The organism is Azospirillum sp. TSO5 (genome assembly GCF_003116065.1).
Taxonomy (GTDB): domain Bacteria; phylum Pseudomonadota; class Alphaproteobacteria; order Azospirillales; family Azospirillaceae; genus Azospirillum.
On record NZ_LGQY01000034.1, the window covers coordinates 1 to 57152 of the forward strand.

The 57152-nt window shown below is 67.8% G+C and carries 50 protein-coding genes (1 of these 50 running past the window's edge); 27 read left to right on the forward strand and 23 right to left on the reverse strand.

Features of this window, described 5'->3' with window-relative positions; all coding sequences use genetic code 11:
- Both TSO5_RS10730 and TSO5_RS32690 read left to right on the forward strand, forming a co-directional pair.
- A partial coding sequence (locus tag TSO5_RS10730) for a tetratricopeptide repeat protein (protein WP_109151579.1) occupies positions 1–1243 on the forward strand: 1243 nt, incomplete at its 5' end.
- Positions 1244–1580: 337 nt separating this feature from the next.
- Positions 1581–1754, forward strand: coding sequence for a hypothetical protein (locus tag TSO5_RS32690; RefSeq protein ID WP_158282398.1), 174 nt, complete (start codon positions 1581–1583; stop codon positions 1752–1754).
- Between the two features lie 86 nt (positions 1755–1840).
- Here the strand turns inward: TSO5_RS32690 and TSO5_RS10735 are convergent, their stop codons facing one another.
- The 9 genes from TSO5_RS10735 to TSO5_RS10775 form a co-directional block, all read right to left on the reverse strand.
- Positions 1841–3133 carry a gallate dioxygenase gene (locus TSO5_RS10735; protein ID WP_109151580.1) on the reverse strand — a complete coding sequence of 431 codons (1293 nt, stop codon included), beginning with the start codon at positions 3131–3133 and terminating at the stop codon, positions 1841–1843.
- Positions 3134–3256: 123 nt separating this feature from the next.
- Positions 3257–4168 carry a DUF1932 domain-containing protein gene (locus TSO5_RS10740; protein ID WP_109151581.1) on the reverse strand — a complete coding sequence of 304 codons (912 nt, stop codon included), beginning with the start codon at positions 4166–4168 and terminating at the stop codon, positions 3257–3259.
- A gap of 17 nt (positions 4169–4185) precedes the next feature.
- The gene (locus TSO5_RS10745; RefSeq protein WP_109151582.1) at positions 4186–4899 is read right to left on the reverse strand and encodes an ABC transporter ATP-binding protein; all 714 of its coding nucleotides are present in this window, start codon (positions 4897–4899) and stop codon (positions 4186–4188) included.
- Entirely contained in the window at positions 4892–5647 is a 756-nt protein-coding gene (locus TSO5_RS10750; protein WP_109151583.1) for an ABC transporter ATP-binding protein, read from the reverse strand. The genes TSO5_RS10745 and TSO5_RS10750 overlap by 8 nt, the downstream gene beginning before the upstream one ends.
- A complete protein-coding gene (locus TSO5_RS10755) occupies positions 5647–6672 on the reverse strand; it encodes a branched-chain amino acid ABC transporter permease (RefSeq protein WP_158282399.1) in 1026 nt (341 codons plus the stop codon). Before TSO5_RS10755 ends, TSO5_RS10750 begins: the two co-directional genes overlap by 1 nt.
- A 47-nt stretch (positions 6673–6719) precedes the next feature.
- A complete protein-coding gene (locus TSO5_RS10760; protein WP_109151585.1) occupies positions 6720–7586 on the reverse strand; it encodes a branched-chain amino acid ABC transporter permease in 867 nt (288 codons plus the stop codon).
- Positions 7587–7616: 30 nt separating this feature from the next.
- Complete coding sequence (locus TSO5_RS10765) at positions 7617–8804, reverse strand: ABC transporter substrate-binding protein (protein WP_247870693.1); 1188 nt, start codon at positions 8802–8804, stop codon at positions 7617–7619.
- Positions 8805–8864: 60 nt separating this feature from the next.
- A complete protein-coding gene (locus tag TSO5_RS10770) occupies positions 8865–9575 on the reverse strand; it encodes a 4-carboxy-4-hydroxy-2-oxoadipate aldolase/oxaloacetate decarboxylase (protein ID WP_109151586.1) in 711 nt (236 codons plus the stop codon).
- Entirely contained in the window at positions 9572–10321 is a 750-nt protein-coding gene (locus tag TSO5_RS10775) for a PIG-L deacetylase family protein (RefSeq protein ID WP_109151587.1), read from the reverse strand. The genes TSO5_RS10770 and TSO5_RS10775 overlap by 4 nt, the downstream gene beginning before the upstream one ends.
- Positions 10322–10534: 213 nt before the next feature.
- On the opposite strand from TSO5_RS10775, the gene TSO5_RS10780 reads away from it, so the two are divergent.
- Entirely contained in the window at positions 10535–11194 is a 660-nt protein-coding gene (locus TSO5_RS10780) for a TetR/AcrR family transcriptional regulator (protein ID WP_199230850.1), read from the forward strand.
- A 21-nt stretch (positions 11195–11215) separates the two neighbouring features.
- Positions 11216–12304, forward strand: coding sequence for a 4-oxalomesaconate tautomerase (locus TSO5_RS10785; protein WP_109151588.1), 1089 nt, complete (start codon positions 11216–11218; stop codon positions 12302–12304).
- A gap of 106 nt (positions 12305–12410) precedes the next feature.
- Here the strand turns inward: TSO5_RS10785 and TSO5_RS10790 are convergent, their stop codons facing one another.
- Both TSO5_RS10790 and TSO5_RS10795 read right to left on the reverse strand, forming a co-directional pair.
- On the reverse strand, positions 12411–17522 hold the full coding sequence (locus TSO5_RS10790) for an AAA family ATPase (protein WP_109151589.1): 5112 nt from the start codon (positions 17520–17522) through the stop codon (positions 12411–12413).
- Between the two features lie 114 nt (positions 17523–17636).
- Positions 17637–18170 (reverse strand): response regulator, encoded by a 534-nt coding sequence (locus tag TSO5_RS10795; RefSeq protein WP_109151590.1) that lies wholly within the window; start codon positions 18168–18170, stop codon positions 17637–17639.
- A 183-nt stretch (positions 18171–18353) separates the two neighbouring features.
- Between TSO5_RS10795 and TSO5_RS10800 the strand changes: the two genes are divergently transcribed.
- Positions 18354–19010, forward strand: coding sequence for a response regulator (locus TSO5_RS10800; protein WP_109151591.1), 657 nt, complete (start codon positions 18354–18356; stop codon positions 19008–19010).
- A 31-nt stretch (positions 19011–19041) separates the two neighbouring features.
- Here the strand turns inward: TSO5_RS10800 and TSO5_RS10805 are convergent, their stop codons facing one another.
- The 6 genes from TSO5_RS10805 to TSO5_RS10830 all read right to left on the reverse strand — a co-directional run bounded on the left by TSO5_RS10805 (position 19042) and on the right by TSO5_RS10830 (position 26229).
- Positions 19042–19548, reverse strand: a complete 507-nt coding sequence (locus TSO5_RS10805; RefSeq protein ID WP_158282400.1) for an AraC family transcriptional regulator — start codon at positions 19546–19548, stop codon at positions 19042–19044.
- A gap of 126 nt (positions 19549–19674) precedes the next feature.
- Complete coding sequence (locus tag TSO5_RS10810) at positions 19675–20790, reverse strand: FAD-dependent monooxygenase (protein ID WP_109151593.1); 1116 nt, start codon at positions 20788–20790, stop codon at positions 19675–19677.
- A gap of 14 nt (positions 20791–20804) precedes the next feature.
- Positions 20805–23075, reverse strand: coding sequence for a molybdopterin cofactor-binding domain-containing protein (locus tag TSO5_RS10815; RefSeq protein ID WP_109151594.1), 2271 nt, complete (start codon positions 23073–23075; stop codon positions 20805–20807).
- Positions 23072–23563, reverse strand: a complete 492-nt coding sequence (locus TSO5_RS10820) for a (2Fe-2S)-binding protein (protein WP_109151595.1) — start codon at positions 23561–23563, stop codon at positions 23072–23074. The genes TSO5_RS10815 and TSO5_RS10820 overlap by 4 nt, the downstream gene beginning before the upstream one ends.
- Entirely contained in the window at positions 23560–24843 is a 1284-nt protein-coding gene (locus TSO5_RS10825) for a cytochrome c (RefSeq protein WP_109151596.1), read from the reverse strand. Before TSO5_RS10825 ends, TSO5_RS10820 begins: the two co-directional genes overlap by 4 nt.
- Positions 24844–25017: 174 nt before the next feature.
- Complete coding sequence (locus tag TSO5_RS10830) at positions 25018–26229, reverse strand: acetyl-CoA C-acyltransferase (RefSeq protein ID WP_109151597.1); 1212 nt, start codon at positions 26227–26229, stop codon at positions 25018–25020.
- A gap of 157 nt (positions 26230–26386) precedes the next feature.
- On the opposite strand from TSO5_RS10830, the gene TSO5_RS10835 reads away from it, so the two are divergent.
- The gene (locus TSO5_RS10835) at positions 26387–26974 is read left to right on the forward strand and encodes a TetR/AcrR family transcriptional regulator (protein ID WP_109151598.1); all 588 of its coding nucleotides are present in this window, start codon (positions 26387–26389) and stop codon (positions 26972–26974) included.
- 13 nt (positions 26975–26987) lie between these two features.
- Here TSO5_RS10835 and TSO5_RS10840 read toward each other — a convergent pair whose 3' ends face one another.
- Positions 26988–27296: a putative quinol monooxygenase gene (locus TSO5_RS10840; protein ID WP_085086524.1), complete on the reverse strand. Its 309-nt coding sequence runs from the start codon at positions 27294–27296 to the stop codon at positions 26988–26990.
- A gap of 274 nt (positions 27297–27570) precedes the next feature.
- Here TSO5_RS10840 and TSO5_RS10845 point away from each other — a divergent pair, with 274 nt between their 5' ends.
- The gene (locus TSO5_RS10845; protein ID WP_109151599.1) at positions 27571–29874 is read left to right on the forward strand and encodes a mechanosensitive ion channel domain-containing protein; all 2304 of its coding nucleotides are present in this window, start codon (positions 27571–27573) and stop codon (positions 29872–29874) included.
- Between the two features lie 217 nt (positions 29875–30091).
- Complete coding sequence (locus tag TSO5_RS10850; RefSeq protein ID WP_109151600.1) at positions 30092–30589, forward strand: BLUF domain-containing protein; 498 nt, start codon at positions 30092–30094, stop codon at positions 30587–30589.
- A gap of 2 nt (positions 30590–30591) precedes the next feature.
- On the opposite strand, the gene gcvA is transcribed toward TSO5_RS10850, so the two are convergent.
- Positions 30592–31545: a transcriptional regulator GcvA gene (gcvA, locus tag TSO5_RS10855; RefSeq protein ID WP_109151601.1), complete on the reverse strand. Its 954-nt coding sequence runs from the start codon at positions 31543–31545 to the stop codon at positions 30592–30594.
- A 207-nt stretch (positions 31546–31752) separates the two neighbouring features.
- Between gcvA and TSO5_RS10860 the strand changes: the two genes are divergently transcribed.
- From TSO5_RS10860 to tkt, 9 genes are all read left to right on the forward strand, one after another.
- Positions 31753–32502, forward strand: coding sequence for an SDR family oxidoreductase (locus TSO5_RS10860; RefSeq protein WP_109151602.1), 750 nt, complete (start codon positions 31753–31755; stop codon positions 32500–32502).
- A gap of 25 nt (positions 32503–32527) precedes the next feature.
- Positions 32528–33385 (forward strand): transketolase, encoded by an 858-nt coding sequence (locus TSO5_RS10865; RefSeq protein WP_109151603.1) that lies wholly within the window; start codon positions 32528–32530, stop codon positions 33383–33385.
- Complete coding sequence (locus tag TSO5_RS10870) at positions 33382–34386, forward strand: transketolase family protein (protein ID WP_199230852.1); 1005 nt, start codon at positions 33382–33384, stop codon at positions 34384–34386. The genes TSO5_RS10865 and TSO5_RS10870 overlap by 4 nt, the downstream gene beginning before the upstream one ends.
- A gap of 64 nt (positions 34387–34450) precedes the next feature.
- On the forward strand, positions 34451–35434 hold the full coding sequence (locus TSO5_RS10875) for a TRAP transporter substrate-binding protein (protein ID WP_109074147.1): 984 nt from the start codon (positions 34451–34453) through the stop codon (positions 35432–35434).
- Positions 35434–35994 (forward strand): TRAP transporter small permease, encoded by a 561-nt coding sequence (locus tag TSO5_RS10880; protein ID WP_199230853.1) that lies wholly within the window; start codon positions 35434–35436, stop codon positions 35992–35994. Before TSO5_RS10875 ends, TSO5_RS10880 begins: the two co-directional genes overlap by 1 nt.
- Positions 35991–37250, forward strand: a complete 1260-nt coding sequence (locus TSO5_RS10885) for a TRAP transporter large permease (RefSeq protein ID WP_109151605.1) — start codon at positions 35991–35993, stop codon at positions 37248–37250. Before TSO5_RS10880 ends, TSO5_RS10885 begins: the two co-directional genes overlap by 4 nt.
- Before the next feature lie 220 nt (positions 37251–37470).
- Entirely contained in the window at positions 37471–38361 is an 891-nt protein-coding gene (locus TSO5_RS10890; protein ID WP_109151606.1) for an NAD(P)-dependent oxidoreductase, read from the forward strand.
- Positions 38361–39317: a D-2-hydroxyacid dehydrogenase gene (locus TSO5_RS10895; RefSeq protein WP_109151607.1), complete on the forward strand. Its 957-nt coding sequence runs from the start codon at positions 38361–38363 to the stop codon at positions 39315–39317. Before TSO5_RS10890 ends, TSO5_RS10895 begins: the two co-directional genes overlap by 1 nt.
- Positions 39318–39358: 41 nt before the next feature.
- Positions 39359–41350: a transketolase gene (gene tkt / locus TSO5_RS10900; protein ID WP_199230854.1), complete on the forward strand. Its 1992-nt coding sequence runs from the start codon at positions 39359–39361 to the stop codon at positions 41348–41350.
- Between the two features lie 6 nt (positions 41351–41356).
- Here tkt and TSO5_RS10905 read toward each other — a convergent pair whose 3' ends face one another.
- From TSO5_RS10905 to TSO5_RS10920, 4 genes are all read right to left on the reverse strand, one after another.
- Entirely contained in the window at positions 41357–42928 is a 1572-nt protein-coding gene (locus tag TSO5_RS10905; RefSeq protein ID WP_109151608.1) for a GMC family oxidoreductase, read from the reverse strand.
- A 64-nt stretch (positions 42929–42992) separates the two neighbouring features.
- Positions 42993–43547: a twin-arginine translocation signal domain-containing protein gene (locus TSO5_RS10910; protein ID WP_109151609.1), complete on the reverse strand. Its 555-nt coding sequence runs from the start codon at positions 43545–43547 to the stop codon at positions 42993–42995.
- Positions 43548–43591: 44 nt separating this feature from the next.
- Complete coding sequence (locus tag TSO5_RS10915; RefSeq protein ID WP_109151610.1) at positions 43592–43987, reverse strand: VOC family protein; 396 nt, start codon at positions 43985–43987, stop codon at positions 43592–43594.
- A 32-nt stretch (positions 43988–44019) separates the two neighbouring features.
- Positions 44020–44412, reverse strand: coding sequence for a c-type cytochrome (locus tag TSO5_RS10920; protein ID WP_109151636.1), 393 nt, complete (start codon positions 44410–44412; stop codon positions 44020–44022).
- A 510-nt stretch (positions 44413–44922) separates the two neighbouring features.
- On the opposite strand from TSO5_RS10920, the gene TSO5_RS10925 reads away from it, so the two are divergent.
- The 10 genes from TSO5_RS10925 to TSO5_RS10970 all read left to right on the forward strand — a co-directional run.
- Positions 44923–46587: an aromatic/alkene/methane monooxygenase hydroxylase/oxygenase subunit alpha gene (locus TSO5_RS10925; RefSeq protein WP_109151611.1), complete on the forward strand. Its 1665-nt coding sequence runs from the start codon at positions 44923–44925 to the stop codon at positions 46585–46587.
- A 117-nt stretch (positions 46588–46704) separates the two neighbouring features.
- Positions 46705–47763: a 2Fe-2S iron-sulfur cluster-binding protein gene (locus TSO5_RS10930; protein ID WP_109151612.1), complete on the forward strand. Its 1059-nt coding sequence runs from the start codon at positions 46705–46707 to the stop codon at positions 47761–47763.
- 32 nt (positions 47764–47795) lie between these two features.
- Positions 47796–48929 (forward strand): aromatic/alkene monooxygenase hydroxylase subunit beta, encoded by a 1134-nt coding sequence (locus TSO5_RS10935; protein ID WP_109151613.1) that lies wholly within the window; start codon positions 47796–47798, stop codon positions 48927–48929.
- A 36-nt stretch (positions 48930–48965) separates the two neighbouring features.
- Positions 48966–49322, forward strand: a complete 357-nt coding sequence (locus TSO5_RS10940) for an MmoB/DmpM family protein (RefSeq protein ID WP_085086548.1) — start codon at positions 48966–48968, stop codon at positions 49320–49322.
- Between the two features lie 163 nt (positions 49323–49485).
- Complete coding sequence (locus tag TSO5_RS10945) at positions 49486–51123, forward strand: molecular chaperone GroEL (RefSeq protein WP_109151614.1); 1638 nt, start codon at positions 49486–49488, stop codon at positions 51121–51123.
- Between the two features lie 222 nt (positions 51124–51345).
- A complete protein-coding gene (locus TSO5_RS10950; protein ID WP_109151615.1) occupies positions 51346–53415 on the forward strand; it encodes a sigma-54-dependent Fis family transcriptional regulator in 2070 nt (689 codons plus the stop codon).
- Positions 53416–53462: 47 nt separating this feature from the next.
- Complete coding sequence (locus tag TSO5_RS10955; RefSeq protein ID WP_109151616.1) at positions 53463–53840, forward strand: ribbon-helix-helix domain-containing protein; 378 nt, start codon at positions 53463–53465, stop codon at positions 53838–53840.
- A 220-nt stretch (positions 53841–54060) separates the two neighbouring features.
- Positions 54061–54939 carry a GntR family transcriptional regulator gene (locus TSO5_RS10960; protein WP_109151617.1) on the forward strand — a complete coding sequence of 293 codons (879 nt, stop codon included), beginning with the start codon at positions 54061–54063 and terminating at the stop codon, positions 54937–54939.
- Between the two features lie 5 nt (positions 54940–54944).
- The gene (locus TSO5_RS10965) at positions 54945–56189 is read left to right on the forward strand and encodes an ABC transporter substrate-binding protein (RefSeq protein WP_109151618.1); all 1245 of its coding nucleotides are present in this window, start codon (positions 54945–54947) and stop codon (positions 56187–56189) included.
- Positions 56190–56296: 107 nt separating this feature from the next.
- Positions 56297–57152, forward strand: partial view of a branched-chain amino acid ABC transporter permease gene (locus TSO5_RS10970; RefSeq protein WP_109074162.1) — the 5' portion only. 17 nt of this gene lie beyond the right edge of the window; 856 of the gene's 873 nt are visible here — the first part of the coding sequence; it begins with the start codon at positions 56297–56299; the stop codon falls past the right edge of the window.

The following is a 57152-nucleotide window of genomic DNA, read 5'->3' on the forward strand; positions in this document are numbered from 1 at the left end:
TGCCCTAAGTCTCAACAACTTGGCCCTCCTCTACAAAGCCCAAGGCGGGCTTACTAAGGCCGAGCCACTGTATGAGGAGGCCCTGGCTATTTTCCGCCGTGCCCGACCGCCCGGGCACCCGGACATTGCCAGCAGTCTCAACAACTTGGCTTCCCTTTACCAAGTCCAGGGCCGGTTGTCCGAGGCGCAGCCGCTGTATGAGGAGGCCCTAACCGTCCGCCGGCAAGCCCTGCCGCCTAGCCACCCGGACGTTGCCATCAGCCTCGACAACCTGGCCTCCCTCTACGAGGCCCAGGGCCGGCTCGCCGAGGCGGAGTCGCTGTCGGACGAGGCTCTGGCTATTTTCCGCCGTGCCCTGCCGCCCGGGCACCCGGATATTTCCAGCGGCCTCAATAACCTAGCTTCCATCTACCAAGCCCAGGGCCGGTTGTCCGAGGCGCAGCCGCTGTACGAGGAGGCGCTGGTCCTCCGCCGCCGTGCCCTGCCGCCCGGGCACCCAGACATCGCCCTAAGCCTCAACAACCTAGCCGTTCTCTACCAAGCTCAAGACCAATTGCCTGAGGCGCGTCGCCTCTTCGAGGAGGCTTTGGTCATCCACCGCCAAGTTCTGCCCCCCGGTCACCTTGACACCGCCATTGGCCTCAATAACTTGGCCCTGCTCTACAGGGCTGAGGGCAACTTGGAGGCGGCGCAGCCTTTGTTGGAGGAGGTTCTGGCCATCTTCCGCCAAGCACTGCCGCGCGAGCATCCAGACATGGCCGCCGGCCTGATCAATCTGGCCGGTCTCTACCACGACCTGGGCCGTCTGTCCGAGGCGCAGCCGCTGTACGAGGAAGCTCTGGCCATTCGCCGCCGTGCCCTGCCGCCCGGGCACCCGGACATTGCCCAGAGTCTCAACTGCCTAGCCTGCCTCTGCCAAGACCTGGGCCGGCTGTCCGAGGCGCAGCCGCTGTACGAGGAAGCTCTGGCTATTCGCCGCCGTGCCCTGCCGCCCGGGCACCCGGATATTGCCCAGAGTCTCAACAACCTGGCTCGCTTTTACCAAGATCAGGACCGGCTCTCTGAGGCACAGCCCCTCTTTGAGGAGGCCCTGGCCATCTGGCGCCAAGCCTTGCCACCCGGACACCCGTACATCGCCCACGGCCTTAACAACTTGGCTTCCCTCTACCGGGCTCAGGGCAATCTCGATGCTGCGGCCCAACTGTTGGAAGAACTAAACCACTCCGGGTCCGTCGGAGGCTGATTTGATTAAGGCGCGTCGGCCTACTTCTCTGCGTCGAACGCGCGTTCGGTAAAGGCCAAATCCTGCCCCTGATTTGAGCTTACCGGCTCAAGGGCAGGCGCTCCGCTGAGAGCAGCAAATAAAGCCGGTTGCGCGCCCCCGCAACCAAATCAACAAAAAGCCCGCCTCCGCAAGGAGAGCGGGCTTTTTGCTGTCCGCATTTTTCCGGCCGGTCGGGCGTGATGTCCCGCCGCTTCGCTTGATTAGGACCTGACGGTCGGGTGTGAGTAGCGCCAACAAGGGGATCAACAACCGGGCGAAGAACTGACATCAGCCGACCCGAGGACGCGAGCGGCAGATGAAGTGCTTCAAGGCATCTCGGCAGGTGCAGCGCTTCCTGTCCATCCACGACCCGATCAACAACCTCATCCACCTCCGTCGCGATCATCGCCCCGCTTCCGACCAGCGTGCCGCTCGAGTTCGGGATTTCGCCGTCTGTGTCGAGATGGTCGGCGCGCCGCTGGCCGCGTGATCACTCCATCCATAGGACAGTCTTGGTCAAACCGCGCTTACCACTACTGAGCGGACCTACAGGTTAACAGTGCCCACGAGGGTGGGTCAGTTCTTTTCCTTGTCCCAGGCCAGCGCCGCGGCATCCTTGCCGGCTACGGAATAGAGAGCGCCGGGTGCGTTGCGCGTCTTCTGGAACTCCTCCAGCGATTCACCGCGCATGGCTGCGTAGATGTGCAGGTTGGAGGTGCCGACCACCGCCCCCAGCTTTTCCAACATGAAGAAGATCACGCCGTAATGGATCATGCCGCGCCAGTCGCGGTCGCGGACCAGCCGGCACTCCTCCTCCGTCAGGCCGGCTTCTTCGAAGGCGGCTTCCGGATCGGCGAGGAAGCGGGCACGGTGCGCCGGCTCCACCATCCGGTGCAGGAAGCGGTTGAGGCGGTAGGCCTTGGCGCTGGTGGCGTGGGTGAAGGGATAGGTGCCGGCGAGATCCTCGGCGCCGGCCAGCTGACGGGCCATGTGGGCGCGATGCGCGCCGACGATGTCGGCCGGCGGATCGATGGCCTCGTTCTCGTAGATGACGGTGGCGATGCCGGTCATCGAAGGTAGGTAATAGGTCTGATGAATCTTGCGCACCGTCGCCGACATCGCCCCGCGCATCACCAGCCACATGATGACCTCCGCCCCCTCGAGCCCACCGAGACGGGCGAAATCGGCGTGAGTCATGCGGGTCAGCGCCTCCGGGTCCTTTTCGACCATCTCCAGGAAACGGGCGTCCCATTCGACATTGTTGAAGCCGGCGCGCTCGCCATGGACCTGATGCGACAAGCCGCCGGTGGCGACGATCACCACCTTCAGATCCTCCGGATAGCTTTCGATGGCACGGCGCAGAGCTTGGCCCATCTTGTAGCAGCGCAAAGCAGTCGGAATCGGGAACTGCAGCACGCCGACCTGCAACGGCACGATGGGAACCGGCCAGTCCGGTTCGTGCGGCAGCAGCATCGACAGCGGCGAGAAACAGCCATGGTCGAGCGGCCGTTCCTGGAAGAAGGACATGTCGAACTCGTCCGCCATCAGTGAGGTGCCGATGTGGCGGGCGAGTTCCGCATGCCCCTTCACCGGGGGCAGCGCCCGCGCCCCGCCGCCCTCGTCGGCGACCTGGTAGGACTGGCCGATGCCCAGTGTGAAGGCCGAGTAATGGTCGAAGAAGAAGGAGGTGACATGGTCGTTGTAGACGAAGAACAGCACGTCCGGCTGCTTTTCGGCCAGCCATTCACGGACGGGTTCATAGGCTGCGAAGATCGGTGCCCAGACGGGATCGTCCTGCTTCTGGCGGTCGAAGGCGAAACCGATGGTCGGGGTGTGAGAGGTCGCGATCGACCCTATAATGCGTGCCACGTTGTCCTCCTCGGGGGTGGTTGGTTTTTGTGAGTGGTTGTTTCGCTTGCCCCCACCCCGACCCTCCCCCGCTGGACGGGGGAGGTTAGGTGGGGTCTGACCAGATGGGGGGCAAACGCCCCTTCACCCCCGCTCCGCAATCGCCGCCAGAACCTCGCGCGCAATGCGTCGCGCATCGTTCGGCACCTCGCCGCCGAAGCGCTCCTTCACGCCCAGGTCGGAGACCCATTGCTGGTGGGCGGCGGTGGCGGTGGGGAGGAGGCTGCTGACGCCGGCATGGTCCAGCGTCGCCGCAACCTCGCGCATTTCGGCGGCGCGACGCTTTCCGTGGACGACGACCCGTTCCATCACGTGGTCGGCGAGGTCGGCGAAGTCGATGTTGGACAGCGACGAGGCGACCGACGGGATGATGCGGTCCTCGATCCCCAGCTTCACCGCGGCGGTGACGCATTCCATCGTCACGCTCTCGAAGCCCTTGATGGCGATGCTGCGGATCATCTTGATGGTGGAGGCGTCGCCCGTCCGCTCCGACACCAGCTCGAACGTCATGCCGAGCGCCGTCAGGATCGGGGCCGCCTTCGCTGCAGCCGGACCGCTGATGAGCAGCGGCGTCTGGTGCAGGCGGGGATGTACCGGCGCCATCACCGCCACGTCCACCGTGCCGGCGCCGTGCGCAGCCATCCGATCCGCCGCGTCCGCCTTGCGGAAAGGGGCGGCGGAGTTGATGTCGAGCCACAGCAGGCCCGGATGCACACCCGGCAGCACGCTGTCCGCCGCGGTCAACACCTGATCTGCGGTGACGGCGGAGATGACCATATCGGCCTTCGCCGCGGCCTCGGCGGCGCCGGCGACCGGCTCCACGTCCAGGGCACGGCATTCGGCGCGCTTGGCTTCGGCATGAGCCGGGTCATCGAACAGGATGTCGTAGGCGAGAACGGTGACGGGACCGCGCGAGCGCCAGCCGCGGGTGAAGGCCTGGGCGGCTTCGCCGAAGCCGATGAAGGCGATGATGGGGGCAGGGGTCGGGTTGCTCATTCTGGTGTCCCGGTGGCTCAGTGCAGGGCGCCGCCGATGCCGCAGAGGGCGTCGAGCTTGGCGGGATCGTCGATCAGGGCTTGGCTGGCGCCGTCGAAAGCGATGCGGCCACGGCTCATCACCATGGTGCGCGGGGCGAAGGCGAGCGCCAGCTTGGCATGCTGCTCCACCATGATGATGGACAGGTTGCCCTCGTCGCGCAGGCGCAGCAGCGCATGGAACAGCTGCTCCACGATCACCGGGGCCAGCCCTTCGAAGGGTTCGTCCAGCAGCAGCAGGCTGGGGTTCGTCAGCAGCGCGCGGCCGAAGGCCAGCATCTGCTGCTCGCCGCCCGACAGTTGGTTGCCCATGTTGGTCCGGCGCTGCTGCAGGCGGGGGAACAGGTCGTAGATGCGCTCCAACGTCCAGGCGCCGGGGCGCAGGCCGACGAGCAGATTCTCCTCCACCGTCAGGGAGGGGAAGATCTCGCGTTGCTGGGGGACGAAGCCGATGCCGGCATGGGCGCGGCGGTTGGGCCGCAGCGTTGCGATGTCGATGCCGCCAAGGCCGATGCGGCCGGCATGCAGGCGGGTCAGACCCATGATGGTGGCGAGCAGGGTGGTCTTGCCGACACCGTTGCGGCCGATGATCGACAGCTTGCCGCCGACCGACAGGTCGAAGCTGAGATCCTCCAGCACCACGGTGGCGCCATAGCCGGCGCGGACGTTCGACAGGGACAGCGCCTCAGGCATGGATGCCCTCCCCCAGATAGACGGACTTCACCGTCTCGTTGTTGGCGATCTCGTCCGGCGTGCCGCGGGCCAGCACGGCGCCCTGCACCAGCACGGTGATACGCTGGGCAAAGCGGAAAACGAGGTCCATGTCATGTTCGATGATCAGCACAGCGAGATCGCTGGCGAGGTTCTCCAGCACCTCGATCACCGTGCCGGTCTCCGTCGACGGGATGCCGGCGGCCGGTTCGTCGAGCAGCAGCACCTTCGGCCGCAGGGCCAGCGCGATGGCGATCTCCACCAGCCGCTGGCGGCCGTAGGGCAACTCCCGCACCTCGCGGTTGCCCCAGGGGTCGAGGCCGAGGCGGCCGAGGATCTCATAGGCTTCGTCGCGGATCAGGCGGCGGTGCGACGGGCTGGGCAGCGGACGCCAGCCCTGGCCGTGGAACTCGTCCAGCGCCAGGATAACGTTCTCCGCCACCGTCAGGTTGTTGAACAGCGTGTTGATCTGGAAGGTGCGGACGAGGCCGCGCTTCACCCGCGCCTCGATGGACAGCGCGGTAACGTCCTCGCCGTCGAGGATGACGGAGCCGGAGGTCGGCGGGACGAGGCCGGTCAGCAGGTTGACGAAGGTGCTCTTGCCGGCGCCGTTGGGGCCGATCAGCGCCTCGAAGGTGCCGGGCTCCAGCGAGAAGTCGATGGTCTGCGCGACGGTCAGCGCGCCGAAATTCTTCTGGAGTGCGCGGGTTTCCAGGATTGCTGCGGCCATCACGCGGCCTCCTTCGAGCGGAACAGGGTCATCAAACGATCCACCAGACCGATCAGCCCCTTCGGCGCGAACAGCACGATCACCGCCAGCAGCAGGCCGAGCCAGAAGTACCAGTAGGCGGGGTCGAGCGCCGACAGCCGATCCTTGAACAGGGTGAAGACCACGGCCCCCAGCAGGGCGCCCCACAACCTGCCGGCGCCGCCCAGCGCCACGATGATCAGGATCTCGCCCGACAGGCTGAAATGCAGGACGTTGAGACCGACGAACTGCGATGTCTGGGCCAGCAGCGCCCCGGCGATGCCGGCCAGTGCGGCGGAGACGATGTAGATCGACAGCAGCCGGCGCTGCACGCCGGTGCCGATGGCCTGCATGCGCACCCGGTTCTCGCGGATGCCGACTAGTGAGCGGCCATAGGGCGACCGCGTCATCAGCACGGCGAAGACCACGATGACGATCAGAACCGCCAGCGTGTAGAGGAAGGCGGTCAGGCCGAAGATGTCGAACTCGAACAGGCCGGCGACGGGGGAGATGATCATGCCCTGCAACCCGTCGGCGCCGCCGGTCAGCGGCTTCGCCCGGTTGGCGATCTCGTAGACCAGCGACGCAAAGGCCATCGTCAGCATCAGCTGACCCAGCCCGCGGGTGCGCAGAACCAGGACGCCGGTGGCCGCCCCCAGCAGGGCCGAGACCGCGCCGGCCAGCAGCAGGGCGGACAGCGGCTCCGTCCAGCCGAGTTGGACGGATGCGATGCCGACCGCATAGGCGCCCAGCCCGAAGAAGACGGCATGGCCGAGCGTGACGATCCCGGCGAAGCCGACCAGCAGATCGACCGACAGCGCGAAGATCATGGTGATGGCGACCTGGGCGGCGAGCAGCCAATAGGCCTCGCCGAACAGCAGGGTGGCAAGCGCGCCGAGGCCGAGCAGGACGGCGATGACGAGGTCGCTGCCGCCCCGGCCCATCGCCAGCCCCCGCCATGTGGAGGGCGCAGCAGCGCCCTGGTAGGAGACGGAGAGGCTTTTCACAGGTTCGTTCCTTGGGATTGGCCGGGACATCGGTCGTTCCATGGGGCTCAGCTCCGCACGCCGAAGAAGCCGGCCGGCTTCGCCAGCAGGATGGCGATGACGACGCCGTAGATGAAGAAGGCGCCGAATTCCGGGATCAGGTACTTGCCGGCCACATCGACGACACCGATGCACAGCGCCGCCAGGAAGGGGCCGAAGATGGAGCCCAGCCCGCCGACCGCGACGACGATCAGGAACAGCACCAGATATTCCTGCCCGTAGGTCGGCGTGATCGACAGCACGTCGGCACCGATGCCGCCGCCGAGCCCGGCGATGCCGGTGCCGAGCGCGAAGGTCAGGGTGAACAGCAGTCGGGTGTCGACGCCGACGGCCTCCGCCATGTTGCGGTTGTCCACCGCCGCCCGGATGCGCATGCCCATGCGGGTGCGGCCGATCAGCAGCCACAGCGCAGCCAGGATGGCGACGCCGGCGACGATGACGAAGGCGCGGTAGGCCGGGAAGTCAATCCCGCCCAGCGTCACCTGACCCGACAGGGCCGCCGGGATCTCCGGCTGCTGCTGCAGTGGGCCGAAGGCCAGCGTGAAGCCGGCGATGGCCATGAACAGCAGGGCGATGGAGAACAGCACCTGCCGCAGTTCGTCGGCGCCGTAGAGGGTGCGGACCACCAGCCGCTCGACCACCGCCCCGGCCAGCGCCACCGTGACGAAGGCGGCCGGCAGGGCGATCCAGAATGGCAGCCCCAGCGACCGGGTTGCCATGACGACCACATAGCCGCCGGCCGCGGCGAAGGCGCCATGGGCGAGGTTGGCGAAGTTCATCAGGCCCATGGTGATGCCGAGCCCGACGGAGACGATGTAGAGGACCATCGCGAAGGCGAGGCCGTGGAACAGGATGGTCAGAGCAGCCGTGATCACGGGGCCGCACTCCCTTTTTCAAGAGCGGTGTTACTTGGCCTTGCCCGGATCCTTCACCGCGGCGAAGGTCTCGAACTCGACGTTGCGCAGCGTGCCGTTCACCTTCTCCACCCGGCGGATGTAGATGTTCTGCACGATGTCGCGGGTCTCCGGATCGATGGAGACGGGGCCGCGCGGGCTTTCGGCGCTCCAGTGGCTCATGGCGTCCACGGCGGCTTTGCCGTCACCCTTGCCCTTCATCGCCTTGATGGCGTGGTGAATGGCGGCCATGCCGTCATAGCCGCCGACGGCCATGAAGGTCGGCGTGCTGTCGGCGCCATAGGCGGCCTGCCACGCCTTCAGGAAGTCGGCGTTGGCCTTGCCGTCATGCGCGGTGGAATAATGGAAGCCGGTGACCACGCCCAGCGCCGCATCGCCCATGTTGGGCAGCTCGTCCTCCACCGTCACCTCGCCGGAGCCGATCAGGCGGATGCCGGCCTCCTTCAGGCCCAGGCTTTGGTACGCCTTCATCAGCGCGGTCGACTGGGTGCCGCCGGGCAGGAAGACATAGAGCGCGTTGGGCTTGGCGTCCTTCACCTTCTGCAGGAAGGGGACGAAATCGGGGCTCTGGACCGGCACGCGGACCGATTGCACGACCGATTTGCCGTCGCCCTTGAAGCCGGCGGTGAAGGCCTCTTCGGCTTCGATGCCGGGGGCGTAGTCGGAAACCAGCGTGTAGACGGTCTTGATGTCGGCCTGCTTGGACGCCCACTGCGCCAGCGGCTGGGTGAATTGCGGGATGGTCTGCGACACGCGGACGATGTAGGGCGAGGCCTTCGTCGTCGCGGACGCGGCGGCGTTCATGATGACGAAGGGCACCTTCGCCTGGGTGGCGATCGGGGCGATGGCGTTGGCGTTCGGCGTGAAGATGATGCCGGCCAGGAAGTCGACGTGGTCGCGCACCACCAGCTCCTGCGCCAGCCGCTTGGCGACGTCGGGGGCCGGGCCGGTGTCGTCGCGCACGACCAGTTCGACCGTGTCGTCGCCGAGGTCGTTCTTGTGCAGCTGTTCGTAGAGCCGCGCCCCGCGCTCGATCTGCTGGCCGAGCGAGGCGGTCGGGCCGGACAGCGAGGCGATCAGACCGACCTTGTAGGCTTTGGCATCGGCGCTGCCCGCCATCGGCAGCAGGGCGGCGGCGGCCATGGCGGTGCCGAGGGTGAGGGTGCGGAAACTGGTCATTGTGGTGGGTCCTCCCAGGGACTTTGTTGTGGGTGTTTTGGATAGGGGCGAAAAAGCGCGTCAGCGCCGCAACTCCTCCAGCCGGTCGACATAGACCAGCCCCGCCTCGGCCAGCGCCGGGCGCATGCTGTACATGTCCAGGCCCAGTTCGCCGGACGCGAGGCGCTTGCGCTTGTCCTCTTCATTCGCCGAGCGCTTCTGGCCCAGGGCAGCCACGTCCGCAGCGCGCGAGGCCGGGACCACGACGACGCCGTCATCGTCGGCGACGATCACGTCGCCCGGATTGACCAGTGCCCCGGCGCAGACCACCGGAATGTTGACGGAGCCGAGAGTCGCCTTGACGGTGCCCTTCGCCGAAACCGCCCGCGACCAGACCGGGAAGCCCATCTCCTGCAGGCTGGCCACGTCGCGGCAGCCGGCGTCGATCACCAGCCCGCGCACCTGCCGCGCCATCAGCGAGGTCGCCAGCAGGTCGCCGAACATGCCGTCGGTGTTGTCGGTGGTGACGCCGACCACAAGGATGTCGCCGGGGCGGCACTGTTCCACCGCCACATGCAGCATCCAGTTGTCGCCGGGTTGGGCCAGCACGGTGACGGCGGTGCCGGCGACCCGCGCCCCCGGCCAGACCGGGCGCATGTAGGTCTTCATCAGCCCCAGCCGCCCCATCGCCTCGTGCACGGTGGAGACGCCGAGCGTGGCGAGGCTTTCGACCGCCGCGCCATCGGCGCGGTCGATGCTGCGGACGACGACGCCGAGTTTGGTCGGGATCATGCCAGCTCCTCCAGCACCATCGGGAAGACGCGCTGGTAGGCTTCGCCGTGGGTCATGCCCTGCTTGGTGCCATAGGTGGCGCCGCGTCCGGCGTTGCGGCCGCCCTGGGCGCCGCGCTGGAGCGCCACGCGGGTGTAGTAGTCCCACAGATGCGTCTGGGCCGGCAGCGTCTCGAACGCCTTGCGCTTGATGTCCCAAACCTCGTCGATGTTCAGGATGACGTTCGGCTTGAAGTCGCACTGTTCGGGCTGGTGCGGCTCGAACAGGAAGACCGGCGGGGCGCCGAGCGTCTTCGCGCCGGGATCGTGGCCGGCGGCCTGGGCGATGATGCGGGCTTGCTGGGCGAAGCGGGCGGCGTCGGGATGGTCGTAGTTGTAGGGGTCGGCCGCCGCATGGGTCAGGACGAAGGCCGGCTGGACGTCGCGATAGATGTCGACCAGCCGGTCCAGCATCTCGCGGTTCAGCGCCAGCGGATAATCCTCCGTATCGAAGAACTCGATCTCGGCGCCCAGGATTTCGGCGGCACGCAGGGCCTCGTCATGGCGCTGGCGCTTCACCGCCTCCAGCGTAGCGCCCGGCTGCTTCCACGCACCCTGGCTTTCGCCACGGGCGCCATAGGACAGACAGACGATCTTGACGCGGTAGCCGCGTCTGGCGTGCAGGGCGATGGCGCCACCGGCGCGCCAGACGAAGTCTCCCGGATGCGCGCTGACGACCAGCGCGCCCTTTTGCGATTGCGTGCTCATGGCGGTGTGCGCCTGTGGTTCGGGGGTTTGGTTGGATGACCGCCGTATTTGGACGGGCGTACAAATGCTAGGCACCGCCGCAGTCCTGTGTCAACATGAATTTGACGGACGTACAATCGGCCAGATGCGTCGTTCAAATTATTTGTACGGACGACCAAATGGCGGTAGGATGGCGGCAGTTGTTCCGCTCCATCCGATCCGGAGGTCGATGCCGTGCTGCCCGCGCAACGCCAGAACTCGATGAGGGAGGCGATCCTCGACGCCGCGGAAGATCTGTTCTCCAAGAACGGCTTCCGTGCGGTGTCGATGCGGGAGATCGCCCAGGCCTCGGGCGCCAATCTCGGCAGCATCAGCTATCATTTCGGCTCGAAGGACGGGCTGCTGCGCGCGATCTACGAACGCCACTCCGGCCCGATGAACCGGCGCCGGCAGGAATTGCTGACGGAGGCGCAGCGTATCCGCGATCCCGACGACCGGCTGGAGGCGATCGTGCGCGCCTTCATCCTGCCGTCGCTGTCGCAGACGGAGGGCAGCATCGGCGGCGGTGCCCGCTTCGCCCGGCTGCGCGCCGTGGTGATGGCGGAGCGTCACGAAGAGGCGCAAAAGATCATCGCGGAGACCTTCAACCCCATCAATCTCGCCTTCATCGACGCGCTTCAGGCCTGCCTGCCGCATCTGCCGCGGGCCGACATCGTCTGGCGCACGCATTTCCTGCTGGGGGCGGTCAGCTACACGCTGATCAACCCGTGGCGGGTGACCCGCCTGTCGGACGGGGAGGCGAATGGCGAAAACACCGAAGAGGCGCTGGTTCAGATCGTCCGCGCCGCCGTCGCCGCCTTTCGCGCGCCGGCGGGGAGCGATCCCGCGCCCTGACTGATTAGGGAGCTTGAGACGATGACCGAGCAGATCGGCATCCGCTGCGCGCTGATGCGCGGCGGCACCTCGAAGGGCGCCTATTTCCTGGCGTCGGACTTGCCGGACGACCCGGCCGCCCGCGACCGCATCCTGCTGGCGGCACTCGGCTCGCCCGACCCGCGCCAGATCGACGGCATCGGCGGGGCGCATCCGCTGACCAGCAAGGTTGCGGTGGTGTCCCGCTCGCAACGGCCGGACTGCGACGTCGATTACCTGTTCCTGCAGATCGTGCCGGACAAGCCGATCGTCTCCGACAAGCAGAATTGCGGCAACATCCTGGCCGGCGTCGCCCCCTTTGCCATTGAACGAGGGCTGATGCGGCCGGCCGGAGAGCGCACCACCGTGCGCGTCTATATGGTCAATTCAGACAGTAAGGCGGAGGTGACGGTGGAAACGCCGGGCGGGCGCGTGCGCTATGACGGCGATGTCGCCATCGACGGCGTGCCGGGAACCCATGCGCCGGTGACCCAGGCCTTCCTCGACACGGAAGGGTCGGCCTGCGGCGCGCTGCTGCCGACCGGGCGGACGATGGACGAGATCGATGGCGTACCTTGTACCCTGATCGACAACGGCATGCCGGTGGTCATCCTGCCGGCCTCCGCCCTCGGCCTGACCGGTTACGAGGATGCCGACGCGCTGGAAGGCGATGCTGCCTTGAAGGAACGGCTGGAAAGGATCCGGCTTGCCGCCGGGCCGCTGATGGGGCTGGGGGACGTGCGGGCGCAGACGGTGCCGAAGCTGACGCTGGTGGCGCCGCCGCGCGACGGCGGAATGATTTGCACCCGGACCTTCACGCCTTTCAGCCTGCATGCCTCCATCGGCGTGCTGGGCGCGGTGACGGTGGCGACGGCCTGCCTGCTGGACGGATCGTCGGCCCACGCGCTGGCGGCGGTTCCGCCGGGGCCGTCCAAGCTCTGCGATGTGGAGCATCCGTCGGGCCGGCTGACGGTGGCGCTTGAGATCGATACCGCCGCCGTGGGCTTCAAGCTGCGCCGCGCAGCCCTGGTGCGGACGGCGCGGCTGCTGATGGACGGGACCGTGTTCGTTACACCTGCGGCCCAAGCTTGACCGACATGGCTCGGAGCGTGTTCGTGGCAGTCACGCGCTGACCCGGAGTTCCAGCGGTTACCAGTCACCCTTCCAAGTCGCTGGTATACCTGAACTCCCGCCTCGTTCAGGTGAACGTGACACTGCCGTCCGCAGCGACGGGCAGGGTGAAGGTGAAGCGGCTGCCGCCGCTGTCACTGTCCGCCGACAGAGCCCCGCCATGGGCGGACATGACCGAGCGGCAGATGGACAGTCCCATTCCCATGCCGCTGTCCTTGGTGGTGAAGAAGGGATCGAAGATCCGCGCCAGGATCTCGGGGGAAATGCCGCTGCCGGTGTCGCCGATGCTGACCGCGAGCACGCCGTCGGTCACCCGGCTTTCGACCAGAAGCTCGCGCTGTCCGCCATGGCCGGCCATGGAATCCAGCGCATTGGTGACGAGATTCAGCACCACCTGCTGCAGCTGTGTGCGGTCGCCCCGCACCTGGACGCCGTCGCTGCGGAGATCGGCGGTCAGGCGGACGCCGCGCTTGCCGATCTCATCGGCGGTCAGGGTCAGCACCTCCTCCACCAGGGGATCGACGGACAGCGGCTCCAGCACCAGGGGGGCCTGCTTCGCAAGCGACCGCAGCGCGCGCAGGATATCGGCGACGCGCAGGCCGGCGGTGCGGATGTCCTCCAGGTTCGACAAAGCCTCCGCCACGTCGGGAGTGGGGGCCCTCAGCCAGCGCAGGCTGGCGCCGGCGCTGGCGACGATGCCGGCGAGCGGCTGGCTGATCTCGTGGGTGATGGAAGCCGCCAGTTCGCCCATGACCGTCAGGTGGCTTGCCCGCGCCAGATCGGCGCGCGCGACGCGAAGGGCCGCCTCCATTTCCTGGCGGCGGCGATTCTCCAGCATCAGGTCGGTGTAGAGCCGGGCCGCCTCCAGCGCATTGGCCGCCTGCGGTGCCAGCACCTCCAGCATCGCCGCCTTGCGCGGCGTGAAGACGTTCAGTGCAAGATCGTTTTCCAGGTAAAGGACGCCGACCAGCCGGCCCTGCTTGATCAGGGGCTGGCAAAGGAACGACCCCGCCTTCGCGCCGGCGGTCGCCGCGTCGCCGGATGAGAGCGTCCGCCGGGTGCGCAGCACGGTGTGCAGGACGGCGGCCGGCACGCAATCCTCCGCCGGCACGTCGTCGGTCAGCCGGACCACGATGTCGCTGTCGACCACGGTCGCCGTCGCCTCCACCCGCGGCTCGTCTCCGCGCATCAGCAGCAGGGCACCGCGCCGGGCACCGGCATGGACGATCATGTTGACCATCAGCCGCTCGACCAGCCGGTCCAGCAGGATCTCCTCCGACAGGGCATGGGCCGTCTTCAGCACCAACTCCATGTCCAGATCCTCGATGCCCTGACGGGCGTCGGCGGGGCCGTCGGCGGCCAGGAAGGGGAATTCCGCCTCCAGCCCCTTCACCTTGGCCAACGCCCCCCAGCGCCGGTAGGCGGCAGACGCCAGCCTCAGCTGGTCGCGGGCGGCATAGCCAAGCTGCAGCGACCGGGCATGGCGGCCGGCCAGCTCGTGGGCCAGTCCCTGTTCATGGGAAAAGCCGGCCGCCGCCGCCGCCGCTGCGGAATCGTCATAGAGCCGCATCGCCTCGACGTCGCGGCCGTCCAGTCTGGCCATCTCCGCATTGACCAGGGCCAGCTTGTTGCGGAAGGTCAGCGGGTTAATGTCCGCCCACAAGGCCAGCCGTCGGCGGCAGTGCGCCACCTCGTCCCGCGCCGCTGCGGGATCTGTCCCAGGATCCTGGGTGTGCAGCACGGCGTTGTAGAAGGTCAGCTCGCCGACGGAGATATGGGCCGGTGCCGCCCAGGTCATGCCGAAGGCTGGTGACAGGCTGGCCCGGGCCAGGGCGAAATCGCGGTGGTAGAGCGCCGCCTGTCCGCGCAGCTGCCAGGTCCAGAAATACAGCGCCGACATCGGCGTGCGGCCCGGTGCGGTCGCGGGATCCTGGAAGGCGGCTTCCCAAGCGCCCACCATCTGGCCGGCGTCCTCCTGCAGCGACTGCACATAGTCCTGCTGAGTCGACATCAGATCGACGATGTCGTCGAATCCCGCGTCCCGCGCTATGGCGATCAACGGGTCCGTCTCCTCCCGCACCGCCGACAGCCGCTCCCCCATCGCCAGCAGGTCGGAGACGATGTGGTTGCAGCTGTAGCAGAGCATGCGCAGCTCGGCGCACTGGTGCCCGACCTTCTTGGCCTCGCGCACGTGGGCCAAGCCGTAGGACAGCGGCTGTGTCCAGGGGCTGACCTGATCCAGCGCGACCAGCACCGGGGTGCGATAGCGTTCGAAGCCGTGGCGGTCCACCAGTTGCAGCGCCGCCGAGGCGTAGGCGAACCCTTCCACATACTCGTCGAAGACGGTCGCCAGGGAGACGCCGAACCACGCGATCCCCTGGGCCGAGGCGGCGGTCACGCCATGCTTCAGCGTCAATTCCACCATGGTGGCGAGCTGAAGATGCACCAGATCGGCCGACGGGTAGAAGAAAGCCGCCTCCAGCGCCGTCAGCAGCGCCATGGCGGCTTCCATCCGCGGATTGTCCATCGGCGGCAGGTCGGCCAGGGCCGAAACCGGACGGCCGTTCAGCAGGCGCTTGATCCTGTCGTAGGTCGCGGCGCCCCCCCCCGGCGGCGGATCGGTGGGCAGGTCGATCCCCAGCTGCGCCAATCCTTCCAGCGCCACCCGCACCGCGCCGCGGAAATCCGACGCCACGGTCAGCCGCGCCGCCTTCAGCCGGTACGCCTCGGCGCCGTCGATGGCGCCGTCGGCGTGGCGGAACAGCCCGTCGATGGCACGGTCAGCCCCGGCCGCGTCGCCGTTCGCCAGCAGGCATTCGGCCGTCAGCACCGCCGCCCGCCATGCCAACGGGTAGGATCGGGTCCAGCGCTCCTCCCCCAGGATGCGGTCGGCGCCTGCCAGATAGGTCAATGCCCGGCCGCGCGCGGCGGCGGCGATCGCCTGACCCGCCGCGTCGATCAGGGTGCCGGCGAATTGATCGGCCCGCCCGGCACACAGCGGGGCGCCATATGACAGCTCGATCTGTGCGGCGATCCTGAACAGTTCCTCCGGACCGCGGTCGGGCCACAGAGACAGCATGGCCGCAGCGATGGCCGCATGCTGCGCCGGGCGGTCCTCTACCGGCGTCAGCCCATAGGCGGCCTCCTGCACGCGGTCATGCACCAGCACCCAGCCGCCGGACTCCCCGTGCAGCACCAGCCCCGCCGCCGCCGCAGGCGCGAGCGCGGCCTGCACCGCGGCGGGCGGCAGGCCGGCGACCGATGCGAGGAGCCGGTCATCGGCGCTATTGCCGATGCAGGCCAGCAGCCGCACCGCGGTCCGGCTGGCGGCCGGCAAGCGACGCAGCCGGACGACCAGCAGGTCGGTGACCGTCTCGCCGCCCGGCAGCAGGGCCGCCGTTCCGGCCGTCCATGTCCAGGCCGAGCGGCCGGCGTCGTGGCGCAGCGTCCCGTCATCCGCCAGGGTGCGGAGAAGCTGCAGGATGTGCAGCGGGTTGCCTCCGGTCTTCTCGCCGATCAGCCGCAGCAGGTCCTCCGCCCGGTCGACAGGTTCGTCCAGCACCGCCGTTACCAGGGCGGCGGTGGCCTGCGGGCCGATCGGCCGCAGGGCGATCCATGCCGGTGCCGTCGCGTCATCCCGCAAGGCCGACAGGAAACCGAGGAAACCCGGCCGTATATCGGCGCTGGTGTCCCGATAGGCAGCGATCACCACAAGCCCCGGCGGTGGACTGTCGGCGATGGCGCGAATGAAGGCCAGCGTCGCCTCGTCGGCCCATTGCAGGTCGTCCAGGAACAGCAGGACCGGCGCACCGGGACGGGCGAAGGCCTGCAGGACGCCGGTCAGTATGCGGCGGATGCGTAGCGGCTGCTGGCTCGACGGATCGTCCAGCATGTGGGCGGCCGGTCCGGTCACCGGCTCGAACTCGGGCAACAGGTGGAGCAAAAGCGCCAGCTGCCCGTCCAGCCGTTCGGCCAAGCCGGCGCGCAACGCCTCCAGCTCCTCCAGCGGACCGGCGACCACCGCGGCCGCCAGCCGGCGCAACGCCTGGAGCACCGGGGCGTAGGGGACGGCAGGCTGATACTGGTCGGTCTTGCCGGCGGCGATGCGGGCATCCGCCGGAAGCCGGTGCCGCATAAAGCCGGCGACCAGCGCGGATTTGCCCGATCCGGGGGCGCCGCCGATGAAGACCAGCTGCCCCCGCCCGCCCGCCGCGGCACGGCCATAGGCATCGCCCAGCCGGCCGAGTTCCTCCTCCCGCCCCAGCAGGGTATCGGGCGGCGCCAGCCGGCGGATGCGGTCGGCCCGCGCCAGTTCGAAGGCGGGGATGTGCCGATGGGCGGACCAGTCCCGCAGGCAGCGCGTCAGGTCCTCGGCCAGCGAAGCGGCAGTCTGATAGCGGTCGTCGGGCGCCTTGGCGATCAGTTTCAGGATCAGCGCGTCCAGCATCGGCGGCACGTCCGGACGCAGGCTGCTGGGGGATGGCGGCCGCACCGCCATATGGGCGTGCAGCCATTGCGCGGCGGACCCGCCGGTCAGCGGCGGACGGCCGGTCAGCAGACCGAACAGCACGACGCCCAGCGAATAGAGGTCGCTGCGCTCGTCGCCCGGCTGTCCTTCCGGTCCGGCGGTTTCCGGTGCGGTGTAGGCGGTGGGGCGCCGTCCGGCCTCGCCCTCTGCCTGTCCCGCCTGAAATCCGGTCAGACGGACCTTCCCGGCCGGGGTGAGGATCAGGGCCTGCGGATGCAGGGCGCCATGCAGCAGATGGCGCCGGTGGGCCTCGGCAAGAGCCCCGGCGGCCTGGGCGGCGACCTCCAGGAACTGGTCGAGGGGCGGCCTGTGCAGGGTGGACAAGGGCTGTCCGCCATCGTCCGGGTAGATCAGCGCCGGTCCGTCGCGGGTCAGACGCAAGTCCAGCGGGACCAGGGCCCAGTCGTCTTCCAGCAGGGATTTCAGGCTCAGCTCATGGTCGATCTGCCGGCCGGCGGCCTCGTTGGCCCAGCCGGCCCGCGCGGCCAGCCAGCTGACGCCGTCGGCTCCTGTCAGCCGCAGCAGGCTGCGGTTGCCGTCGGTGGCCAGCAGCTCGGGCCGGGCGTCGTCCAGCCACTCCGCAGCCGGTGCCGCGGGCCGGGTGGGAGCAGGTGTTTCCCCGTCCCGGAGAGGATCGATACCGGACGCCATCGGACCTTGCTGGCTGCGTGAAAGGGATCCCGATCCGGTGATACATCAGTCATCGACGGCCGTATAACCGCCAAACGGCTTATGCCCCTCTCCGAAAGGGATAGGGGCGGTGCGTCAGGCCGTTTCGCTGTCCTCCAGGATCCGGTGCAGGATGGCGTGGAGATCGTCGGGATCGACGGGTTTCTCCAGGAACAGGCGGGTGCCCGATGCCATCGCCCGGTCGCGCATCCGAGGGTCCGGGAACGCCGTCAGCAGAAGGACCGGAATCTCCGGCATGCGGGCCTTGACGGCCACCTGCAGGTCTAATCCGCTCATCCCCGGCATGGTGACGTCCGAGATCAGACAGCCGACGCCGGCGGGCGGGCAGTCAAGGAAGTCCTCGGCGCAGGCGAACAGCGAGATGCGATAGCCGAAGGAGCGGATCAGGCTGCCCAGGCTGTTGCGGACGATCGGGTCGTCCTCGACGATCGCAATGGTCGCGCGGGCGGGGGCCGGATGCATCGCGGCTAACGGCCGGCATCCCCAGCCGGAGAGGCTGCGGCCGGTGCGGACGGGAACGGGCAGCCCGATGGGCTCATGGCGGCGGCCTTGCTGACGGAGGGAAATGCCGCCTTCACTATGGGCGACTTTATCGGCCGGCAGAACCATACGTCCGCGAGGTGCCTGCGAACCTTGGGTGGGGGAACCCCATACCAAAGGTTAGGTGCCGGACGCGGGGGGCGCGGTTCATCATGGCGCGGCCCCTTCGCACGCCAGCCGGTTCTCCGGTTGCCCGGGCGTCGGAACCTGCCGCCGCAACCCTGCCGCCGCAACAGCGAGTGATCGTAGACCATGCACCCCGCCACGGCCGGCCGACCGGCCGAGCAGACCATTTCGGACCGCAGGATCGTGCTGATCGTCGATGACGATCCGCTGCTGCGTTCGTCGCTGGACAGCCTGTTCCGTTCGGTCGGGCTGGAAACCCGTCTGTTCGCCTCGGCCCAGGACGTAATGGATGCCCAGTTCTCCGACGTGACCTGCTGCATGGTGATGGACATCCGCATGCCGCGGATGAGCGGGCTGGAATTCCAGGCCCAGCTGAACGCGCGCGGCATCCGCGTGCCGATCATCTTCATCACCGGCCACGGCGACATCCCCATGTCGGTGCAGGCGATGAAGGCGGGCGCCTTCGATTTCATGACCAAACCCTTCCGGGACCAGGAAATGCTGGACGCGGTGGAGGCGGCGCTGACCCGGGACGGCGAACGGCGCGGTCAGGACCGCATCCTTGCCGACGGCCGCGCCCGCTACGACGCCCTGACCCCGCGCGAGAAGGAGGTGATGGCGGGGGTGACCCGCGGCCTTCTGAACAAGCAGGTGGCGGCCGAGCTTGGCATCAGCGAAATCACCGTGAAGCTCCACCGCTCCAGCCTCATGAAGAAGCTGGGGGTGCGGGCGCTCGCCGACCTCGTGCGGCTGGCCGAAGCGCTCGGCATAAACCGCGGCTGAGACGTCCGCCGGCCCGGGGTTCGGCGCCGTGCTAACGCCGCGCCGCCTTGCGCCACCGCATCGGTGTCTGGCCGACTGCCCGGCCGAACAGGCGCGTCAGGTGGGCCTGATCGGAAAAGCCGCAGCTGAAGGCGATCTGGCAGAGCGGCTCGTCGGTTTCCAGCATCAGGCGCTGGGCCAATCTCACCCGCCGTCCGATGATGTAGGCGTGGGGTGTCTCGCCCGTGCTCGCCTTGAAGGCGTCGGTGAAGCGTCCGCTGCCGAGCCCGACGAGGGCGGCCAGCGTCTCCACCCTTATCGGTCCGGCGATGTTGACCTCGATATGTTCGGTCACTCGGCGGAGCTGCCGGGACGTGAGCCCTCCTCTGGACTGGGACAGGGTGGCGATGACTGCCGGCTGGCTCCGCCGGTCCGCAACCAGGGAGGCGAGCCGGTCGAGGCAGAGCCGCGCGCCGTTGGGGTCATGGTCCAGCACGGCAAGGGCGCGGGTCACCAGCGTGGCGACCGTCCTGTCATCGGCGGCGACTTGCTGAAGCATCGGGGGCTCCCTGCGTGACATGGCGTGCAGGGAGTTTCGTCGGCCTGGGGTGCGTCGCGGAATCGCACGCTGGGGTCGCCCGCCCCGTGCCATGGCTTTACGGTTGCTAGCCCTTGGTGTGATGGCTCACTCCAGCATCGCGCCCAGCCGGCGCCCATAGGCGGCGATGGCGGCGCCGGCGGGATGGCGCTCCTCGTTGTAGGCTTGCAGGGCGGTCTCGATCTCCCGGTGGGCGGACAGGTGCCGAGCCAGCGCCATGGCGTCGCCCGCCGCCTTGGCGACGCCCATCGCCGTGTGGGGACGGACCACGAAGGCTGCATCGCCCAGCAAAGCCACCCGACCGCGTGTCATCGCCGGCACCTCGTAATCGAAGATGGCCTGGACGAAGGGGCGGGGCTCCGCCGCGATTGCCGCGGCGAAGGGGGGCGGCAGCAGCTCCGCCGCATCCTGCCGCAGCCTTGCAGCCAATGTCTTCGACACCTGTCCGGGCGCCAGCGAATAGGGATGGTGGCGTCCCTGGGCGTCGGTCAGCAGCGCCGGCAGGTCTGCCGCCGCCACGCGCCGGTACCAAACCCAGTTGTAGCGCCGCTCCCCCACCGCGGTCTCCGCCGCCGGCCCGGTGACCAGATAGCCCAGTGTGTGCGATTGCGGCATGTCGTAGAAGGCGAAGCGGTCCAGCAGGATGGCAGCCTCCGCCGGCAGATCACGTTCCGGCACCAGCCCGCGCCACGCGACATACCCCGCGTACTCGTTGGCAGCATGTTTGCCCACCACAGCGCAGCGGACGATCGAGCCCAGCCCGTCGGCACCGATCACCAGATCGGCCTCCTCCCGGCTGCCGTCGTGGAAGCGCAGGCTGGCGGAAACTTCGTCCTGCTCCACCCCCAGGACGGTGCGGCCCAGGACATAGGCGTCGTCGGGCACCTTGCTGCGCATCGTGGCGTAGAGATGATCCCAGGAGATCTGCATCTGCGGCGTCGCCTGCCGGTTCCGGATTTCGCCGGCGCGGTCGAGGAAGATGCGCTCGTGGGCGACGACGCCGACATGGGCCACATGCTCGCAGCCCACCGCACGGAGCAGGGCGAACAGGTCGCGCTGGCCGACCAGCCCGGCGCCGCGGCCGGCCAGTCCGCCGCTGGAGCGCTCATAGAGGCGGACGTCGTGCCCCTCCTGCCGCAGCAGGGCGGCGGCGAACAGACCGCCGACGGAGCCGCCGACGATCCTCACACGCAGGGTCTTCATGGTCTTTTCCCTTCTCATACGGGACCAAGCGCGGCCTTGAGCCGTTCGGGGCTGAGCGGCATGTCGCGCAGGCGAACGCCGGTGGCATCGGCGATGGCGTTGGCCAAGGCGGCGGCGGACGGTCCCTGCGCCGCCTCGGCGGTGCCGAGGAACGGCGCGCCGGGGCGGTCCATCACCACCACCTCGACCGATCCCGGCACGTCGTCGAAGCGCAGGATGGGATAGCTGCTCCAGTCGAAACTGGCGCGGTGGTCGGCGGCGAAGCGTACCGCCTCCCGGCCGGTCCAACTGAGCGACTGCACCAGTCCGCCCTCGATCTGGTTGCGCACGCCGTCGGGGTTGGCGGGCTGGCCGCAATCGACTGCAGCGACGGCGCGGCGGACCCGCGTCCGGCCGGTCTCGCGATCGACCTCCACCTCCATCGCCACCGCGCAGTAGGCGCCGAGATTCTTGTAGCGGGCGAAGGCCATGCCGCAGCCGCGCCGGCCGTCGCCTCTCGGCCGTTTCGACCAGCCGAAGCGGTCGGCCGCCGCCTGCATCACGTCGCGCGCCCGTTCGTCCCGCATATGGTCGAGGCGGATCGCCAGCGGGTCGATGCCGGCCCCCGCGGCCAGTTCGTCCAGCATGCTTTCGATGGAAAAGACGTTCAGATGCGCGCCCAGCGACCGCAAGGCGGAAACGCGCGCCGGCATGTCCTTCAGGAAATGATAGACGACATGGGTGTTGGCGAAGCTGTAGAGCGGGTTGGAGTTGCGGCTGCCGTCGCCTTCCGGCATTGGGATCGGCTTGCCTTCGGGAGTGGGGAAGGGCGGGTCGGCCTCGTTGCCGGCCAGCACGCCGCCGGCTCCGACCGGGCGGTTGTTGTGCGGGTTGCTCCAGACCGCGTGGCGCCAGGAGACGATGCGGTTGTCGGCGCTCAGCGCCGCCTCCAGCTCCGTCATCATGCCGGGGCCGAGCGGTTCCCAGCCGAACTCCTGCTCGCGCATCCATTGCAGGCGAATGGGGTGGCCCGGCAGGGCCTTGGCGATCACCGCCGCGTCGGCCGCGACGTCGTCGGCGCCGTTCTGGCCATAGCAGCCGGCGCCCTCGGCATGGATGGCGTGGACCTTCTCCGGCGGCAGGCCGAGCAGTTCGGCGACGACGCGGCGGACGTCGAAGGTGCCCTGGCTGTGGGTCCAGACGGTCATCGTGCCGTCAACATACTGCGCGATGGCGCAGGACGGTCCGATGGAGCCGTGGCTGATCCAGGGCCGGGTGTAGCGCGCCTTGACTCTGTGGACGGGCGGTCCCGCCGGATCGCTGGTGTCCATGATCGGGATGTCGCGGGCCGGCAGCGCCTTCAGCGTCGCCGCCACGGCGTCGCCGGTGCCATCCGATGGCAGGGGCGGTTGCGTGGCGCGGGCGTAGGTTGCCCGTTGCAGGTGACGCAGGACCTGAATCACCGTCCATTGCCGCTCCGCCACCACAGCGAGGAATCCACCCTGCCGGACGATCTTCACCACGCCCGGCATACGGGCGACGGCGTCGAGATCGGGCGATTGCAGGCTGGTGCCGACGCTGGGGCCGCGGACGACGCGGGCGTGCAGCATGCCGGGCAGGCGCATGTCGTGCAGATAGGCGGCACCGCCGGTCAGCTTGGCCGGGATGTCGATCCGCGGCAATTCCCGGCCCAGCGTGCGGTAATCGGAAGGCCGGCGCAGCGGCGCGTCGGGCTCCGCCTGCACATGCAGCGACAGCCGCGCCGCGACTTCACCATAGGGCAGGGACCTGCCGTCCGGCGCGTGCAGCCTGCCGTCGCCGCCGGTGGTGACCTGATCGGCCGGCAGGCCCCAAACCCGTGCCGCCTCGGCCGCCAGCAGCATGCGGACGTTGGCGGCGGCGTTCTGAATCGCGGTGCCGCTGTCCTGCATGGAATGGCTGCCGGCGGTCAGCCCCTCGTCCGGCGTGCGTTCAGTGTCGGCGGTGACCAGAGTGATGGCAGTGGGCGGGATGTCCAATTCCTCCGCCGCGACCTGGATCAGTGCGGTGCGGATGCCCTGGCCCAGCTCCACCTTGCCGGTGAAGACGGTGACCCGGCCATCGGCGTCGATGCGGATCCAGGCGTCGAGCCAAGGCGTCGATTTCAGGCTGCCCTTCAGGTCGGGCGCCACGACGGCCGGGCCTGCACCGCCCTCGCCGCCACCGGCAAGCTGGGCGAAGGCCCTGGGCGTTAGGGCGAAGGACACCACCAGGGCGCCGCCGGTCAGGAAGCCGCGGCGGGAGACGGATGACAGGACCGGACTCATGGCCGCACCTCCTGCGCCGCTTGGGTACCCTTGCGCATGGCGACGGCGCGGCTGATGGCGCGCAGGATGCGCATATGGGTGCCGCAACGGCAGAGATTGGTCTGCATGTGGGCGCGGATCTGCGCCTCGTCGGGGTCGGGAACGCGGTCGAGCAGGGCCTGCGCGCGCATCAGCATTCCGGCGATGCAGTAGCCGCACTGGGCGGCCTGTTCCTTCTCGAACGCCTGCTGAAGCAAGCCGGGGGCCTCGGCGCTGCCCAGCCCCTCCACCGTGCGGATACGGCGGCCGGCAACGGCGCCGACCGGCGTCAGGCAGGAGAAGGCGGGCTTGCCGTCGATGTGCACGGTGCAGGCGCCGCATTGGCCGAGGCCGCAGCCGTATTTGGCCCCGTTCAGTTCCAGGTCGTCGCGCAGCACATAGAGCAGCGGCGTGGCCGGGTCGATGTCCAGCGCGTGCTCGGCGCCGTTGACGGTGAGGGTGACGGTCATGGCTGGGAGTCCTCCTTGCGGACCGTGGCGGCCGCCGTCGCCAGCGAGGTCCAGGCCGGGCGGTCGCTGAAGCGGGATCGCAGATAGGCGGCGAGGTCGGCGACCTGCGCGTCGGTCAGGCTGGCGGCAAAGGGCGGCATCGTCGGTCCGGCCGGTCCGGTGGGCGGGTGGATGCCTTGCAGGATGGCGCGGATCGCGTTGTCGGGCCGGTCGAGCTGCAGGGCGGTCACCGTCGACAGGCCGGGCCGGCCCTGCGTCATCATCGGCGCGCCACCCTCGTGGCAGCCGGCGCAGGCCCCGGCGAACAGCGAGGCGCCGGCCGGGTTCGCCTTGGCCGCCTCCGCCGCGCGGTCCGGAGGGGAGAGCGCTTTCGGAGCGGCACGGTCCGCCGACAGTGAGGCGATGTAGGTGGCGATGGCGCGGACGTCGGCCTCCGGCGCGCGGGACAGGCCATGCACCACCGGTCCCATCGGCCCGGCGGCGGCGCCATGACGACCGTCCACGCCGGTGCGCAGATAGGTGAACAGGCTGTCGGCCGTCCAGGGTACGGCGGCCGGGCTGGCGCCGTTCAGTGCGGGAGCGACCCAGCCCTCGGCCACGCCGCCGGAATAAGCGCTGCTGCCCGTCTCCTCGGCGCCCGCAAGGTTGCGCGGGCTGTGGCAGCTGCTGCAATGGCCGAGACCTTCGGCGAGATAGGCGCCGCGGTTCCACTCCGCATCGCGGTCCGGCCGCGGCGTGAATTCGTCCTGATGCAGGAACAGAAGCTTCCAGCCGGCCAGCAGCGGCCGGAAGCCCAGCGGAAAGATCAGGTCGTTCGCCTTGGCCGGAGCGGAGGCCGCCGGCCGGGTCATCAGGAAGGCGTAGATCGCATCCAGATCCCCGTCATGCACCCGGCGGTAATGGTCGTAGGGCAATGCGGGATAGAGATGACGGCCGTCACGCGACACCCCGTCGCGCATGGCGCGTTTGAAAGCCTCCTTCGACCATCCGCCGATCCCGGTTTCCGGGTCCGGCGTGATGTTGGTGGAATAGAGCGTGCCGAACGGCGTCGCCAATGCCCGGCCGCCGGCGTAAGCGACACCCCCGTCGGCGGTGTGGCAGACGATGCAGTCGCCGACCGTGGCCAGCGCAGCACCGCGGGACACCAGTTCCGCCGGGAAGTCGGTGGCCTTGGGCGTGGGAACGGTGGGCAGGCCGCTTCGGTAGGCGATCCCCAGGAACGCGCCGACGCCGGCAAGGCAGGCCAATGCGCCACCGGCTGCCCATCGCGTTGGTTTCATGCTGCACCTCCTCTGGTCCGCCGCATGCCTCGTGGGTGGGCGGATAAGTCCAGGGAGGGTGCCGGAACGTGCGGCAGTCGTATTGAAGAATGGACGCGGGATTTTTGAACGAAACCCGCACGCCCCTACGCCGTTGGTCCAGCAGTTTCGGTTCGCCCGGTCTGCCCGGAAGCCTCAGCCGTTGCGCTCGATGGCGATGGCCGTGGCTTCTCCGCCGCCGATGCACAGAGAGGCCACGCCGCGGGTTAGTCCGCGCGCCGCCAGAGCGTGCAGCAGCGTCACGATCAGCCGCGCGCCGGTGGCGCCGATGGGATGGCCGAGCGCGCAGGCCCCGCCATTGACGTTCAGCCGGTCGGACGCGATGCCGAGGTCACGCTGTGCCGCCATGGCGACAACGGCGAAGGCCTCGTTGATCTCGAACAGGTCGACGTCGTCCACCGACCAGCCGACCTTGTCCAGCAATTTGCGGATCGCCGGAATGGGGGCGGTGGTGAACCACGCCGGATCCTGGCTGTGGGTGGCGTGGCCGCGGATCTCCGCCAGGATCGGCAGGCCGGCGGCTTCGGCGACCGAGCGACGGGTCAGCACCAGCGCCGCGGCACCGTCGGCATTTGCGGACGAGCTGGCGGCGGTGATCGTCCCGTCGCGGCGGAAGGCCGGTTTCAGCGCCGGGATTTTGTCGGGCGAGACCTTCAGCGGAATCTCGTCCTGTCCGACCAGCCGGTCGCCGCCTTTGGCGGGCATGGCGACGGGCACGATCTCCGCCGCGAAGGCGCCGCTTTCCACCGCCGTCCGGGCGCGTGTCAGCGTTTGAGCCGCATAGGCGTCCTGTTCGGCGCGGGTGAAGCCGTAGGCCTCGGCCGTCGCCTCGCCGAAATCGCCCATGGCCCGGCCGCCCTCATAGGCGTCCTCCAGCCCGTCCAGCATCATGTGGTCCAGCAGCCGGTCATGGCCGATGCGATAGCCGCCGCGTGCCTTCGCCAGCAGATAGGGGGCGTTGGTCATCGACTCCATGCCGCCGGCCACCACGATGTCGGCCGAACCGGCGCGGATCAGGTCATGGGCCAGCATGGTGGCCTTCATGCCCGAACCGCAGACCTTGTTGATGGTCGTGGCGCCCGTCGCATCGGGCAGTCCGGCGCCGCGGGCCGCCTGCCGGGCCGGTGCCTGCCCCTGTCCCGCCGGCAGGACGCAGCCCATCAGCACCTCGCCGACGCTGGCGGGCGGCAGGCCGGCCCGTTCCACCGCCGCCGCGATGGCGTGCGCGCCGAGTGCGGTTGCCGGCAGTGCCGCAAGCTCTCCCTGAAAGCGCCCGAGCGGCGTGCGGACGGCGGACACGATGACGACGGGATCCTGGCTGGAAAGGGGAGTGGAGGGGGTGTGCATGGTCGTGGTCTCCGGGGCTGCATCCCGACGGGGCGCAGATTAAATGACGATCGTCATGTTTGCATAATTGATGATGATCGTCATATAATTTGTCAACGGGTCTTCAGGCGATTTTCGGAAATGGCGCCGGTCAAGGTCCGGTCACGGAAGGTGCATCATGCGCGTGAGCAAGGAGCAGGCGGCGGAGAACCGGCGCCGGGTGGTGGAGGTGGCAAGCGGGCTGTTCCGCGAGCGGGGATTCAATGGGATCGGTGTCGCCGACCTGATGAAGGAAGCCGGGCTGACCCATGGCGGGTTCTACGGCCAGTTCGCGTCCAAGGAGGATCTGGCGGCGGAGGCCTGTGCCCGCGCGATGGATGTGATGGCGGAGCGCTGGAACGATTCGGCTGAGACGCCGCCGGGGGACGAGGCGCTGGCGGCCTTGCTGGACGGTTACCTGTCGCCGCGTCACCGCGACCACAGCGCCGCCGGCTGTCCAATTGCCGCGCTCGGCGTCGATGTGTCCCGGCAGGGCGGGGCGGTGCGCGGCGCCTTTACCCGGGGCCTTCGCCCGTTCATCGACAGGCTGCAACGGCTGGTGCCGGGCCGCTCGGCGGAGGCAAAGCGCAAGGCCGCCCTCGCCACCCTGTCAGGGATGGTCGGCGCGCTGATCCTCGCGCGCGCCGTCGACGATCCCACCCTGTCGGAGGAGATCTTGGAGGCGGCACGCGAGCGTCTCGGCAGGTCGGGAGCGGCCGGCGAATAGCCGGCGGCTCAGGTCAGGCGATGCGGCGCAGCAACTCGATCCGCAGCGGTTCGCCCAGCAGAGTATCGAACTGCGCGGCGAGGCCGGTGAAGGCCGCGCCCTTGGCATGGGTGTCGAGTGCGGCCTGATCCTGCCAGACCTCGTACATCACGATGGTGCCGGGCCGTTCGCGGTTGACATGGGCGGAGTAGGCGAGGCAGCCCGGCTCCTTCAACACGGCCGGGACGATGGCGGTGATGGCGTCGGCCAATGCCTGCTCCTGACCGGGCTTGGCGACGAGATAGGCGACGAGTTGCACCTGATCGCTCGGCGGAACGCTCATTGCGGTGTTTCCCTTTAGGGTGGCTGACGGAACGGTGGCTGCGGCCAGACTGGCCCATGGACGGGTTCCTGGCAACCCGCCGCGGCGCGTCCGCACCCGTGCGCGAGGTTCGGCTACCTCGGCGGCCGGACGTTCCACCCTGGCCTGTTGGTGATCGGCGTTCTTGCGTACGGGCTATGCCGTCCCAGAGCGCGTGGATGCGTGACAGGAGGCTTTCCCCGCTTGTTGTCCTCGGATCGCCCATCCACGTTTTTATCCAACGCCCCGGGAGACCATGGCTTTTGTCGAATGCAGCGCGCAAGCGCCCGCAGACCGCCGCGGACGAACAAACCGCCTTTTCATCACCCTGATCTGCCTCGCTTTCCTGTTCCTGTCCGTCATCGCAACGGCAGGCTCCGCCTTTGCGCAGTCCCCGCCGGTTGCGCCGGCGACGGCGCAGGACCCAAGCCCGAAAGAGATCGGACGACTGATCGATTCGCTGGAGACCCCGGCCAAGCGCGAGGCGCTGCTCGATCAGCTCAAGGCTTTGCAGCAGGCCGAACAGGCGGTGAAACCCGACCGGGAGCCGGAGGGGCTGGGCACCCGCCTGCTGACCCTGCTGTCCTCGCGCCTGGACGATTTGGGGCAGGAGGTCCGGACGACCGGCGAGGTGGTGCTGAATGCTCCGCAGGGCATGCGCTGGCTGCAGCGGCAGGCGCTGGACCCGGCGCGGCAGGCGACATGGGCCTGGCTGTTCGCCGAACTGGCCCTGGTCGTGGTGGGCGGACATGCCGCCCGGCTGGTCGCGACGCACCTGCTGCGCCGGCCCCGGTCGGTCCTGGCGGCACGGCCGTTCCATTCCGCCATCGCCAAGGTTCCGCTGCTGCTCGTCCGTGCGCTGATGGATCTGGCCCCGATCGCCGCCTTCGCCGTGGCGGGCTTCGGCGTGCTGGTGTTGATCGACCCGCCCGGCACGGTGCGGCTGTTGGGCATTGCCTTCCTGAACGCCAGCCTGTTCGTGCAGGTCGTGGTCCTGGTGATGCGGGGGCTGCTGTCGCCGCGCTCCACCAACCTGCGGCTGATTCCCATGAGCGATGAGGCGGCGCGTCGGCTGCTGGTGTGGAGCCGCGCCATCGCGGTCTCCACCGTCTATGGCCTGTTCGCAGCCGGGACGGCGCGCACGCTGGGGCTGCCCGAGCAGTCCTACGACACGCTGGTCAAGCTGGTCGGTTTCGCCGATGCCCTCATGCTGACGGCGCTGGTTCTGCAAAGCCGTGCCGCCGTCGCCTCCTGGCTGCGCGGGGAGATTTCGGCCGTTCCCCCGCCTGTGGAGCATGGGCAGGCCGCGGCGCCGGCGGTGAGGACAACGCGCCCCGGCCGCCTTCTGCGCGCCGCCGGTCGGCGTCTGGCCAATGTCTGGCATGCCGTCGCCATCCTCTACATCGTCGCATTGTTCGGCATCTGGGCGCTGGATGTCGAAGGTGGGTTGTGGTTCGTTCTTCGCGCCACCGCCGTGTCGCTGGTCGCGGTCGTGGTGGCCCGGATGGTCGGGCGCGGGATCGCGCGTGGCTCCACGGCGCTGCGGCTGCGCCTGGACCGTCAGCGTTCCACCTTGGGCGATCGGCGGATAAAGCGTTACATCGGGCCCGGCACGCGGCTGCTGCACTGGGCGTTGGCGGCGGTGACCGGACTGGTCGTGCTGGACGCCTGGGGGCTGGACGTGCGTGGGACACTGGAAACGGCGATGGGCTGGCGGTTCCTGGCGTCCGGCCTCGCCATCCTGCTGGTGGCCGCCATCGCGCTCGCGGTTTGGGAGCTGACCAACGCCGTGATCGAGCGGAATCTGGCGACCACCGACCGCTATGGACATGCCATCCAGCGAAGCGCGCGCATCCGCACCCTGCTGCCGCTTCTGCGCAACGCCCTGATGGTGGTGCTGCTCACCTTCGTGACGTTGATCACCCTGTCGGAACTGGGGTTGGACATCGGGCCGTTGCTGGCCGGTGCCGGTGTCGTCGGTCTGGCCGTCGGCTTCGGTGCCCAGACGCTGGTGAAGGACGTCATCACCGGCCTGTTCATTCTGTTCGAGGACACCATCTCGGTCGGCGACGTGGTCAATGTCGGCGGCAAGGGCGGACTGGTGGAGGGCATCACCATCCGCACCATCCGTCTGCGCGATTTCGACGGAACGGTGCACACCGTGCCGTTCAGCGCGGTGACCAGCATCTCCAACATGACCAAGGACTTCAGCTTTTATGTGTTCGACGTCACCGTGGCCTATCGCGAGGATGTCGACCGCGTGGTGTCGGTGCTGCACGAGATCGGGGCGGGAATGCGCGCCGACCAGCGCTTCGCCCCGCTGATCCTGGAACCGCTGGAGGTGCTGGGAGTCGATGCCTTCCAGGACTCCGCCGTCCTGATCAAGGCGCGCATCAAGACCCTGCCGATCCAGCAATGGACTGTCGGCCGTGAATTCAACGGGCGCATGAAGAAGCGCTTCGGAGAGTTGGGGATTGCCATCCCGTTTCCGCAACGCATTCTTCACATCGCGTCGAATGGGATGTCCAGGGCAAGCGCCTATGGCGAAGCCGCGGAGTGACTGCAGCGTGCGGCCGCGCTTCCCGCCTAGGCTGGCCGGATCGTGGCCGCACGCTGCCTGACCGAAAGGTCCGTGCGCGAACAGCCATTCGTTGTCGTTTCCGCACGGAAAGCGATGCTGCTTTTTTGTGCGATGACAGATTTTTAAATTGGAATAATTTAAAGCGGAAAAGTTAGAATCCGAACAGTTCAGAGCTTCTCCGGTGGAGAGAACTGACATGTTGCAAATCGTCTTTCGCAGCCAATTGACGAAGTTGCTCTCCTACACCGACATTCAAAAGTTGTGTCTGGCCTCCGCCAGGAACAACAGGAAGGCTGGGGTCACCGGGTTCATGGTCGAATGCGGCGGGGTTTTCCTGGAGGCTATCGAAGGGGAAACCCGCGAAGTCGACGAAACATTCAGTCGGATCCGTCACGACACGCGGCACGACCAAATGGAGATCGTCTATTCCGAAAACGGACTGGATCGACGACGGTTCGGGGCCTGGTCGATGAACGTGATGTTCCTGGACGACGACGTGTTCTGGCAAACCGTGTTCGGGACGGGATTCTCCTGTGACGAATTGCTGTCCTCCCGGGCATTGGAACCGGCTTTTGCCCTTGGGCTGCTGGCCATGGCCTATCAGTATGCCTGTACGCAAGCGAAGGTCGAGCCACCGCCGGCGGGCGCAAGGCCGGGAAGAATCCCGCGGATCGGCCACATGCTCCGCCGTTGAGGTCAATCCTCGGCGGAACTGCCGACCGCGCCCAGGGAACCGAGATACTGCTCCTCCCATTCGCGTCCGGCTTCCAGCTCGCCGAACAGCCAGTCGCGGAACAGCTGGATTTTCGGCAACGCGGCGGTCGATTTCAGCGTGACGAAGCCATGCCCCTGCGCCCGCAGCCCGTGGGTGGGGAAGGGGACGACGAGCTGGCCGGACTGAAGTTCCTGCCGTGCGAGCAGCAGGCTGTCCAGGCACACGCCCATCCCGTTCACCGCGGCGTTGATCGCCATGAAGGAGCGGTCGAAGCGCAGACCGCGCTCCATGTCCAGATGGACGCTGCGATGGCGGCGCATCCAGTCGCGCCAGCCCAGGATGTTGACCTCCGAATGGATCAGGACGTGGCGGCTGAGGTCCTTCGGCTCCCGGATCGGGTTGAGGCCGTTCGCCAGCGCCGGCGAGCACATCGGGACGATGATGTCCTCCGGAAACTGTTCCAGCACGCAGCCGGCCGGCGGCGGTCCGGGGTTGTAGCGGATGTCGACGTCGACCGCCCCCGCTGTCAGGTCGATGGGCGAGACCGAGGCCTGGAGGCGAATGTCGATGGCGGGATGCAGCGCCTTGACCCGGTTCAGCCGCGGCATCAGCCATTGGGTGGCGAAGCTGGGCATCGACCGGACGGTGAGGATCGTCGTGCCGCTGCCGGTGCTGGTGACGTTGCGGGTGGCCGCATCCATGCGGGCGAAGGCGCCGATGATCTCGTTGGCATAGGTCCGGCCGGCGTCGGTCAGGGTGACCGCGCGGTGAACACGATGGAACAGCGGAAGGCCTAACTGTTCCTCCAGAATTTTCACCTGATGGCTGATCGCCGACGGCGTCAGTCCCAGATCCTCCGCCGCGGTCGCGAAGGAACCGAGCCGCGCGGCGGCTTCGAAGGCTTGCAATGCCTTGATGGAGACCCGTTTCCGCATCGCACCCTTCAGATGAATTCAGCTCATCGATGAGCGATCTTATTCGTTTGTCGAATTCATCTCAAGATCATACGATCACATCAATCATCGGCTGAACGAATCATCGGCAGCCTGATCGAAATCACCACAACCGAGCGAAACCGACGCTCCGTCGCGGCACCCCCTGTGCCGCCACGGCGGAGCCTGCTTCGACAAGAGGGAGCGAGCATGCTGCTGTCCAACAAGGTCTGCGTGATCACCGGCGCCGCGTCGCGCCGCGGCATCGGCCGGGCGACCGCAAGGCTTTTCGCGCTGCATGGCGGGCGCGCGATCATCCTGGACCTCGACGGCGCCCAGGCGGCTGAAGCCGCCGCCGAGCTGGGCGAGGCGCACCGCGGCTTCGCCTGTGACGTGACCGATCGCGACGCCTGCTTCGCCGCCGCGTCCCGCGTGGTCGAGGAGTTCGGCCGCATCGACGTGCTGGTCAACAACGCCGGCATCACCCAGCCGCTGAAGTTCATGGACATCGGCCCGAAGAATTACGAGGCGGTGACCGACGTCAGCCTGCGCGGCACGCTGTACATGAGCCAGGCCGTCGTCCCCCACATGCGCGAGCGCAAGTCCGGATCCATCGTCTGCATCTCGTCGGTGTCGGCGCAACGCGGCGGCGGCATCTTCGGCGGCCCGCATTACAGCGCGGCGAAGGCCGGCGTGCTGGGCCTCGCCAAGGCGATGGCGCGTGAACTGGGACCGGACAATGTCCGCGTCAATTCGGTGACGCCGGGCCTGATCCAGACCGACATCACCGGCGGCAAGCTGACCGACGAGCTGCGGACGGAAATCCTGAAGGGTATCCCGCTGAACCGCCTGGGCGACGCCGAGGATGTGGCCCGCTCCTGTCTGTTCCTGGCGTCGGAGCTGTCCTCCTACATCACCGGCGCCACGCTCGACGTCAACGGCGGCATGCTGATCCACTGATCCCGAAATGCTGGAGACACCTTCCGTGGACACCGCACTCGACACCACCCCGCTCGGGCACAATGTGCCGCTGGCCGAACGCGCCTACCGCATCCGCCGCAACGCTCTGCTGATGGGCGAGGTGCAGGGGCAGGGCTATATCGGCCAGGCGCTGGACATCGCCGACGTGCTGGCGGTCTCCTACTTCCACGCCATGAAGTATCGCCCCGAGGACCCGCATTGGGAGGAGCGCGACCGCTTCCTGCTGTCCAACGGCCATTACGCCATCGCGCTGTACGCCGCCTTGATCGAGGCCGGCATCATCCCGGCCGAAGAGCTGGAGACCTACGGCAGCGACGACAGCCGCCTGCCGATGTCGGGCATGGCCAGCTACACGCCGGGCATGGAGATGTCGGGCGGCTCGCTCGGCCTCGGCCTCAGCATCGCGGTCGGGATCGGCCTGGGGCTGAAGCGCAAGAATTCCGCTGCCCGTGTCTACACGCTGTTCTCCGACGGCGAACTGGACGAGGGATCGGTGTGGGAGGCCATCATGTCGGCCGCCCATTACAAGCTCGACAACATGATCGCCATCGTCGACGTCAACAACCAGCAGGCCGACGGCCCCTCCACCCAGGTGATGGCGTTCGAGCCGCTGGTGGACAAGCTGGAGGCCTTCGGCTGGTTCGTTCAGCGGGTCGACGGCAACGACATGGACGCGGTGGTCGCCGCCTTCGATGCCGCCAAGTCGCACCCCGAGCCCAAGCCGCGGATGATCGTCTGCGACACCAAGATGGGCAAGGGCGTGCCCTTCCTCGAAGCCCGCGAAAAGAACCACTTCATCCGCGTCGACGCGCACGAATGGCAGCTGGCGCTGGATGCGCTCGACGCCGGGAGGACCGCATGAGCACCGCTGCAAACACCACTGCAAAGCCGCGCCTGAAGACCTCCGCCATGATCGCCTCGATCGCGGCGGAGGGACAGCGGACCAAGGCGGCGCCCTTCGGTCATGCGCTGGTCGAACTGGCGAAGCAGCGGACCGAGATCGTCGGCATGACCGCCGACCTCGCCAAATACACCGACCTGCACATCTTCGCCCAGGCCTACCCGGACCGCTTCTATCAGATGGGCATGGCCGAGCAGCTGTTGATGGGGGCGGCGTCCGGCATGGCGCATGAGGGCATGATGCCCTTCGTCACCACCTACGCCGTCTTCGCCTCGCGCCGGGCCTACGATTTCGTCCACCAGACGATCGCGGAGGAGAACCGCAACGTCAAGATCGCCTGCGCCCTGCCGGGCCTGACCTCCGGCTATGGTCCCAGCCATCAGGCGGCCGAGGATCTGGCGCTGTTCCGCGCCATGCCGAACATGGTCGTCATCGACCCCTGCGACGCCCACGAGATCGAGCAGGTGGTGCCGGCCATGGCCGCCTACAACGGGCCGGTCTACATGCGGCTGCTGCGCGGCAACGTCCCGCTGGTTCTGGACGAGTACGATTACAAGTTCGAACTCGGCAAGGCCAAGCTGCTGCGCGACGGCGCCGAGGTTCTGGTCATCTCGTCCGGCATCATGACGATGCGGGCGCTGGAGGTGGCCAAGCTGCTGGAGGCCGACAAGGTCGGCGTCGCGGTTCTGCACGTCCCCACCATCAAGCCGCTCGACACCGAGACCATCCTGCGCGAGGCGGCACGCACCGGCCGCATGGTGGTGGTAGCGGAAAACCACACCGTCATCGGCGGGTTGGGCGAGGCGGTGGCCGGCACCCTGCTGCGCGGCGGCGTCGCCCCGGTCTTCCGCCAGATCGGCCTGCCCGACGAGTTCCTGAAGGCCGGCGCCCTGCCGACCCTGCACGATCTCTACGGCATCTCCACCGACGCCATGGCGGCCAGCATCAGGGGATGGCTGTAACCCGGCATCCGTCCACCCGACCACACCCGACCAACCAACAAACATCCATAGGGAGAGAGATCCGATGAAGAAGCTGCTTTTGTCGCTGGTGGTGGGCACCGCCCTGGTCGCTTCGCCGGCCGCCTGGGCCCAGCAGGTCCTGCGTCTGGCCCACAACGCGGCGCCGGGCAACCCGAAGGCGGAAGCCTCGCTGAAGTTCGCGGAACTCGTCGCCAAGAAGACGGACGGCCGGGTGAAGATCGAGGTCGGCGGCAGCGCCCAATACGGCGACGACGCCGAGGCGCTGACCAGCATGCGGCTCGGCACGCTGGCCTTCAGCGCCAATTCGCAGGGCACCGCCTCGGGCGTCGTGCCGGAATATGCCGTGCTTGGCCTGCCCTTCCTGTTCCAGTCATTGCCGCAGGCGTGGAAGGTTCTGGACGGCCCGGTGGCGAAGAAGCTGGACGAGGCGTCGAAGGCCAAGGGGCTGGTTCTGCTGGCGATGTGGGACAACGGCATCCGCCATGTCTCCAACAATGTCCGGCCGATCACCAAGCCGGAGGATCTGGCCGGCATCAAGATCCGCACCCCGCCGGACCCGATCACGGTCGACATCTTCAAAGCTCTCGGCGCCAACCCGATGCCGCTGGCCTTCTCCGAGCTTTACATCGCGCTCCAGCAGGGCGTGGTCGACGGGCAGGAGAACCCGCTGATGAACATCTACTCGTCGAAGCTCTTCGAGGTGCAGAAATACATCTCGCTGACCGGCCACAAGTATGAATCGACCCCGCTGCTGGCCAGCAAGATCGTGTTCGACACCCTGTCGAAGGCCGATCAGAAGGCGGTGCTGGACGCGGCGGCCGAGGCCGGCAAGCTGAACCGCGAGATGTCCGCCAAGGCCGACAAGGAACTGCAGGCGAAGATGGAAGACGCCGGCGTGAAGTTCAACACGGTGGATCCGGCGCCCTTCATCGCCAAGACCAAGTCCGTCTATGACAAGTGGGAGAAGCAGTTCCCTGAACTGGTCGCCCTGGTCCGCAAGGAAGCCGCCGCCGGAGCGGCGCAGTGATGACGGTATCCCACGAGCGGGAGCATGAGGTGGCGGGACTTCCCGCCACTCTTCTCCAGGCGGCCGACGGTGCCATCACCGTCCTTTCCGCCGCCGTGGCGATCCTTTCCCTGATCGTGCTGTTCCTGGCTCTGGGCGCCGAGGTCGTCGTCCGTTACCTGACGACGCAGGGGCTGGGCTGGCCGTCGGAACTGCCGAACCTGCTGTTCCCCTGGCTGGTGATGGGCGGCGTGGTGCTGGCGGCGCAGAAGGGCGCGCATATCTCCGTCACGTTGCTGCTCGACCTGCTGCCCCGCCCGCTGGCCCGCGCGCTGCTGCTGGCGATGCAGGTGGTGGTGGGGGCGACCTTCTTCTATCTCGCCTACATCGGCCTCGCCGTCATCGAGATCACCGGCAGCGAGATCTACCCGGTGACGGGCGTCAGCGCCCGCTGGGCCTACCTGTCGCTGATCGCCGGCTTCGTCGGCGTGGGTCTGACCGCCGTCACCACCTTCCTGCGCCTGCTGATCGCCGAAGACCCGCGGTCCGTCCGCGCCCATGTGTCGGAGGAAGAGATATGACCGTCGTGATGGTCGCCGTCTTCGGCCTTCTCCTGCTGCTCTCCTTTCCCGTCGGCTATGCGCTGGTCATCAGTTCCGGCGCCGCGGTGATGACCATGGGGTCGGTGCCGACCGTGATCGCGGTCGTCAAGCTGTTCCAGCCGACCCAGAGCTTCCCCCTGCTGGCAATTCCCTTCTTCATCCTGTCCGGCGCGCTGATGATGAGCGGCACGCTGGGCCAGAAGCTGGTGCGCTTCGCCGCCGCGCTGGTCGGGCGCTATCCCGGCGGTCTGGCCCAGGTCACCGTCGTCGGTTCCACCATCTTTGGCGGCGTGTCCGGATCGGCGGTGGCGGAGGCGTCGGCGCTCGGGTCCATGCTGATCCCCTGGCAGAAGCGCGAGGGCTATCCGGCGGCGTTCGGCGCGGCGGCGACCGCCTCCTCGTCGGTCATCGCCGGGCTGATCCCGCCGTCGATCCCGCTGATCCTTTACGCCGCGGTGTCGAACGCCTCCATCGCCTCGCTGTTCCTCGCCGGCATCCTGCCGGGCCTGCTGCTGGCCGCCGGCATGATGGTGGTGTGTTACGTCAGCGGCCGGACCCGCAATTTCCCGCTGCTGAAGAGCGAGGGCGGACTGCGGGCGCTGGGGCAGGCAACCATTTCCGCCCTGCCGGCGCTGCTGATGCCGGCCTTCATCCTGGTGCTGCTGCGCTTCGGCATCGCCACCCCGACGGAGGTCAGCGTCGTCGCTGTCGCCTATGCGCTGCTGGTCAGCGTGCTGATCTACCGCGACCTGACCTGGAAGCGCATCCATGCCGCCCTGATGGGGACAGTGGTGACCACGGGCGTCGTCATGCTGGTGATCGCCGCGTCGAACCTCGTCGGCTATGTGCTGATCACCGAAGCGATCCCGAATGCGGTGGCCGCCTATGCGCAGACGGTGCTGCAGGAGCCGTGGCTGATCATCCTGGCGATGAACCTGATCATGCTGGTGGTCGGCATGTTCCTGGACCTGCCGGCGGCGATCCTGCTGCTGGGGCCGACATTCGTCGCCGTCGGCGGCGCCATCGGCATGGACCCGATCCAGCTGGGCATCATGATGGCGGTCAACCTCAGCATCGGCCTGTTCACGCCGCCGATCGGCACCACGCTGTTCATCTCCGCCGCCATCTCCCGCGAGCCCATCGGCGCCATCGTGCGCGAGCTGTGGCCCTTCTATCTGGTGGCGCTGATCGTGCTGGGCCTCGTGTCCTACGTGCCTGCGACCATCCTGTACTGAGCCGGCGGCAAGCTATCAGTGATGATTATCGGCCGTCATCCCCGCGAAAGCGGGGATCCAGAGCTTCCAGGGCAAGCGCTTGTAAAGTCTGGATTCCCGCCGTCGCGGGAATGACGACCGAAGTAAGCCACTGATTGGGAGACGGCGTCTCCCAGCAGGGATGCTGGAAGCCCGCAAGTTCTGAGCTGGGCGGCACATCAATTCCAAGGATCATGACACGATGACGACAGTCGGTTTCATCGGCCTCGGTTCCATGGGAATGCCCATGGCGCGCAATCTGCTGGCGAAGGGTTTCGCCGTTCGGGGCTTCGACGTGCGGGCCGAGAGTGTCGGGACGCTGGAAGCGGCCGGCGGAAAGGGCGCCTCCAGCGCGGCAGCGGCGGCGGCCGGTGCGGACGCGCTGGTGCTGATGGTGGTCAATGCCGCGCAGGCCGACGCCGCGCTCTTCGCCGACGGCGCGCTGGAGGCCCTGCCGGCCGGCGCTTCGGTGATCCTGATGGCGACCTGCCCGCCGGGCGCCGTCGCCGCGCTGGCCGAACGGGTGGAAGCGGCCGGGCGCCGCTTCGTCGATGCGCCGGTTTCCGGCGGGGTAGTGGGCGCGGTGGCGGGAACGCTGTCGATCATGGCCGCCGCCGAGGCCGCGACGTTGGAGCGGGTTCGCCCGATCCTGGCGGCGATGGGCGACAAGGTCTTCCATGTCGGCGAAAAGCCGGGGCAGGGTGCTACGGTCAAGACCGTCAACCAGCTGCTGTGCGGCGTCCACATCGCCGTGGTGGCGGAGGCCTTCGCGCTGGCCGCCAAGGTCGGGGTCGATCTCGACATCCTGCTGCAGATCATGAGCGGGTCGTCGGCGTCGAGCTGGATGCTGAAGGACCGGGGGCCGCGCATGCTGGAGGCGGAGCCGGAGATCACCAGCGCGGTGGACATCTTCGTCAAGGATCTGGGGATCGTACTGGAGGCCGGGCGCGACGCCAAGGCGGCGCTGCCGCTGGCCGCCGTCGCCCACCAGATGTTCCTCGCCACCTCTGGCCGCGGCGAAGGGGCGATGGACGACAGTCAGGTCATCCGCAGCTATCACGCGGTGAACGGCACCGCCGCGGGGCGGCCGTGATGGAGCGCATCGTCTTCCTGGACCACGACACGATGGGGGCGGACATCGCGCTACGCCGTCCCAATGTGCCGCATGAGTGGACGCAGTATGGCCGCACCGCGCCGGAGCAGATCGTCGAGCGGGCACGCGGGGCGACCGTCCTGATCGTCAACAAGGTGCCGATCCGCGCTGAGACGCTGGAGCAGCTGCCCGACTTGCGCTTCGTCGCCGTGGCGGCGACCGGGACCGACACTGTGGACCTCGCCGCCTGCCGTGCTCGTGGCATCGCGGTGTCGAACGTCCGCGCCTATGCCATCCACACGGTGCCGGAACATGTCTTCGCCCTGATGCTGGCGCTGCGCCGGTCCCTGCCGGCCTACCGGGAGTCGGTGGCGGCGGGGGCGTGGCAGGCCTGCGGCCAGTTCACCCTGCTGGAACACCCGATCCGCGATCTGCACGGCTCGACGCTCGGCATCGTCGGGCGCGGCGCTATCGGGCTGGCGGTGGCAACCATCGCCCGCGCCTTCGGCATGCGCGTGCTGTTCGCCGGCCGCAAGGGGGAGGCGGTAAGCGGACCGGACCATGTGCCGTTCGACGCGGTGCTGGCCGAGAGCGACGTGCTGACCCTGCATTGCCCGCTGACCCCCGCCACCCGCCATCTGCTGGGCGAGGCGGAGTTCGCCCGGATGGCGCGCCGGCCGCTGGTCATCAACACCTCGCGCGGCGGGCTGATCGACGACATGGCGCTGGTCCGGGCGCTGGAAGGCGGGCTGATCTCCGGTGCCGCCGTCGATGCCACGGCGGTGGAGCCGCCGCCGGACGACCATCCCTTCCTCCGCCTTGCCGGGCGCACCGACTTCCTGCTGACCCCGCACATCGGCTGGGCCAGCGTCGAGGCGCGGCAGGCCGTCGCCGAACAGGTCACCGCCTGCATCGAAGCCTTCGCGGCCGGGCGGCCGATCAATCTGGTGACGTGACGGCGCAGCCCCGCACCATCCCGCATTCCCGAAAGGACCACATGATGCCCAGCGTCGATCCGCGCCGGATGGCGAACGCGATCCGCTTTCTGTCCATGGATGCCATCGAGCGCGCGGGCGAGGGGCATCCCGGCACCCCGCTCGGCGCCGCCGACATCACGACGGCGCTCTTCACCCGGCACCTGAAGTTCAACGCCGCCGACCCGCTGTGGTTCGACCGCGACCGCTTCGTCCAGTCGAACGGCCATGGCTCGATGCTGATCTACTCGCTGCTGCATCTCAGCGGCTACGAGGCGATGACGCTGGAGGAACTCAAGCGGTTCCGCGTGCTTGGGTCGCACACCGCCGGTCATCCGGAAATCCACCAGTCCTGCGGCATCGAGGTGACGACCGGGCTGCTGGGGCAGGGCATCGCCAACGCTGCCGGCATGGCGCTGGCCGAAGCCTTCCTGAACCACCGCTTCGGCGACGACATCGTCGATCACCGAACCTATGCGCTGGTCGGCGACGGTTGCCTGCAGGAGGGTGTGGGGCAGGAGGTCATCGCGCTCGCCGGGCATCTGCGGCTGGGCAAGCTGACCTATCTGTGGGACGACAACCGCATCACCGACGACGGCGGCATCGACCTCGCGTTGTCCGACGACATGGCCGCCCGCTTTCGCGCCAGCAATTGGCATGTGCAGGAGGTCGACGGCCACGACATCGAGGCGGTGTCGGAAGCGCTGCGCCTCGCCAAGCTCGATCCGCGGCCGTCGATGATCGCCTGCACCACCAGCATCGGACGCGGCCTGCCGCATGAGGGCCAGCGCGCCGCCCACAGCGCCCGGCTGTTCAAGGAACACACCGACGCCGCCCGCCGCGCGCTCGACTGGCCGCATGCGCCTTTTGAAATCCCGGAGGATGTCCGCGCCGCGTGGCTGGAGGCTGGCCGCCGGGGTGGCGCGGAGCAGCAGGCTTGGCAAGCCCGCGTCGCCGTGCTGCCCATCGAAAAGCGCCGCGAGTTGGACCGGCTGCGCGAGGGGCGGCTGCCCGACGGCTGGGCCGACGCGCTACACGCTTTCAAGCGCCGCATGGCGGAGAGCGGGCACAGCGATCACGGTTACAAGATCTCCGGCGACATCGTCGACCTGATGACGGAGGTCATTCCGGAGATGCTGAGCGGTGCGCCGGACCTGGAAGGCGCCACCCTGCACAAGCGGCGGCTGGCCGCCTTCACCGCCGACGACCGCTCCGGCCGTTACGTCCATTACGGCGTGCGCGAGCATGCGATGGGCAGCATGCTGAACGGCATTGCCGCCCATGGCGGGGTGGTGGCGAGCGGTATCACCTATCTGGCCTTCTGCGATTACGAACGCCCGGCCATCCGCATGGCGGCGCTGATGGGGCTGCCGGTCACCTTCGTCTTCAGCCACGATTCCATCGGCATCGGCACCAACGGCCCGACGCACCAGCCGGTGGAGGTGCTGGCGGCATTGCGCGCCATTCCCAACCTGCTGGTGCTGCGCCCCGCCGATGTGGTCGAGGCGGCCGAGTGCTGGGAGATCGCCCTGGAGCACCGCTCCGGCCCGACGGCGCTGGTCTTCGCCCGCCAGCCGCTAGACCCGGTGCGCCGCGCCGTGAATTTTGGGGCCGACGCCGACAACCGCTGCCGGCGCGGCGGCTATGTGCTGGCCGAGGCGGCGGGAGGCCAGCGCCGGGTCACGTTGCTCGCCACCGGATCGGAGGTCGCCATCGCGTTGCAGGCCCGCGACCTGCTGCAGGCCGATGGGGTGCCCACCGCAGTGGTCTCGATGCCCTGCTGGGAACTGTTCGAGCAGCAGGATCAGGCCTATCGCCGCGCCGTCATCGACCGGTCGACGGTGCGGGTCGCCGTCGAGGCGGCGGTGGTCCAGGGGTGGGAACGCTACATCGGCGAGGATGGCGGCTTCGTCGGCATGAGCGGGTTCGGCGCATCCGGCGCGGTGCCCGACCTCTACCGCCACTTCGGCATCACGCCGGACCGGGTGGCGGAGGAGGCGCGGGCACGGCTTTAACGGTCCTCAGATCTCACGCTTGCCCATCTGGTCGGCGATGTAGTCGGCCTGCCGGATCGCCAGCGCGACGATGGTCAGGGTCGGGTTCTCCGACCCGCCGCTGGTGAACTGGCTGCCGTCCGATACGAACAGGTTCTTGACGTCGTGCGCCTGTCCCCACTTGTTGAGGACACCGTCACGGGCGTTGGCGCTCATGCGGTTGGTGCCGAGATTGTGGGTGGAAGGATAGGGCGGGGTGTGGATGGTCCGCACCGCCCCCACCGCGTCATAGACCGCTGACCCGCGGCCATAGGCGTGGGTGCGCATGGCGATGTCGTTGGGGTGGTCGTCGAAATTGACGTTGGGGATGGGCAGGCCGAATTTGTCCTTGTCCGTCGCGTGCAGGGTGACGCGGTTGATCTCGCGCGGCATGTCCTCCCCCACCAGCCACATGCCGGCCATATGGTCGTAGGCATCCAGCGCCGAGCTGAAATCGCGGCCCCAGGCGCCGGGATCGAGGAAGGCCGCCATGAAGGGCACGCCTAGCGACAGCGTTTCCATCTCGTAGCCGCCGACGAAACCGCGGCGCGGGTCGAAGCGGGATTCGTCGCGGATGATGCCGGCCATGGTGGTGCCGCGATACATGTGGACCGGCTTGTCGAACAGCGCATAGACCGAGCCGGTCATGTGCCGCATGTAGTTGCGCCCGACCTGACCGGAGGAGTTGGCCAGCCCGTCCGGGAACATCGTCGAGGTCGAGTTCAGCAGCAGGCGCGGGCTTTCGATCGAGTTGCCGGCGACCGCGACGATGCGGGCCTTCTGCCGGTGGATGGCGCCGGTGCTGTCGGCATAGAGCACGGCGTTGACCTTGCCCTTGGCGTCATGCTCGATCTTCAGCACCTGGGCGTCCGGCCGGACCTCCAGGTTGCCGGTGGCCTCGCCCTTGGGGATCTCGGTGTAGAGGGTGGACCATTTCGCGCCCGATTTGCAGCCCTGGAAACAGAAGCCGATCTGCTGGCAGGAGCCGCGGCCGTCGCGCGGCTTGCTGTTGATCGACATGTTGCCGGTGTGGAATTCGGCATAGCCCAGCTTCTTGGCGCCGGCCGCCAGCACCTTGTAATTGTTGTTGCCGGGCAGGCGCGGGATGCCGTTGGTGCCGGTCGTCCCCATCTTGAATTCGGCCTTGTCGTAATAGGGCTCCATCTCCGCCAGCGTCACCGGCCAGTCGAGCAGGTTGGCGCCCTCCACCTCGCCGTAGGTCGTGCGCGCCTTGAACTCGTGCTCCTGAAAGCGGAGCGAGGCGCCGGCCCAATGGATGGTGGAGCCGCCGACCGCCTTGACGATCCAGGCCGGCAGGTTGGGGAAGTCCTTCGCCACCCGCCAGCTGCCGGACGTGGTGCGCTTGTCCAGCCAGGAGATTTGCGAAAAGCTCTTCCATTCGTCATTCACGAAATCCTGGATTTCGTGACGCTTGCCGGCTTCCAGGCAGACGACCTTGATGCCCTTCTGGGCCAGTTCGTTCGACAAAGTGCCGCCGCCGGCACCCGATCCGATCACCACCACGACGCTGTCGTCGTCCATTGCGAATTTCGCGACCATGTCTCGGTCCTCCCCATTTTTCGGGTATTCAGTGGGCGTTCATTCAGGCCAATCGGTGGTGCCGTCAGGCGTCCTTGATCCAGTCGATGTCGTCGAAGCCGCGGTGGATGTAGCCGCCATATTCGGCCGACGCCCCTTCGTAGCCGAGCTTTGCCCACACCTCCGGCTGGTTGTAGAGCGCGACCACCATGTCGCCGCGGACCTTGGCGAAGAACGGCGTGGTCTCGATGGATTTCAGGACGGCGACGCGATCCTTCTCCGCCTTGATGGCGGCGTAGGGCGTGCCGTGCAGCTTGCGCGCGGCGGCATCGAGAGCAACCGCGCCTTCGTTGAGCTGGCCGGCCACGGTGGCGTCCTTGGCCGCCGCCTGGTCCATCGAGGCCAGCGCCGTCTCGTAATAGGCGTCGCCCAGCCGGTCGTGCGGATAGAGGTCGCGCACCATCACCAGCAGGGTCTTGGCTGCGTCGGGCTTGATGGCGGTCAGCGCCTCGGCCCAGGCCGGGATCGCTCCGATCGACACCATGCCGCCGGAAACCGCGCCGGCCGCCGCCATCGACGCGGCGGAGGTCTTCAGAAAATTGCGCCGGTTGAGCCGTATCCGTTTGTCGAGAACGCGCATGATCGACGTCTCCTTCCCAGGTGGATTGTTTTTGCTGTCAAAGCTCAGCGGTAGCGGCCGTGGCGTTGCAGGACCTCGGTCTTGTAGCCGTCCGGATCGGTGATGAAGAAAAAGCGGGCCAGCAGGGTGCCGCCGGGGGCGAATTCCTTCACCGGCGTCACCGGGAAGCCCAGAGCCGACAGCCGGGCGTGTTCGCCGTCCAGATCGTCCACCGCCACCGCCATGTGGCCGTAGCCGTCGCCGTGGGTGTAGGGCGCGGTGCGGTCGTGGTTGACCGTCAGCTCCAGTTCCATGTCGTTTTCGGCGTTGCGCAGGTAGATCAGCGTGAAGCCGTCGAACCCCAGCCGCTCGGCCGGTTCCAGTCCGAAGGCCTTGGCGTAGAAGTCCAGCGACCGCTGTTCGTCGAGGACGCGCACCATCATGTGAATGATTTTGGCCATGATGTATCCTGCGAAGTCGTGGAGAGTCGGCGCTACCCTTTGGCCTTGGCCTCCAGGAACTGGACGATGCTCTTGCGGATCGCATCGTCGTCCTGGCGGTAGTTCATGTAGCTGCCGGGAACGAACTGGTTGGAGTTCGCCAGCCAGCGTTCCAGATGGCCGGCGTCCCAGGCGAAGCCGGCACCGCGCAGCGCATCCGAATATTCGAAGCCGTCGGCCGTCCCGGCCTTGCGGCCGATGACGCCGTAGAGCGGCGGTCCGGCGCGCGGCCCATCGTCCTTCTTCACAGAATGGCAGGTTCCGCATTGCTGCCGGAACAGCACCTCGCCATCCGCCGCCGCCGATTTCGGCGTGAAGGGCGAGAAGGGTATGGACAGAAGGAGCAGCAACATCACCCAGCGGTGCGGCGACATCCTCGCGTGCATCGCATGCCTCATCGTTTGAAAATCCTCCCGAAGCGGGGCGCCGGCACTTCGGACCAGCCGGAGCGGCGCCGTCGACTGGGTAGAGCAAGGGGCATGCCACGCTGCGAGAGGCCGTGGCGGACAAGCAGGCAAGCCGGTTTCTGGCCGTCTGCCCTCTGCCAACCGTCCCAACTGTTTCATTTTGGGACACCGCAGCGCGACAGATCGTCCTGTAATGAGACAGTGCGTACAGCGAACCTTCTTTAAAATTGGCGTTCCCTGGTGGCTTGGGCTTTTGGCACGCCGGTTGCTTTATGGGGTCGGCGATGCGGCTGCCCCGGTTCGGCGGCCGCAAGCGGCCTGAGGCTGCGCACCACGTCGTCGCGCCGCCACCGTCGCGCCATTGCCGATCCCGCCCTTACCACTGCCGGTGACCCGTCATCCGGCATGCGCGGCCGACGCGATCCCTCAGGCCCGATCCACAAGCCCGACCATCGGAACACCATCATCAAAATCATGGGGAGAGACGACATGCCGGATGGATTGACGCTGAACAAGATCACCAGCCAGAAAGGCATCGGCATCACCGAGGCGGCGCGCCGCGTCGCCGATCTCGGCTGGACGCCGTCCTACGTCAAGGAGGCGATGAGCTTCCCGACCGACTACAAGATCTCCAAGGCGCCGCGCGACCCGATGAAGCAGGTCCTGCGCTCCTACTTCCCGATGCAGGAGGAGAAGGACAACCGCGTCTACGGGGCGCTGGACGCGGCACTGCGCGGCGACATGTTCCGCAACGTCGAGCCGCGCTGGATCGAATGGATGAAGCTGTTCCTGGCGATCATCCCCTTCCCCGAGATCTCGGCGGCGCGGTCGATGGCGACGCTGGGCCAGCTGGCGCCGGGGGACGATCTGCGCACCGGCTTCACCATGCAGATGATCGACGAGTTCCGGCACTCGACGATCCAGATGAATCTCAAGAAATGGTACATGGAGAACTACATCGACCCGGCCGGGTTCGACATCACCGAGAAGGCGTTCGGCAAATGCTACGCCACCACCATCGGCCGACAGTTCGGTGAAGCCTTCCTGACCGGCGACGCCATCACCGCGTCGAACATCTACCTGCAGGTCGTGGCGGAGACCGCCTTTACCAACACGCTGTTCGTCGCCATGCCGTCGGAAGCGGCGCGCAACGGCGACTATGCCCTGCCCACCGTCTTCCTGTCGGTGCAGAGCGACGAATCCCGCCACATCGGCAACGGCCATTCCATGCTGATGTCGGTGCTGAAGGAGCCGGACAACCATTTGCTGCTGGAACGCGACATCCGCTATTCCTTCTGGCAGAACCACATGATCGTCGATGCCGCCATCGGCACGATCATCGAATACGGCACCAAGCACCGCGACAAGAACAAGGAATCCTACGCCGAGCTGTGGCACCGCTGGATCTTCGAGGATTACTACCGCACCTACATGCTGCCGCTGGAGAAGTACGGCATCAAGATCCACCATGACGACGTTCACGAAGCCTTCGACAGCATCGTCAAGAAGAACTACGTCCACAAGATCGCCCAGTTCTTCTCCGCCGGCTGGTGGGCCAATTTCTGGCGCATCGAGGCGATGACCGAGCGCGACTTCGAGTGGTTCGAAAGCAAGTATCCGGGCTGGTACGACGAGTTCGGCGTCTGGTGGGAAAACTACGCCAAGCTCAGCAAGCCCGGCAGCGTGCCGATCACCTTCGCCGACACCGGCTACGTCTATCCGCACCGCTGCTGGTCGAGCCTGGTGCCCTGCGTGATCCGCGAGGATTTCCAGGTCGATGAGGTGGACGGCGAACTTTACACCTACGCCTCCGAGGTCGACCGCTGGACCCACAAGGAGGCGTTCGCCGCCGAATACCAGGGTCGTCCGACCCCGGCGATGGGCCGCTTCTCCGGCCGGCGCCAGTGGGAGGAGGTCTATGACGGCTGGGACCTCGCCGACGCCATCCAAGACATGGGCTTCGTCCGTCCCGACGGGAAGACGCTGGTCGCCCAGCCGCACCTGTCCTTCGAGGAGAAGGACATGTGGACGCTGGACCACGTGCGCGGCCACACCATCCGCAGCCCGCTGCTGGCCCTGCGTGAAATGACGCCGCAACAGCGTCAGGCCCATGTCGAGGAATACCGCAAGGGCTTCAAGATCCGCCGGGTCTGATCCCCCGCCCATTTACTCGGGTCCGCCCCCCTTTCCAGCCCCCTTTCCGGCTGGAGAGGGGGAACGGGAGCCCCTGCGGACATCACAGGCGGACATCACCGCGGAGATCGACAGACCATGACCGCACAAGCGCTGCACAACAGTCCGGCCGTCCACACGGTGCGGCTGGAGCCGGTCGGCATCGAAATGGAGGTTGCGGAGGGGGAAACCATCCTCGACGCGGCCTTCCGCCAGGGCGTCTCGCTGATGCATGGCTGCAAGGAGGGGCAATGCTCCGCCTGCAAATGCCTGCTGATTGACGGCGACGTGGAGATGCTGAAATACTCCACCTTCGCGCTCTCCGATCCGGAGCGTGACAGCAACCACATCCTGCTCTGCCGCTCGCTGGCCTACAGCGACGTGGCGGTGGAACTGCTGAACTATGACGAGGATCTGCTGTCCCGCTCCATCCCGGTGAAGGACTTCAATGCGCGGCTGGCGGCGGTGGAGCCGCTGACCCACGACATCGTCGCCATCGCGCTGGACCTCGACCAGCCGATGAAGTTCTGGGCCGGGCAATATGCCGACATCACGCTGCCCGGCATCGGCCTGACCCGGTCCTTCTCGATGGGCAACCCGCCGGCCGATGGAAATCGGCTGGAGTTCATCATCAAGAAATACCCGGACGGCGCCTTTTCCCGCCAGCTGGACGGCGGCCTGTCGGTCGGCGACCGGGTGAGCGTCCGCGGCCCCTACGGCAGCTGCTTCCGCCGCGAGGGACGGGAGGGACCGATGATCCTGGTCGGCGGCGGGTCGGGCATGGCGCCGCTGCTGTCGATCCTGCGCGATCAGGCCGCCAGCGGCGAGACCCGGCCGGTTCGCTTCTTCTATGGCGCCCGCAGCCGCCGGGACCTGTTCCACCTCGACCATTTCGAGGAGTTCGCCCGCAGCCTGCCGGACTTCGCCTTCATCCCCGCCCTGTCGCATGCCGAGGAGGGCGACGGCTGGATCGGCGAAACCGGCTTCATCCACGAGGTGCTGCGCCGGCACCTGTCCGAGATGGATGAGGTGGAGGAGGCCGACGTCTTCTCCTGCGGACCGCCGCCGATGATCGACGCGGTGCTGCCGGTCCTGCAGATGGCCGGCGTCGATTCCGCGCGCGTCTATTTCGACAAATTCACCCCCGCCACCCGCTGAGCCGGGATTTTGCAAATACGGGAGGAAAGACGATGACCATGCAGGAAACCGAAACCAAATCCGCCGCCGCCGGGGCCAAGGCCTTTCCCGGTTCCGACAGCCGCCGCTATAACTATTTCGAACCGAAGGGCCGCAAGGCGACCCATTACGAGGACGTGACGGTCGACGTCCAGCCCGATCCGGAGCGCTATCTGCTCCAGAACTGGATCATCTCCTTCGGTGACGGCACGCCCACATATTCCAAGGACTGGACGGCGCTGAAATGCACGGACTGGCACGGCTTCCGCGCGCCTGACCAGGAATGGGAACGCACCCATTACCAGCGCCAGTCGACCATCGTCGGCATGATCCAGAATGTCGTGGAGAATGCACGCCGCGCCGGTGCGCCCCAGCGCTTCGACAAGGCCTGGGTCGCCGTGCTGCAGAACCATGTCGGCGCCTTCAAGCATGCCGAATATGGGCTGGGCACCGCACTGATGCGGGCGCAGCGCTATGGCTATACCCAGATGGTCAACAACGCCATCCTGACCAACGCCTCCTACAAGCTGCGCTTCGCCCAGGACCTGACGCTCTATCTGGCCGAGGTCGGCAGCGACATCGGCGGCTTCGATCTCGACGCAGGCAAGGCGCACTGGCTGGACGACCCGATCTGGCAGCCCTGCCGCGAAGCGGTGGAGCATATCCGCGCCGCCACCGACTTCCTGGAGCAGTATTTCGCCGTCAACCTCGTCTTCGAACCGCTGGTCGGCGAGCTGTTCCGCAGCGGCTTCGTCATGCAGGTGGCCGCGGCGCAGAACGATTTCTCCACCCCGTCGGTCATCTCGGCGGCGGAGGCCGACTATGAACGGAACCTCGCCAATGCGGTGGAGCTGTTCGCCCTGCTGCTGGGCGACCCAGCGCATGGCGAGGACAACCGGACCATGCTGCAGAGCTGGTTCTCCCATCACGGCGGACTAGCGGTGAAGGCGGCGTTGCAGTTGCAGCCGCTGTGGTCGCTGCCGCGGGTCAAGGCGGCGAGCTTCACGGATGCCTTCGAGCGGGCACGCAACCGCGTCGCCGCCATCGGGCGCGAGATCGGCATCGACGCCGACCTGCCGACCCTGCCGCCGATCGAGGTCGGGCAGCCGGCCGCTGCGGCTGCCGTCACTGACGCCGCGGCCGAGTGATCCTTCCCGCATCTCCGCCACAAGAGGACGAAAACCATGAGCGTCACCACCGTGCAGCAGCTTTTCAAGCCGCTGAAGGACATCACCCAGGACGGCACCATTTCCCACCAGTGCGGCGTGACGATGAACGACAGCGTCGAGGCACGCTGTATCGCCGAGGTGATGGAGAGCAAGCCCGGCATCACCGTCACCTATCTGCCGGCGATGATCCGGATCGACGGCGAGGGCAAGATCGAGTTCAAGATGAGCGAGATCGGCGAAGCTCTCGGCCGCGAGATGACCCCGCACATCTTCGAGATCTCCACCTCCACCCACTATGGCCGCATGGTCATGATCGACGAGGACACGGTCGTCCTCTTCGGCAACATGGATGACGCGCTCGCCTACGAGTGATGCGTGAGATCTCCCTCTCCCCCCCGGGGAGAGGGCCGGGGTGAGGGGGATGCATTGCGAAGATCGTCCGGCAAACGGAACCCCCTCACCCTAACCCTCTCCCCGGGGGGGAGAGGGGATCTTCTTTCAAATCCGCAAACCAACAACGGGAGGGACAGACGCCATGCCGAAGATGATGCTGCACCGTGCCGAGGCGCGGGCCGCGCTTGCCCGTGGGGTGGGCAAGCTGGCGCTGGCGGTGCGCGGCACGCTGGGGCCGAAGGGGACGAACGCGATCATCGACCGCCCCATCGGCACGCCGATGATCTCCCGCGACGGCGTCAGCATCGCCGCTGAGATCGAGCTGCCCTGCCGCTTCGAGAATATGGGCGCCCAGGTGGTGCGCGAGGTGTCGAAGCAGACCAACGACGTGGCCGGCGACGGCACCACCACCGCCACCGTGCTGGCCGACGCGCTGATCCAGGATGGTGTCGCCGTGCTGGCGGATGGCAATGGTTCGGTGGAGTTGGTCGAGGGGATGGAGCGCGCCTGCGGCTTCGTCGTCGACCACCTCCGCGGCATGGCCCGGCCGCTGGAGCGCGATGCGCAGCTGGAGCAGGTGGCGACCGTCGCGGCGACCGATCCGGCGCTCGGCCGGCTGGTGGCGGATGCTCTGCGCCGGGTGGGACCGGAGGGGGTGATCGACATCGAATACGGCCAGCCGGGGGCGCCGACCGCGCTGCATGTGCTGGAGGGCATGGTGCTCGACCGCGGCTTCCTGTCCCATCACATGGCGACCGAGCCGACCGGCCAGACCGCGGTGCTGGAACGGCCCCGCATCCTGATGACCGACCACAAGATCGCCGATGCGGAACCGCTCCTGCGCCTGATCGACCGCATCGCCGACAAGCGTCCCCTGCTGGTCGTCGCCGACAGCGTAGCGCCGGAGGTGGTGGCGGCGCTGATGGCGCTGCGCCGCGACGGACGCGCCACGGTGGTGGCGATCAACCCGCCGGAGTTCGGTCACTGGCGTCAAGCGATGATGGAGGACATCGCGATCCTGACCGGCGGGCGCGTGATCGCCCGCGACCTCGGCGGACGCCTCGACAGCGTGACGGTGGAGGATCTGGGGGGCGCCGACCGCATCGAGGTGTCGGCCGGCCGCACCACCCTCCTGCGCGGCCATGGCGATCCGGACGCGCTGGCCGCCCGCCGCGCCCTGGTGCAGCGCCAATGGGAGGAGGCGCCGCCCAACATCGAGCGGGACAAGCTGTCCCAGCGGCTGGCGAAGCTGACGCACGGCACCGCTCTGATCGAGGTCGGCGGCGCCACGCCGGTGGAGCAGAAGCGCACCGCCCAGCTTCTGGAGGATTCGCTCGCCGCCGCCCGCGCGGCTTTGGCGGAAGGGGTGGTGCCCGGCGGCGGCACCGCGCTGGCCCGCGTCGCCCCGCTGCTCGACCGGTTGGCCGAGGATGTGGGGGAGGGCGAGCGCGCCGGGGTGAAGCTGGTGCAGCGGGCGATGCTGCAGCCCCTGGTCTGCATCGCCGAGAATGGCGGGCTGGACGGGGCCGGCGTCGCCGCTCGAATCGCCGAGCTTCCCGACGGCTCCGGCTTCGATGCCCGCACCGGTCGGTTCGGCGACCTGTTCGCCGCCGGGATCATTGATCCGGTCAAGGTCACCACGCTGGCATTGCTGAACGCGGTGTCGGTCGCCAAGCTAATCCTGACCACCCACACCCTGGTCGCCGACATCCCCGATGATGTCGATCCCACCGCCGGCCCAGCGCGTGGCGGCGGGATGGAGCGGTACGGGCGCAGCTGACCCCGCCTTGCCGCGACGGCTCACCTCCACCTTCGGGGAAAAACACAGGAAAAAGGCCATAGAGTATTCCGCTACTACCGCTCCCGCTTCAGTCCGGCTTATAATTTCTTGCACAAACAATCGTGGATGCGGAGTAATTCGGGGCGAGTCTCCGCACCCCGTTTAAGGACAATCGGCGCTACGGGAAATCCGCGAAAGACGCCGGGATGCAGGGAGGGGACTGTGTTGGCCAACGAACAGGTCGGTATCGGCCGTCTGGCCGTTGCTTCGTCCGGTCCGGCGTTCCATGCGCTGGTTGACGGCGAAACAGCGACGATGAAGGCGTGGGAGGATTTCGTTTCAGGCTCGCGGCGGGAGAATCTGCCGGTGCGCGACGTGGTCATCCGATCCTGGGCACGTTGCCAGAGCTTCCTGGTCGATGCGCGGGCCGATGCCGCACCGGTGGTCGGCAGCGACCTTGTCGAGGCTCTGCGCCGCGACAACCGCGATCTGCTGCAGGCCGCCGCCACGACCCTGGCGGAGGCGGCGAACCTGCTGGCCGGAACGCGGACGGTGATGCTGATCACCGATGCCAACGGCGTGGTGCTGGAGGCCGCCGGCGACCGCGCGACGATGAACGCGGCCCGCGACATCAGCCTCGCCTGCGGCGGCCAGTGGGGCGAGACCTGCGCCGGCACCAACGGCATCGGCACGGCGCTCGCCTCCAAGCAGCCGGTGCTGGTCCAGTCGGCGGAGCATTACTGCGCCGGCATCAAGGGGTGGAGTTGCGCCGGCGCGCCGATCCACGACCCGGTCGACGGATCGGTGGTCGGGCTGCTCGACATCTCCGGCCTGAAGCAGAGCTTCAGCGGGCAGGCGCTGGCGCTGGCCGTGGTTGCCGCCCGGCAGGTGGAATGGAACCTCGCCCGCCAGACGGAGGCGGAGCATGTGCGGCTTCTGGAAGCCTGCCTGGAAGACAGCCAGAAATACGCCGGGGAGGGGTTGATCGCGCTGGATGCGCGTGGGCGGCTTCTCTTCGCCAGCCGCAAGGCCGCGACTCTGCTGAAGGCGAGCCTCGGATCGGAGCTGCCGCCGCTGAACCGGGGGACGAAGCTGCCCCTTGTCGGATTGGACGGCGGCACCGGCGGGCGGCTGCCGGTTCCGTCCGACTGGGTCCGTCCGCTGATGCTGGATGGCGAGCGGCGGGGGACGCTGCTGGTCATTCCCGGTTCGGCGTCGTCCCGTCCCTCCGCCGGGCGCCGGGCGGTGCCGGACGAGTCCGACCACAGCCGCTGCCGCTTCGCCGACATCGTCGGGGCCAGCGACAGCCTGCGTGCCGTGATCGGGCAGGGGGAGCGTCTGGCGCCGCTGCCGGTCCCCATCCTGATCGAGGGCGAGACCGGCGTCGGCAAAGAGCTGTTCGCGCGCGCCATCCACGGCCACAGCGCGGTGGCCGGCGGTCCCTTCGTGCCGTTCAATTGCGGCGCGGTGTCGCGCGAGATGCTGGGCAGCGAGCTGTTCGGTTATGTGCGCGGCGCCTTCACCGGCGCGGCGGCGGAGGGGCGGATCGGCCGTTTCGAATTGGCGGACGGCGGCACGCTGTGCCTGGACGAGATCGGCGAGCTGCCGCTCGACCTTCAGCCCTATCTGCTGCGGGTGCTGGAGGAGGGGGTGCTGTACCGCATCGGCGACAATGTCCCGCGCCGGGTGTCGGTGCGGCTGCTGGCCATGACCAACCGGAACCTGCGGCAGGAGGTCGCCGCCGGCCGATTCCGCCGCGACCTGTACCACCGGCTTGCCGTGACGGCCCTGCGGGTGCCGCCCTTGCGTGAGCGGCATGGCGACGTTCCGCGCCTGATCTCCCACTTCAACGGCGTGCTGGCGGAGCGGCATGGCCGCGCGCCCGTCTGTTTCACCGCCGCAGCGTTGGACCTGCTGCAAGGCCACGACTGGCCGGGCAATGTGCGGGAACTGCGCAACGTGGTCGAACGCGCGATCCTGCTGTCCACCGGCGGAACCGTCGATGTTCGCGATCTTCCGGACGAGTTGCGTGACGCCTGCGGTGGCGTGGAGGCCGGTGGATGGCCTTCGCCCTATCCGGCGGTCGCGGGGCCGGCGATGCCGAACCCGGCGCCGGCCGGCGCCGCCCCCATGTCGCTGACGGTCACCGAACAGCGAACGATCGAGGATGTGATCGCCGCCACCGGCGGGAACCTGTCGGACGCCGCGGCGGTGCTGGGGATTTCACGCAGCACCCTGTATCGCAAGCTGAGCCAGCACGGCATCCAGCGAGGCGCGGTTCGCCGGGGATGAGCCGGCTTCGATGAGGAACAGCTCCATCGTTGGAGGAGGATCGGCGCATGTGCCAAATCTTTGTCAACACCGACCCGATCCTGTACGAGGCCCGGTCGCGCTCCGTCCGCATCCATGGGATGGTGACCAGCATCCGGCTGGAGAACCTGTTCTGGAACGTTCTGGCCGGCATCGCCGCCGAACACGGGACCACGACCAACCGCCTGATCGTCACCCTCTATGACGAGGTCATGGAGGTGCATGGCAGCGTCCAGAACCTCGCTTCGTTCCTGCGCGTCAGCTGCGTGCGCTATTTGACCCTGACACCCGAAGCGGCAACACGCGGAGTTGGCGGGGGGATCAGCACCTCTGATCCCGCACCGGGTGGCGAGGGCGCGTCCGTCGTCGCCTTCCCTGCCGATCGCCAAGTCTCCGCCAAATCGTGACGGCAATCGTGACTGTGGCGCAGTCCGATTCCTGACCGGCTGGACTGCGCCGACCACCGAAGCCGAACCCGGCCCGCACCCAATTGAATGACTTGGATGCGGGCCGCAACCGTTGGTACCCCCAACATCGCTGTTGACCGAAGCTGTATTATCCATCATACAGGTTCCTGTCTGGTGAATGAACAGACGACGGTTTCCGATGACGGGGAGGCGGAGTGCTGTGAAGTCGGCGGTCGAACCCCTGAAGGCGCGCAGGATCTATCTGCTGCTGCGCGACCGCATCGTCGCCGGCGAGCTGCCGCCGGGCGGGCGGCTGCCGGGCGAACCGACGCTGGCGACCGAACATGCGGTGTCGCGGGTTACCGTGCGCCGTGCGCTCGACCTTCTGGAAAAGGAAGGGCTGGTGCAGCGCAAGGCCGGCTCCGGCACCTTCGTCCACGACACGCGCGCCGTCCGGCCGATCGTCGCCGATCTGTCGAACGTGCTGTCGCACCTGATCGACATGGGCCGCAGCACCGATGTGAAGCTGCTGTCCTTCGGTTACGGCATCCCGCCTGAGTCCATCTCCGAGAGCCTGGGTCTGAAACCCGGCGAACGGGTCCAACGGTCGGTGCGCGTGCGCCTGATCGACGGGGAGCCGTTTTCCTACCTGACCACCCATGTGCCGGAATGGATCGGCCTGACCTATTCGGAGGCGGAACTGGCGGCGCGTCCGCTGCTGGAGCTGATCGAACGGTCGGGCGTGACGACGGAGCGCGCCACCCAGGCGATCAACGCGACGCTTGCCGGACCCGAAGCGGCGGCGGCGCTGGATCTGGAGATCGGATCGCCGCTGCTGACCCTGACCCGCATCGTCTACGAGCCGTCGGGCCGTGGCGTGGAGCATCTGCACGCGCTGTACCGGCCCGACCGCTACAGCTTCCATATGGATCTGGTGCGCACCGGCAACGACGGCGAACGGCGCTGGAGCCCCGCCCTGGGCTGGCCGCGCACCACCGAGAAGGCCGAGCGCAAGAAGGCCGACAAAAGCAAAACCGACAAAAGCAAATTGGGCGAAAAGCCCACCCGCACCCCGCGGGCAATCAAACAGAGGAGTTGAGCGTTATGGGACGTTCGGTTCAGGACTCCGCGATCTCCGGTATTTCCCGCCGCACGGTGCTGAAGGCCGGCGCCGCGGCTGCCGCGTTCGTCACCGTGCCGGTGGTCGCGCCGTCGATCCTGCGGGCGCAGACCCCGGTGGTGAAGGTCGGCATCCTCCAGCCTGTGACCGGCGCGCTGGCCCATGATGGCGATCTCGGCCGGCTCGGTGCGGAGATGGCGATCAACGAAATCAATGCGGCCGGCGGCATCAAGTCGCTGGGCGGCGCGAAGCTGGAGATGGTGTTCGGCGACGCCCGCTCCATGCCCGAAGCCGGCACGCAGGAGGTGGAACGCATGCAGGCCGACGGCGTCTCGGCCATCGTCGGCGGCTTCGCCAGCCCGATCTGCCTTGCGGCGTCGCAGGCGGCGGCGCGCTACGATCTGCCCTATCTGGTCGATGTCGGCGTGTCGGACCAGATCATGTCGCGCGGCCTGACCAACACCTTCCGCTTCAGCCCCGGCTTCGGCAAGGTCACGCAGGTGGCGCTCGACAACCTGACCGCCATCAACGACAAGGCGGGCAAGCCGGCCAAGACCGTCGTGCTGGTGCATGAGGACGGTCTGTTCGGCTCCGGCCTCGCCAAGCTGCTGCAAGCGGAACTGCCCAAGCGCGGTTTCGAGGTGCTGGAGACTATCGCCCATCCGACCCCGGCGCGCGACATGTCCAACGTGGCTCTGCGCATCCGCTCGCTGAACCCGGATCTGGTCATTCCGTCGAACTACTATGGCGAGTTCGTTCTGCTCGCCCGCACCATGCAGCAGCAGCGCATCAAGCCAAAGGGCATCTATGCGATCCTGGGCGGTGCGGCGTCGAACGGCCGCTTCGTCAAGGAATTCCCGCAGGCGGCCCAGAACGTCATCGACTGCAACCACTGGCACGATCCGAAGAACCCCAAGGCGCTGGCCCTGCGTAAGGCGGTGGAAGGGCAGGGCAAATCCTTCGCCTACAACGTCTCGCTGAACTATTCGAACGTGCTGCTGCTGGCCGACGCCATCGAGCGGGCCGGCTCCGCCGACCGCAAGAAGATCATCGAGGCGCTGAACGCCTCCACCTTCGCCGGCCACATCATGCCCTATGGCCCGACGAAGTTCGTCAACGGCCAGAACGAGGGCGCCACCCCGATCAACACCCAGATCCAGGGTGAGGACATCAAGGTGATCTATCCGGACGCGTTCGCCGAAGCGAAGGCCAACTTCCCGGCGGCCTGATCCGTTTTTCGCCGTCGCACCTCCGCATTCCCCCACCCGTCCGGGACGCCGCAAGCGGGCGTATTCCGGCCGGGTGACGGGACCATTCCCCTCATGCGCGGGCTGCCATGTATTCACCTCAGATCATCTTGGAAGCGGCGCTGAACGGTCTGATGACCGGCGCGGTCTATGCCCTGATCGCGCTTGGCCTGACGCTGATCTACGGCGTGCTCCACATCATCAACTTCGCCCACGGCGCGCTTTTGACCTGCGCGATGTTCGCGGTCTGGATCGCCTGGGCGGTGTTGGGAATGGACCCCTATCTAGCCATCCTGCCGCTGGTGCCGCTGATGTTCGCGCTCGGCTACGGACTGCAGCGCTTCGTCATCGGGCCGGCCAGCCATGGCGACGACGGCAACATCCTGCTGGTCACGCTGGGCCTGTCCATCGTGCTGGAGAATGTGCTGCTGGCGCTGTTCCAGTCCGACACCCGCACGCTCGACACCGACTATTCCTTCCAGGTGGTGGCGCTGGGGCCGCTGCTGCTCAGCTATCCGCGCCTGATCGGGCTGGGGGTGGCGGTGGTGGTGACCGGCCTGCTGTGGCTGGTGCTGAATCGCACCGACACCGGCAAGGCGATCCGCGCCGTCGCCAAGGAGAAACTCGGCGCCAATCTGGTCGGCATCGACGTGCCGCATGTCTATGCCGTCACCTTTGGTTTGGGCTGCGCCTGTCTCGCCGTGGCGGCGGGGCTGCTGATGCCGACCTTCTACGTCAACCCGCGCATCGGCGGCGCCTTCGTGCTGGTCGCCTTCACGGTGGTGGTGCTGGGCGGCATGGGATCCATCCCCGGCGCGCTGCTGGGCGGCCTGTTCATCGGCGTGGTGGAGAGCCTGTGCGGCCTGTTCCTGGGCGACAGCCTGGGCCAGCTCGGCATCTTCCTGATCTTCATCGCCGTGCTTCTGGTGCGGCCGACCGGCCTGT

Excerpts from the sequence above, each read along its gene's own strand:
- TSO5_RS32690 (WP_158282398.1), top strand. The coding sequence starts at position 1,581 with ATGAAGTGCTTCAAGGCATCTCGGCAGGTGCAGCGCTTCCTGTCCATC.
- TSO5_RS10740 (WP_109151581.1), bottom strand. The coding sequence starts at position 4,168 with ATGAGCAACCCGACCCCTGCCCCCATCATCGCCTTCATCGGCTTCGGC.
- TSO5_RS10745 (WP_109151582.1), bottom strand. The coding sequence starts at position 4,899 with ATGCCTGAGGCGCTGTCCCTGTCGAACGTCCGCGCCGGCTATGGCGCC.
- TSO5_RS10750 (WP_109151583.1), bottom strand. The coding sequence starts at position 5,647 with ATGGCCGCAGCAATCCTGGAAACCCGCGCACTCCAGAAGAATTTCGGC.
- TSO5_RS10765 (WP_247870693.1), bottom strand. The coding sequence starts at position 8,804 with ATGACCAGTTTCCGCACCCTCACCCTCGGCACCGCCATGGCCGCCGCC.
- TSO5_RS10770 (WP_109151586.1), bottom strand. The coding sequence starts at position 9,575 with ATGATCCCGACCAAACTCGGCGTCGTCGTCCGCAGCATCGACCGCGCC.
- TSO5_RS10775 (WP_109151587.1), bottom strand. The coding sequence starts at position 10,321 with ATGAGCACGCAATCGCAAAAGGGCGCGCTGGTCGTCAGCGCGCATCCG.
- TSO5_RS10785 (WP_109151588.1), top strand. The coding sequence starts at position 11,216 with ATGACCGAGCAGATCGGCATCCGCTGCGCGCTGATGCGCGGCGGCACC.
- TSO5_RS10790 (WP_109151589.1), bottom strand. The coding sequence starts at position 17,522 with ATGGCGTCCGGTATCGATCCTCTCCGGGACGGGGAAACACCTGCTCCC.
- TSO5_RS10795 (WP_109151590.1), bottom strand. The coding sequence starts at position 18,170 with ATGGTTCTGCCGGCCGATAAAGTCGCCCATAGTGAAGGCGGCATTTCC.
- TSO5_RS10800 (WP_109151591.1), top strand. The coding sequence starts at position 18,354 with ATGCACCCCGCCACGGCCGGCCGACCGGCCGAGCAGACCATTTCGGAC.
- TSO5_RS10805 (WP_158282400.1), bottom strand. The coding sequence starts at position 19,548 with ATGCTTCAGCAAGTCGCCGCCGATGACAGGACGGTCGCCACGCTGGTG.
- TSO5_RS10810 (WP_109151593.1), bottom strand. The coding sequence starts at position 20,790 with ATGAAGACCCTGCGTGTGAGGATCGTCGGCGGCTCCGTCGGCGGTCTG.
- TSO5_RS10815 (WP_109151594.1), bottom strand. The coding sequence starts at position 23,075 with ATGAGTCCGGTCCTGTCATCCGTCTCCCGCCGCGGCTTCCTGACCGGC.
- TSO5_RS10820 (WP_109151595.1), bottom strand. The coding sequence starts at position 23,563 with ATGACCGTCACCCTCACCGTCAACGGCGCCGAGCACGCGCTGGACATC.
- TSO5_RS10825 (WP_109151596.1), bottom strand. The coding sequence starts at position 24,843 with ATGAAACCAACGCGATGGGCAGCCGGTGGCGCATTGGCCTGCCTTGCC.
- TSO5_RS10830 (WP_109151597.1), bottom strand. The coding sequence starts at position 26,229 with ATGCACACCCCCTCCACTCCCCTTTCCAGCCAGGATCCCGTCGTCATC.
- TSO5_RS10835 (WP_109151598.1), top strand. The coding sequence starts at position 26,387 with ATGCGCGTGAGCAAGGAGCAGGCGGCGGAGAACCGGCGCCGGGTGGTG.
- TSO5_RS10840 (WP_085086524.1), bottom strand. The coding sequence starts at position 27,296 with ATGAGCGTTCCGCCGAGCGATCAGGTGCAACTCGTCGCCTATCTCGTC.
- TSO5_RS10845 (WP_109151599.1), top strand. The coding sequence starts at position 27,571 with ATGGCTTTTGTCGAATGCAGCGCGCAAGCGCCCGCAGACCGCCGCGGA.
- TSO5_RS10850 (WP_109151600.1), top strand. The coding sequence starts at position 30,092 with ATGTTGCAAATCGTCTTTCGCAGCCAATTGACGAAGTTGCTCTCCTAC.
- gcvA (WP_109151601.1), bottom strand. The coding sequence starts at position 31,545 with ATGCGGAAACGGGTCTCCATCAAGGCATTGCAAGCCTTCGAAGCCGCC.
- TSO5_RS10860 (WP_109151602.1), top strand. The coding sequence starts at position 31,753 with ATGCTGCTGTCCAACAAGGTCTGCGTGATCACCGGCGCCGCGTCGCGC.
- TSO5_RS10870 (WP_199230852.1), top strand. The coding sequence starts at position 33,382 with ATGAGCACCGCTGCAAACACCACTGCAAAGCCGCGCCTGAAGACCTCC.
- TSO5_RS10875 (WP_109074147.1), top strand. The coding sequence starts at position 34,451 with ATGAAGAAGCTGCTTTTGTCGCTGGTGGTGGGCACCGCCCTGGTCGCT.
- TSO5_RS10880 (WP_199230853.1), top strand. The coding sequence starts at position 35,434 with ATGACGGTATCCCACGAGCGGGAGCATGAGGTGGCGGGACTTCCCGCC.
- TSO5_RS10885 (WP_109151605.1), top strand. The coding sequence starts at position 35,991 with ATGACCGTCGTGATGGTCGCCGTCTTCGGCCTTCTCCTGCTGCTCTCC.
- TSO5_RS10890 (WP_109151606.1), top strand. The coding sequence starts at position 37,471 with ATGACGACAGTCGGTTTCATCGGCCTCGGTTCCATGGGAATGCCCATG.
- TSO5_RS10895 (WP_109151607.1), top strand. The coding sequence starts at position 38,361 with ATGGAGCGCATCGTCTTCCTGGACCACGACACGATGGGGGCGGACATC.
- tkt (WP_199230854.1), top strand. The coding sequence starts at position 39,359 with ATGATGCCCAGCGTCGATCCGCGCCGGATGGCGAACGCGATCCGCTTT.
- TSO5_RS10905 (WP_109151608.1), bottom strand. The coding sequence starts at position 42,928 with ATGGTCGCGAAATTCGCAATGGACGACGACAGCGTCGTGGTGGTGATC.
- TSO5_RS10910 (WP_109151609.1), bottom strand. The coding sequence starts at position 43,547 with ATGCGCGTTCTCGACAAACGGATACGGCTCAACCGGCGCAATTTTCTG.
- TSO5_RS10915 (WP_109151610.1), bottom strand. The coding sequence starts at position 43,987 with ATGGCCAAAATCATTCACATGATGGTGCGCGTCCTCGACGAACAGCGG.
- TSO5_RS10920 (WP_109151636.1), bottom strand. The coding sequence starts at position 44,412 with ATGCACGCGAGGATGTCGCCGCACCGCTGGGTGATGTTGCTGCTCCTT.
- TSO5_RS10925 (WP_109151611.1), top strand. The coding sequence starts at position 44,923 with ATGCCGGATGGATTGACGCTGAACAAGATCACCAGCCAGAAAGGCATC.
- TSO5_RS10930 (WP_109151612.1), top strand. The coding sequence starts at position 46,705 with ATGACCGCACAAGCGCTGCACAACAGTCCGGCCGTCCACACGGTGCGG.
- TSO5_RS10935 (WP_109151613.1), top strand. The coding sequence starts at position 47,796 with ATGACCATGCAGGAAACCGAAACCAAATCCGCCGCCGCCGGGGCCAAG.
- TSO5_RS10940 (WP_085086548.1), top strand. The coding sequence starts at position 48,966 with ATGAGCGTCACCACCGTGCAGCAGCTTTTCAAGCCGCTGAAGGACATC.
- TSO5_RS10945 (WP_109151614.1), top strand. The coding sequence starts at position 49,486 with ATGCCGAAGATGATGCTGCACCGTGCCGAGGCGCGGGCCGCGCTTGCC.
- TSO5_RS10955 (WP_109151616.1), top strand. The coding sequence starts at position 53,463 with ATGTGCCAAATCTTTGTCAACACCGACCCGATCCTGTACGAGGCCCGG.
- TSO5_RS10965 (WP_109151618.1), top strand. The coding sequence starts at position 54,945 with ATGGGACGTTCGGTTCAGGACTCCGCGATCTCCGGTATTTCCCGCCGC.